This is a genomic window from Nocardia sp. NPDC056000, assembly GCF_042269265.1.
Classification (GTDB): Bacteria; Actinomycetota; Actinomycetes; order Mycobacteriales; family Mycobacteriaceae; genus Nocardia.
Genome location: NZ_JBHJXS010000004.1, coordinates 383,087 through 440,137 on the forward strand (window position 1 = coordinate 383,087; position 57,051 = coordinate 440,137).

The window sequence follows — 57,051 nt, forward strand, 5'->3', positions numbered from 1 at the left end:
TTGGTGGCATACGTCCAAGACGATGTCCGAGCTACCTTCCCAGTGCCTATTGCGTTGTGCCGGGAAGCAGTTCGACCGGTTCGGGAGCGCCGGAGACCATACCGGCCTGCGAGAAGTACTCATACGCAGCACGGGCCACCTCGGGTGCGAGGATCTCGAGATGGCGTTCTGTCACCTCATAGCGACCGGCCGCATCGGCGAGTTGGTTGAGGTCGTCGAGGCTGACATGGTCCAGAACCTCACCGGTGTCATCGTCGTATGACGTGTGCACTGCAGCGGCGTGCGCATCCTTGGCCAGCGTTCGGAGCCGGTTGTCGTAGGCGCACTCACCCAAGCAGAGGTCGAGGCCGTCTTCGAGTTCGGTGGGTGTGGAGTGCCAGCTGCCATGCTCCCACCAGCGCACGAAGCTGATCGAGTCCGCGGTGAGAACACGCGGGTGATGTGTCCTGAGCTCGACAGCTCGAACCCATTCCGGCGCATCGCTTCTGGGGTCGTAGGGCTGGTCCCAGACGGTGTTGCAACGATCCCATCCGAACAGCACTGCGCGATCACCGGGATATCGGATGAGGGCGAACCAGTTGCCCGCACAGTCCTCATGATCCAACCGGCCGCCGGTGACCACCGTCGCCGTACCGATCTCTTCGGCCAACTCGGCGGGTTCGAACACCGCGTCGGGGAAGGCCGCGAAAAACACATCCATGACAACGGCTGTCACCCACAGCACGCGCGGATGCGGCAACTCCAACTCCATGTCCGGCAATGTAATAGCGGCCACCGACACCGCGCTGGGCTCGCGAGCCGCCGAGAAAGGGTTCAGCGAGTTCTCTACCGGTGGTCGGCGGCTAGTTTCAGGCCGAAGGCGATCAGTACTGTGCCGGTGAGGGTGTCCATTGTGCGGCGGACGCTGTCGCGGTTGAGCCAGGTTTTCGCGAGGGTGGCGGCGGTGATGATCGCGGTGAACCAGAGCATGCCCTCGATGTTGTGGATGAGGGCGAGGAGGGAGCCCATCAGCAGGGGTGGGACTCCGTCGGGGAGGAATTGGGGGAGCATCGCGACGTAGAAGACGCCGACTTTGGGGTTGAGGAGGTTGGTGCCTAGGCCGCGGGCCCAGGCTCCGAATGCGCTCGTGGGTGAATCATCCAGTGTGGCTTGTGGATTGGTTGCCCGTTTGCGGAGTCCGTCGCGGATCATGGTGATGCCCATCCACGCGAGGTAGATCGCTCCGGCGATGCGCAGGCTCGTGTACGCCAGTTCCGAGGCGGTCAGCAGCAGGGAGACTCCTGCCGCGGCGGCCACGCCCCACACCAGCGTGCCGGTGCCGATTCCGATCGCGGTGGCGAATGCGTAGCCGCGGCCGCGACTGATCGCGGCGCGGAGCACCAGCGCGGTGTCCAGCCCGGGGACCAGGGTGAGCAGACCCGCGACTACGGCGAAGGACAGCAGAGCGTGCGGCATGCGCGCAGCCTATATGGGCGATCGGCCCATACCGGCTGGCTCATTGCCGTCGAGTGCAGCGTGCGATGTGATGCGTGCGGGTCGATATGACCGGTTAGCACGTCATGCCGTGGCGCACAGCGGACTTGGGGTCGAAGTTCTCCGGGTCCACCGCGACGCGGACGACCTTCTGCGCCGACAGGTCGACCAGGAAGGTCCAGCCGTTCGGTAGCACGAGGCCGTCGGCGTCGACGCGGTTGACCTGAATGTACTTGCCGCCGTTAGCCGGTCGGCGCGCGGTGAAGCGGCCGAAGCGGGTTTCGGGGGCCTTCGCTCGCACAAGCGCTATCGCGGATTCCACGTCCGTATCGGAAATGAGCGCTGGTGCGGTCTGGGTCTGGGTTTCCATCGGTGTCAATCTCCTTGCGGTCCTTGCCTGTTTCGCCTACTTCATACAGAGCGTTAGCCCGCATGGCACGTGAATTCAAGCATGTGGCCCAACTTCGCGGCGCGTCTCACAGCTGGGATGCCGGTGATATACCCGATTTCGGACAGCGCAACGGTCGCCCAGCAGGCTCTCGACTGCTGGGCGACCGGGATCGATCGATGGTTCAGTGAGTCGGATCCGGGACCGCGGGGCCCAGGTCCAGAGGTTGCGCGCCGCTCTGGCTGTCGTGCGCGGTGTTTCGATTGCCGCTTTCGCTGGAGCCGTCGCCTACCGCGCCCGAGCTGAGCGTGTTGCCGTTACCGGGGCTTGCGATATTTCCGTCGCTGCCAGCCGACCCGAGACCCGAACCGCTGTCTCCCGATCCGGAACTGCCCGAATCGGCGATGGGCAGGGAGACCTTGGTGTCGCTGCTACCCGCCGAACCGGTGTAGGCGCTTTGGGACAGTGGCAGGGATGGGAAGTCGGCGCTGCCGGTACCGCCGATGGGGGCGGGCGTCGCGGCGGCGACGCCGAGGCCGAGCGTCACGATCGACGCTCCGGTGACCATGACGGCCGCGGTGGCTTGCAGGTAGGCGGCTACGATTCGTACGCGTCTTCGTGCCGGATATCGGTTCTTCATCTGATCCTCCAACATGCTGAAAAGGGTTATTGCTCTGTGGGATTCGATGTCTCGCTGCGCCGAGCGGCGTTCACCTCCAGGCTGTGATCGATGCGAAAGAATGCGGGGGATCATGCCGTCAGCGGGGAGAAGGGGCATGATCCCCCGGACCGGCACGGTCTGGTCCGATTCAGACGCCGGTCGGCAGCGGCCATCACGAGCGGGAGCGGTGATGGCCGCGATGTGGTCAGTGCGGTTTGCGGCCGCCGTCGACGATGTCGAATTCGTTGGGCAGATTGGCGCGATACAGTCCGGCGTCGACGGCCTTGAACGGTTCCCAGAGGAGCTGTTTGAACTGTTTGTGTAGTTCGACCGCGCCCTGGGATGAGCCCGAGGCGTGCAGTACGGCGTTGGCGGCGCGGCGGCCGCCCTCGTTCGCGCCTTCCATGCAGGACACGTTCATATCGGTTTTGATCCAGTCACCGGCGAGCATGAGATTGTCGATGCCGGTGGCGGCTTCGGGACGCTGGGTCCATGAGCCCGCGTTCTGGATGAAAATCGAGTCGTCGTAGGCGATTTGGGGTGTGCCCGCGCCGGTGAGGCCGGTGTCGATGAGCGTCGAGTGCACCATATCGTCGGTCAGCTGGGTGACGCCGTCGCCGTTGACGTGCGCCTTGATCTGCTCCCAGGTTTCCTTGACGATCTCCTCGGGCGTGCACTGTTTGGCGGTCTTCTTGTTGAACATGCCCGGGGTGTCCCAATCCGAGATGATGGCGGAGAGAACGTCTTTGACGGTGCCGTCGCCGTAGGAGGTGAGCGGTTTCTTCCAGAACTGGGCTTCGCTGATGGAGGTCAGCCCCCAGGAGGCGTCGTTGTATCCGACGTGGCCGTTGGCCAGATCGTGGCGGGATTTGAGGAAGTACTGCAGTCCGACCATCCAGGCGTTCTGGAGTTTGCGCGCACCTGCCAGGGCAGGATCCGCCGCGACCATGGCGTCGTCGAGAACGGTGGAGAAGCGCTCGTGCGGTATCGCCGAGATGTAGTAGTCCGCTTCCACCGCGTTCGTGCCACCGGAACCGGATACCGTCGCCGAAGCGATGTGTTTGCCATTGGTCTTGAAGCTCGAAAGCTGCTGTTCCAGTTGGATCTTCACGCCGATGGAGCGCAGATAGTCGCCCCACGGATTGACGAACTGTTCACTCGTCGGACCGTTGAGCACCCGATCGTTGCCCTCACCCGCCGCACCACCGTCGTTGTTGATGCCCAGCAGTGACCAGACATAGGATTCACCGACCAGCCCGATCGCGTTGGCACTGCAGTTCGCGGATTTGGTGGCTACCAGCTCTTTGATGAATCCGTCGCCGAGGAACCGGTTGTACTCCTTCGACGAATTGTTCAGCTTCGCGAAATCGGTCCAGGTGATGTTCTCCCACTGGCCGAATTTGCGTTCGTCGCAACTGGTTACGTAGACGCCGAGGCGTTCCGCCGCGAACAGCGCCTCCTGCGCCGGGAGTCGCCATACCGTCTCGAGCACCGAGGACACCGAGTCGATGAAGGCTTTCAACGTCATCGGCAGCTGGGGCAGCGGGATCGGGAACGGTAGCGGAATGGTGAGGTTGTGCCGGTTGACCCCGGCGATCATTGCCGCTTCGAGTCTGACCAGGTTGTCCCACACGCCATTCTTGTTGCCCGCGAACGGTATTCGGCGCATCGTATCCGGCAGGTTGTGATAGAAGCCGAAGAAGCTGCGGAATCCGTGCTCGCCGGGTAATGGCGTGGACCCCGAGTTGGGGGCGTAGATGCTACGGGTCTTGCCGCCCAGCACATTTCGCGCCTCGTACAGCGTGACGGCGAATCCGCGCTCGGCTAGTTCATGTGCCGCTGTCATACCGGCCGGGCCCGCGCCGAATATAGCCACGGTTTTCCCCGGGGGAGCGGCGCTGGCCCGCCAGCCCTTTCCGGCTCCGGGCACCGTGCCCATCGTCGTGAGCGCTGCCACGCCCGCGCCGGCGACCGCGGCATTCTTGAAGAATGAGCGCCGCGATTGCGGCGGTAACTGTTTGTCGTGCAAGTTCGGCCTCCCGACCAATCGGCCCGGGGCGTGCGATCCTGCGCTCCGCCGGGGGCCCGACTATTCCGTCGAGGCAATATGTTAACAACTATTCTTGGCTGTAACCGTTTCCTGGCAAGTCTGTTTCAGGTCACAGAAAGCGCGCTTACCTGCATATATGTGACATCACGGAACAATCTCGACAGCTGAACGGGTGTAATTAGTTCCCCATCAATACTTCCAAAAATGCCTTACCGAGAGTTGTTCCGTGACAGGCTACGTTCCACGATCCAGGCGATAGACCTTGTGCGACATGAGAAGTCGTGGTGACCATGAATCAGAGCTGCGCGGACCTCACCACCGTGACGTGGCGGTGTACCGAATTCGCGATCGACATGCTGGACGGCCATGCCGAGCCCACCGCGGCAGACCTCGCCCCGCTCACCCAGGCGGTGGCCGACTGGGCGCGCGCGGGTGTGCCACTCGATGCGATCCAGCACGCCATCCACACCGGATTCCGCAGGGGCTTGGCCGAATTCACGACCCGGGTGAATCCGGCGAACGCCGGTGACATCACCACCGGTGTCGCACTGGCCATCTCGTTGTTGACCGTCATCACCTCGACCGCCTCACTCGCCTACCTCGGCGAACTGCGCTCCGTGCTCTGCGAACGCCGCGGGGCCGCAACAACACTCGCCGCCGCACTCCTCGGCGGCCGCAGCACCAAGACGATGGCTCGCGAGTGCGGCATCACCATCGCCGAGTCCTATACCGTTCTGGCACTGGGTCTTCCATCCGCCCCCACGCAGGTCGCCACGAACCGCACGATCGGCCGCATCCAGGACGAACTCACCACGCACGCCGAATCAGGTGTGCTGTCCCTCCTGGGCCCGGGCGGCGGCACCGTCCTGATCCCCGCGCCAACCCTGACCGACGACGAGGTCAACGATCTGGTCAAACGCCTTTCCGCCGCAGCGGAAGTCGAGGTGACCGCCACCAGCACCCACGCCACCGTCCCCGATATCCCCGCCGCCGCCGAACACACCCGCGAACTCCTCAACCTGGTCCGACAAGCCCACAACACCCCCGGCCTCTACCGCTTCGACAACTTCGCCCTCGAATACCAACTAACCCGCCCCGGCCCCGCCCGCCGCCTCCTCGCAACCCAACTCGACCCCCTCGACGCCCACCCCGACCTCTTCAAAACCCTCCGCATCCACCTCTCCAACGAACTCAACCGCCGCCGCACCGGCCGCCAACTCCACATCCACGCCAACACCGTCGACTACCGCATGCAACGCATCAAACAACTGACCGGCCTCGACCCGGCCCTCCCCTCCGACCTCTGGCAACTACGCTCAGCCCTGATAGCCAGACTCAGCGAAGGCCCGAGACCGTGAGTCGTCCCACCGAACCCAGCTCAGGAAAACGCATGAGTCAGATGGCCTTCTACGGCGATATCGCCAGCAGCGACAGTCAGTCCGTATCAGCGGTTCTCACCGACTGGCTCGATCGCGAACCTGAAACTGCTGATCCGCCTCTGCGCCGACAGGGGCCTGAACTGCGTAATCGACTACACGCCGGTCGATTCCAATGGCGACCCGGTGGGAGACGAAGTGACCATCGACGTGAGCGACTCACGGTCTGTGTAGCTGGATCCGTCGACGAGTCAGTCCCGTTGTCCCGCAGGTGTGCCGAGCATGATGCTGAGGTCTCGGATCGCGTCGTCGAATGCTTTCCGGGCGCCGGGTTTGCTGTTCAGTCCGCGGTTGCCGCAGTGCGGGATCTCGCGGGTGGTGAAGTCGTAGAGATCTGGACGGGCGATGTTTGAGAGTTGCCAGCCGGTGCGGGCGTTCTTGCCAAGGGGCAGAACAATTGTGAGGTCCGGCAGGAGATCGACGAGGCGGCGGGTCCAGACGACGCCTGCCTTGAGCTCCCACACGTGTGAGCCACCATTCTTGGTGTTCGAGGTGGGGAAGGGGCAGACGTTCCAGTGCACGACGTTCTTCCAGCTGACGCCGTGACGGTCGTATGCTTCGCGGCAGTTGCGGGCGGTCGCGTCGTTGTTGTCCAGACTCAGTAGTCCCGAGCCGGTACCCGCCTCTGCCATCGTGCTCGGGTTGTCGAGTAGAACCAGTGCGCGGGCGTGGATTCCGCCCTGATCCGGATCGACGTAGGGGACCGTGCCCGGCTCCAGTGCGCGTGCCCGCGCGATTTCATCGGCGAGCGCGTTTATCGGCGCGACGTGCGGCTGGCGGATGCGCGACATGCGCTCGTTCCGGACCTCGGGGTAGGCATTGCGTCCCAGGACCATGCTGCTCCTCCATCGGTTCTCTCGATGGTAGGGCCGCACGAGCTACGCCCGGCGTGTCCCAGCGCGCAGGCTGAATTCGGCTGCGTGTCAAGTCAGCTCGATGAGCCTTCGATGCTCAATGTCGCGGTTGTCAGGTTTTCGGCGGCGGTGCGCGCGATGGTGGCGGCTTGGCGTAGTTGGGCTTCGGGGTGGGCGGTGCGGTGTTCGACGGCGGCGCGGATGCGGTCGAGGGAGACGCCCGTTGCGGTGGTGGCGTCGCGTAGTTGGGTGTGGCGGTCGTCGAGGTCGCGGTGGGCGGCGGCCAGCTCGTGCAGGCGGCGGTGGAGGTCGGCGATGTGGTTGATCAGGTCTTCCACTTCGCGGGTGGTGAGTTCGAGGCCGGGGTGGGTTTCGCCGGAGAGGATCGCCTCGCCGGCGATCTCGGCGCAGCGTGCCTGGAGCACGTCGAGAATGTCTGTCACACAGATCCCCTCCTACGCTGCGGCGGGGGCGGTGCCAACCCGGCCCCCGACGGTTCGAATGGTCCATCCACGCCCGGAACCAATTACACCATTGTCTCCGACAGTGGATTTTCACTACCGGTTTTCCCGACGTCGACTGAGGAATTGCCCACGATACGTACGAGTAACCCCGAGACGCTGTGTACGTGCGCGCGGTTCGGGTGCAAACTACGCGAGACCGGCAGTCGTAATCCAATCGCCCGACCCCGGGCCAGTGCTGTGGAAGGAGTTGGCGAGTGTTCAGCCGTATCGCCATCGTGAATCGTGGGGAGGCCGCCATGCGGTTGATCCACGCCGTCCGAGATCTGGCCGCGGAGACCGGGTTACCCATTCAAACCGTGGCCCTGCACACCGATGTCGACCGGAACGCGACATTCGTGCGAGAAGCAGACGCCGCCTATGACCTGGGTCCCGCGTCCGCGCGTCCGTATCTGGATCTCAAGGCGCTCGAGCAGGCGCTCGTCGCCACCGGCGCCGACGCCGCCTGGGTCGGTTGGGGTTTCGTCGCCGAGGATCCCGCCTTCGCCGAACTGTGCGAGCAGATCGGTGTCACCTTCATCGGCCCCAGCCCCGACGCCATGCGCAAGCTCGGTGACAAGATCGGCGCGAAGCTGATCGCCGAAGAGGTCGGCGTACCCGTCGCCCCGTGGAGTCGCGGCGCGGTCGAAACCCTCGACGCCGCCCTGGAGTCCGCGTCGAAGGTCGGCTACCCGCTGATGCTGAAGGCGACCGCCGGTGGTGGTGGCCGCGGCATCCGCATGGTCTCCAATGAGGCCGAGCTCGCCGATGCCTACGAGCGCACCAGTCAGGAAGCCGCCCGCGCGTTCGGCAGCGGCATCGTATTCCTGGAGCGCCTGGTCACCGGCGCCCGGCACGTCGAGGTCCAGGTGATCGCGGACGGTCAGGGCACCGCGTGGGCGCTCGGCGTGCGTGACTGCTCGGTGCAGCGCCGCAATCAGAAGGTCATCGAGGAATCTGCCTCACCCGTGCTCGCGCCCGAGCAGGTCGCCGATCTCAAGGCGTCGGCGGAGCGGCTGGCCATCGCGGTCGGCTACCGCGGCGCTGCCACGGTGGAGTTCCTCTACCACCCCGGCGACAAGATGTTCGCGTTCCTCGAGGTGAATACCCGCCTGCAGGTGGAGCATCCGATCACCGAGTCCACCACCGGATTCGATCTGGTGCGCGCGCAGCTGCACGTCGCCTCCGGCGGCAAGCTCGAGGGTGAGCCCCCGGCCGAGCGCGGCCACGCGGTCGAGGCACGCCTCAATGCCGAGGATCCGGATCGCGATTTCGCACCCGCGCCGGGCCGCATCGCACGCCTGAATCTGCCTGCGGGCCCGGGCATTCGCGTCGATACCGGCGTCAGCGAGGGCGATACCATCCCCGCCGACTTCGACTCCATGATCGCGAAAATCATTGCCTACGGCCGCAATCGCGATGAGGCGCTCGCGCGCCTGCGCCGTGCTATGGCCCAGACCCAGGTCGTCATCGAGGGCGGCGCGACCAACAAGAGCTTCGTGCTCGACCTGCTCAACCAGCCCGAGGTCATCGACGGCAGCGCCGACACCGGCTGGATCGACCGCGTGCGCGGCGAGGGTCGCCTTGTCTCGCAGAAGCATTCGTCCATCGCGCTCGCGGCCGCGGCCATCGACGCGTACGAGGAAGAAGAGAACGCCGAGCGCCATCGCCTGCTCTCCACCGCCGCCGGTGGCCGTCCGCAGGTGCAGCATCAGAGCGGCCGCCCGCACGATCTGAAGCTGCGCGGCGCGAGCTACCGCGTGCGGGTCGCCCGCATCGGCGCGCACCGCTTCCGGATCGGCATCGAGGCCGGTGGCGATATCGCCACCGCCGATGTCGATTTGGAGCGTTTCGATCAGCACACCGGCCAGATCGTGGTCAACGGCACCCGGTACCGCCTGGTCACCGGCACGCACGGCCCGATCCACGTGGTCGATGTCGACGGCGTGACGCATCGCATCAGCCGTGACGAAGGCGGCGTCGTGCGCTCGCCCGCGCCCGCGCTGGTTGTGGCGACTCCGCTCTCGGTCGGCGATGAGGTCGAGGCGGGCGCTCCGGTGCTCGTGCTCGAGAGCATGAAGATGGAAACCGTGCTGCGCGCACCGTTCCGGGCCCGGCTCAAGGAAGTCTCGGTCACGGTCGGCAGCCAGGTCGAGACCGGCGCGCCGCTCATGCGCCTCGAGCCCCTCGCAGAAGAGGGCGAGGACTCCGAGGGCGCGGCCACCGAACAGGTCCAGCTGGATCTGCCCGGTGCGCCGGAATCGGTTCGCCCGCAAGAGCGTTTGACCCGCGGCCTGCAGGACGTGAGCAGCCTGCTCATGGGCTTCGACGTCGATCCGCACGATGATCGCCGCGTCGTCGACGAGTACCTGATCGCGCGCCGCGCCGCCATCGCGGACAAGCGCCGCCCGCTGGTCGAGGAATTCGAGATCGTGCGCCTGTTCGCCGATCTCGCCGAGCTGAGCCACAATCGGTCGTGGGAAGACGAGAGCGGTCCCGCGCACGCGCCCAGCGCGCGCGAGTACTTCCACATCTACCTGCAGAGCCTCGACGTCGATCGCGCCGGTCTGCCCGCGTCGTACCAGGCCAAGCTGGGTACCGCGCTCGCGCACTACGGCGTGAACGAACTCGATCGCACGCCCGATCTCGAGGCGGCGGTGTTCCGTATCTTCCTGGCGCAGCAGCGTCCGGCCGATGCGGTCACCATCATCACCACGCTGCTGCGCGAGTGGCTGCGCGAGCCGGGACCCGATGGGGCACTGCGCGAACCGGTCGGCTTGGCGCTCGAGCGTTTAGTCGCCGCGACGCAGATACGTTTCCCCGTCATCGCCGATCTCGCGCGCGGGGTCGTCTATGCCTGGTTCGGTCAGCCGCTGCTGCGCCGCAACCGCGCTCGCGTCTACACCAGCGTGCGCAAGAACCTGCACTACCTGGACCAGCATCCCGATGCCGCCGATCGCGGTGAGCGCATCGCCGAAATGGTGCGCAGCACCGAGCCTTTGGTGCGTCTGCTGGGTCAGCGCCTGGTGCGCGGATACGCCGACAACTCCGCCATGCTCGAAGTCCTGACCCGCCGTTACTACGGCAACAAGGACCTCGCCGACGTCCAGACCAAGCACGCGAGCGACAACACCTTCGTGGTCGCCGAACGCCGTGGCCTGAGCCTGGTGTCGGCCGCTGGCAGTTTCGACCAGATCAGCGGTGTGCTCAGCGGTTTGGCGCAGGTCTCCGCCAGCGCGGCCTCGGTGGAAGCCGATATCTACCTCGGCTGGGAGAAGCAGCCCGAGGACTTCGACGCCATGGCCACGGCCCTGCAGGAAGCCCTGGACGCGCAGCCCCTGCCGAACCAGGTGCATCGCATCACCGCCACCGTCGCGGGCAGTGGGGGCGCGGTTATGCACCACCACTTCACCTTCCGGCCCTCGGCGACCGGCATGGTCGAAGAGCGCCTGATCCGCGGTCTGCACCCGTTCATCGCCCAGCGCATGCAGATGAAGCGCCTGCGCAAGTTCGACCTCACCCGACTGCCGTCCTCGGACGACGAAGAGGTGTACCTGTTCCGCGGTATCGCCAAGGACAATCCGTCCGATGAGCGGCTCATCGCTTTCGCCCAGGTCCGCGACCTCGCGGCGCTGCGCGAGCGGGACGGTCGACTGCTGGCGCTGCCCTCGGCCGAAATCGCGATCGCCACCTGCCTGGACTCGATCCGGCGCGCGCAGTCGATGCGGCCCTCGGCCAAGCGGTTCAACACCAACCGCATCGTCATGTACATCTGGCCTGCGGTGGATGTCACCCGCGCGGAGCTCGAGACCGTCATCGGCGGGCATGTGCTGCCGATGACCGCGGGCGCCGGGCTGGAGGAGATCCTGCTCATCGCCCGCCAGCTCGATCCGGAAACCGGTGAGCTCACCAAGATCGCCCTGCGGATCGCGTTCGACGCGGCGGGCGGTGCCGAGGTGACCATCGGTGAGCGCACCGACGAGGCCGTCGAGCCGCTGGACGAGTACCGTCAGAAGGTGCTGCGCGCCAGCAGCCGCAACACCGTGTACCCGTACGAATTGACCGGCCAGCTCGGCGATTTCAGCGAGTACGACCTCAATATCGAGAACGCGCTGGTGCCGGTGGATCGGCCCAAGGGCTACAACAAGGCGGCCATGGTCGCCGGTGTGGTCACCACCCCGACCCCGCAGTACCCCGAGGGCGTCACCCGCGTGGTGCTGCTCGGCGATCCCACCAAATCACTTGGCGCGCTGTCGGAACCGGAATGCCGCCGGGTGATCGCGGCGCTGGATCTGGCCGAGCAGATGCAGGTGCCGCTGGAGTGGTACGCGTTGTCCTCGGGCGCGCGGATCTCGATGAAGTCCGGCACCGAGAACATGGACTGGGTGGCGGCCGCGCTCAAGCGCATCGTCGAGTTCACCCAGGATGGCGGCGAGATCAATATCGTCGTCTCGGGCATCAACGTTGGCGCGCAACCGTATTGGAACGCCGAAGCCACCATGCTCATGCACACCAAGGGCGTGCTGATCATGACCCCGGACTCGGCGATGGTGCTCACCGGTAAGCAGGCCCTGGACTTCTCCGGTGGTGTGTCGGCCGAGGACAACTTCGGTATCGGCGGCTACGACCGCGTCATGGGCCCGAACGGTCAGGCGCAGTACTGGGCGCCGAACCTGCTCGCGGCCCGCGATGTGCTGATGTCGCACTACGACCACACCTACATCGCTCCCGGTGAGCAGGCCCCGCGCCGCGTGGAGACCAGCGATCCGCTCGATCGCGATGTCTCGGACTTCCCGCATCTGGTGGCGGACAGCGATTTCACCACCGTCGGTGAGATCTTCTCCTCGACCGCGAACCCGGATCGCAAGAAGCCCTTCGACATTCGCACGGTGATGCGCGCGGTGGCCGACCAGGATCACCCGGTGCTCGAGCGCTGGGCGGGCATGGCCGACGCCGAGACCGCGGTTGTGCAGGACGCGCGTCTGGGCGGTATCCCGGTGTGCCTGTTGGGCATCGAGTCCCGGGGCGTGACGCGTCGTGGCCTGACCCCGACCGACGGACCCGACACCTATACCGCCGGAACGCTTTTCCCGCGCTCGTCGAAGAAGGCCGCGCGCGCCATCAACGCCGCCAGCAACAACCGCCCGCTGGTGGTGCTGGCGAACCTGTCCGGCTTCGACGGCTCCCCGGAGTCGATGCGCAAACTCCAGTTGGAGTACGGCGCCGAAATCGGCCGCGCGATCGTCAATTTCCAAGGCCCGATCGTGTTCTGCGTGATCTCGCGGTACCACGGCGGCGCGTTCGTGGTGTTCTCCAAGGCCCTGAACCCGAATATGACGGTGCTGGCCCTGGAAGGCTCGTTCGCGTCGGTGCTCGGTGGCGCGCCCGCCGCCGCGGTGGTGTTCGCCCACGAGGTCAGCACCCGCACCGCGGCCGACCCGCGCGTCCGGGAGCTCGAGACTCGTGCCGCCACCACCGCCGGTGCCGACCGTGCCGTGCTGACGGCCGAACTCGACGAACTGCGCTCCTCGGTCCGCACCGAGAAGCTCGGTGAGGTCGCCGCCGAATTCGACCGCGTGCACAATATCCAGCGCGCCGTCGAGGTCGGTTCGGTCGACGCGATCATTCGCGCCGCCGAACTCCGTCCGCGCATCATCGATGCCATCGAGGCCAAGCTGCGCTGAGCTCCACCAGGCTAGGCAGCTGAGAAGATTCCGCCGGTCCCTTCACAAGGGGGACCGGCGGAATCATTTGTGCCCGTAGGGATGTGCGATGCGGTGGGTGAAGGTGCCGTGGAATCCCCAGGGAATGTGGTGGTCGAGCCATGCGGTGGCCAGCGGACCGCGTTCGAGGTCGCGGGCATCGAGTATCAGGAGCTGGGAACGGTTGTCGATGAGTTCGTGATTGAGAGCCAGCAGCCAGCCGTCGTCTTCCTCGGCGTCGCGGGTGCGCGGTACGAACAGGGGTTCGCCGACCGAACTCGCACCCAGCTCGCAGCTGGTGAGCTTGCCGGTCCGGTGATCGACCTTGACCACCGCGTTGAACAGCCCGGCCGGTCCGCCCGCACCGGCGAAGTAGCTGTAGCGGTGTTCGCGGGTACCGCGACGCCAGTCGTATTGCGGGAATTCGCCGGAGCGATCGGCGAGTTCGCGTTCGATCACGGTGCCGCCCTTGGTGATCCGATACTGCATGAGCCGTGAGTGCGGGAACTGCGGCTCGCCCAGGTCGTCGCGGTTCACCATGCCGGTCATGCGGCGGACCTCGTCCCAGCCGGTGTCGAGCCGCACGAGTTCGACCACCACGTCATCGCCGTCGTCGTAGGCGTTGGTCAGGTGCAGATGCAGGAGCGCTTCGTGCTCGACGATGCGCGGGCGACCGCCCCGTTTGGGTACCAGCAGGAACCGGGTTCCCTTGGCGCGCTTGAACTCCAGCGAATCCACGAATGAGGACGTGGCCAGTGCGAGTTTGGCGATATTGGGCAGGATCGGGTCGAGCACGAACACCATATAGCGCGCGGTGAGCGCGAAATCATGGTTCCACGGCACATCGAGCATCGGTATCGAGGCGACGCTGTGCAGCTTGCCCGAGCGATCGATTCGATAGGTGCGGATGCGCGGGGTGGGCAGCACATCCAAGCCGAAGTTGTACATATCGCCGGTGACCGGATCCCATTTCGGGTGCGCGGAGAACGCGCCGAGGAAGCCGAGGCGACCGCCGAAATCGGTGGGGCCCAGCGTATCGAGGGTATCGGGATCGATGCGGTAGGGATTGCCCATCTCCCACAGCGCCAGCAGGCCACCGTCGTAGTTGACGATATTGGTGTTGGCCACGTTCTCCGGCAAGCGGCCGATATTGGCCAGCGGGCCGCCCGGAATCTGGTCTCCCACACCGCGATACCGAATCTGGTTCGAGCGCTGGCCGTGCTGGAAGTGCCGGGTGCGCACGTACCGGTTGCGGAATCGCACCGTGGTGCCGTCCAAGGCGAACTGCGAGATCATGCCGTCGCCGTCGAATACGTTGTGTAGCAGCGACTTGCCGACCTGATGCTTACCGGGTCCGATTCGATAGAGCGTGCCCTGCAGATCCTGCGGCAGCGTTCCGTCGATCTGGTCGATCCGATAGTCGAGCTCGTCGAGCAGCGGTGCGGTGACCTGGTGGTAAGCGGACGCGTGAGTGCTGGTCATCGCGGATTCTCCCTTGAATCACTAATCTGATGACACCTGTCATCTGATGACGTATGTCCGCAAATGTAGAAGCGCGCCTGATGTGTTGTCAATGACGAACACGGCGCGAACGCGGAGGCAGCCTGCGCGAAAACCGCATCCGTGATGTGTCATCGCCCGCAGCCGGTCTCGTTGTTAGATGTGCAGCGTCTGGTCGCGCCGGGGTTGCGAGTCCGGCACGGTGTTAGCTTTGTTTTGGGACCGTTCACTCCGGCGCCTAACGCGGGGATCACGCGCGACGAGAGCCGGTCCGCCTCCTCTACCGGGAGGTTTTCCGCAGAGACGCGCCGGAGTCGCGGCGCACTGCCCAGGAGTTGCTGTGTTCTACGAATTACGAGTGCATTCCCCGCTGCCATATCTGCCGAACGGGCCGTTTCTGTCACCGCAAGATCTGTTGCGCGCCATCGATGGAGACTTCGACGGTGATATTCCCCTTGCCGGTTGGGCCGGTGCGCTCGGAACGCTGTATCGAGAATGGTGTGCGGAGCCGTCGATGGTGCAGATCGGTCAGAGTATCGACACGGTGGTGCATGAGATCGATGTCTGGATCGGGGCGTTGCTGCCCCGGCCGCGACCGGGAGCTCCGCGCTGGACCGATTCGGTCGGCGGGGTGATCGGCCGGGTGGCGGAGGCGGCGGTGCGTGCGCAGTGGGCGCTGCACTGTGCGAGCGACGCGATTCAGCGGCATCGTGCGTGGGACCATCTCGCCGAAATGCGCGGCGCCTATGAGGATTTGGCGCAGCTGGCGTTATCCGGCTCGATCGATCTGCCTAAATCGTGGCCCGCTGTCAGCTGGCCCGCCGCCGCGAGGTGATGGCGGTGCCGCATGCCCACCGGGCTAGAGGCAGTTCCCGGTGGGCGCGCCCGCAGGCCGTGGACCCCTTTCGTGTCACCGATCCAGGGTCCGCACGCACCAGAGCTGGTGCGAGCCTGCGGAGAGTACCGGCCGGCGTCGGGAGTCGGTCGACGTCGGCATCGGTACGGCATATGAGGCGTGAATCCTGTTGCCGCGCTTACGTTAGGGCCCGATCGAAGCGGTTGACAGTCGATGCGCGATGGCTCGGAGATCTCACCAAAAGAACAGCCACGGTACGTGAACCGCGACAATCGCGTGTGCTCGTATTCGGTCCACAGTCGTAGCCTGCGGCATTTGGTAAGGACCACAACAAAACTCGAATAACGAGTGCCTCCGCGCCGGTGTGTTCTTGACTGCGAGCCGAAGTTATTTCATCGGGTCAGGAGTTGGCATGTCGGGACGATCGAGGCGGGCTGGCACGGTGCTTGTCGCGGCTCTGCTTTTTCTCTCGTGCGGGTGGGCGAGCACATATGCCGATCCCGTGCGGTCCGACACCTCGCGGCTGGTGGAGATTCGCCCGGGACCCGGTAGGCAGACGCAACTCGGGTTCTATTCGACGGCGATGAACCGGACGATTCGAATGACACTGTTACGCGCGGCCCATCCGGAGTCGCCGGCACCGACGCTGTATCTGCTCAATGGTTCCAGCGGCGGCTCGGACGGGAATTGGATCGACCGTACCGATCTCACCGATTTCTTCGATGACAAACAGGTCAACGTCGTTGTGCTGATGGATGGCGCGGGCAGCTACTTCACAGACTGGCGCGCGGATGATCCGGTGCTCGGTAAACAACGGTGGACCACCCTGCTGACTCAGGAGTTGCCGGCGGTCATCGACCGGGAATTCCACGGCACCGGTGCGAACGCGATCGCCGGGGTGTCGATGGCGGGCACCTCGGTGTTCCAATTGGCCATCGCCGCTCCGGGTTTCTACCGGGCGATCGGCTCCTACAGCGGGTGCGCGCGCACCAGCGACCTGGCGGGGCAGGCCATCGTTCAGGCCGTGGTCGCCACGCAGCGCGGCACCGTCAGCAATATGTGGGGGCCCTCGGGTGACCCGGCCTGGCAGGCGAACGACCCCTACCTGCAAGCGGACAAGCTCCGTGGCACGTCCATGTATATCGCTGCCGGAACGGGCCTTCCAGGCCCCGACGATACGCTCGGGGCGGCGCACGGCGATGCCGTGCAGCTGCTTTATCAGCTCATGTTCGGATCTCCGCTCGAGGCGGTCGCGAACACGTGCACCCGCCAGCTACGCGAGCGGCTCAGCGCCGCGGGGATTCCGGCGACCTTCGATCTGCGCCCGAGCGGCACCCACTCCTGGGGCTACTGGCAAGACGATCTGCACAAATCCTGGCCGCAGTTCGAGGCGGCGCTGCGATGACGCGGAAAGAGGCGGCGGTGGCCGTCGGTTCGTTCGGAGCCTGCCTGATCTCGGTATTCATGCAGATGATCGATGTCACGATCGTCAACACCGCGCTCCCATCGATCACCGCGGACCTGGGGGCGTCACAGTCCCAGCAGCTGTGGGTGGTCGCCGGTTACTCGCTGGCCTTCGCCTGCGTGCTGCTCACCGCGGCCCGGCTCGGGGCGATTCTCGGCCGTCGCCGAGTATTCCTCTGGGCTGCGGCGGCCTTTACCGCGGCTTCGGTGTGGTGCGGAATATCCTCCGGCGCAGTGGAACTGGTGTGTGCCCGGATCGCCCAAGGCGTGGCGGGTGCAGGCATGGCGGCGCAGACCATCGCCATCATCACCGCCTCGTTCCGGCGTGACCATCAGCCCTCCGCCTTCGCGATCTACGGCGCCACAGCGGGTTTCGCGGGAATGCTCGGCCCGTTGCTGGGCGGCGCGCTGATCACGCTGAACCCACTCGGGTTGGGCTGGCACGCGGTCTTTCTGCTGAACCTGCCACTCGGTGTAGTGTCCATCGGCCTGGCTGCGAAGTACCTGAACATCGGTCCGGCACCGCAGCGACCGCCCTTGGACCTGCGCGGTTCGGCAATCGCTACGGCCGCGCTGTTTTTGCTGCTGTTCGCGCTCTCGGACAGCCAGCAGTCGGGCTGGCACCCGATGCACGTGGGCTGTGCGGCGATCGCGCTGGCGCTCGCGGGGTTGTTCGTTGCCTACGAGCGAGCGACCCGTCGCCGCGGAGGGACCGCGCTCGTTCGCTTGGATCTTTTCGCGGACAGGGGATTCGCGGTCGGCTCGGTGCTGGTGGCGGTCTTCTTCGGACTGTTCACCGCTTTCGTGTTCACCGTGTCGATCCTGTTGCAGGACGTGCTGCGGTTCTCCGCGTTTCGAACCGGAATCGCCATGACCCCCTTCGCCGTCGGGGCCGGGGCGGGCGCGCTGTGGTCGCCGAAACTGGTGAACCGCTTCGGTATTCGCGTCCTGGCCGCCGGCATCGTCGGCTTCGGTTGCTGGGTCGCGGTGGGCGTGGGATATCTCTACCTGACATCCGGAACGGTGAACCTGGCACTGGTCACCGTCCCGGTGTTTCTGGCGGGCTTCGGTGTCGGGGTCTTCGGCATCCCGCTGCAGCCGATCATGCTCGCGGGATTGGGCGACCGCGATCTGGACGAGGCGTCCGGCCTGCTGCCCACCGTGGAGCAGATCGGCAATTCGGTGGGCCTCGCGATACTCAGCACGCTCTTCTTCCGTGCCCACACCCTGGCGGGCAGCATGACCATGCTCAGCGTAATCGCCCTCGCCGCAATCGGTCTCGGCGCGCTCACACTGACACTGCCCTATCGCCGTGTCGCTCTCGGCTCGACGCCCTGGAGCCGGACCGCCACCAGCTGAGAGGTCCCAGCAATGCCAGCAGTGCCGGTGTGAGCAGCATGCGCAGCACGACGGCATCGATGAACAGCGCGGTGACCATGCCGACCGCGATGTACTGCATCATCACCAGATCCGAGAGCGCGAAGGCTCCGCATACGACGATGAGGATGAGCGCGGCGGCGGTGATGATCCACCCGGTCCGTGCGATGCCGTCCCGGACCGCCTCGGTGTCCGTCGCGCCTTTGCTCCTCGCCTCATGGATTCGGGCAAGCAGGAACACCTGATAGTCGGTGGACAGGCCGTAGATCACCGAAATGATCAGCACCAGAACCAGTGCCATGATCGGCTGCGGTGTGAAGTCCAGTAGTCCGGCCCCGTGCCCGGAGGCGAAGATCCAGGTGAGGACTCCGATCGTGGAGCCGAGCCCGAGCAGATTGAGCAACCCGGCCACCAGTGGCAGCACCGGCGAGCCGAATGCCAGTATCAGCAGGATTGTGGTCAGCGCGAACACCAGCGCGACCACCCACGGCATGCGATCCAGCACCGCGTCCACGCTGTCGATCTCGGCCGCGGATTGACCGCCGACCAGCACGGTCGTGCCCTTGGGCACTGCCATGGCACGCAAGTAGTCGATGGTCCGCTCGGCGTCGTGCGCATTTCCGACTGCTGTCGAGGTGGTGAAGACACCGAGCTGCGAGGGTGCGGAAAAGGGTTCGGGGAACGGCGCTTTCAAACCCGGTGCCCGATTGGCTGATTCGATCGTGGCGTCGAGATCGGTGGTGGAGTACGTCCGGACCACAATCTCGACCGGGTCGGTCTCGCGCAGCGGGAAAAGCTCGTCGAAGTGCTGCTGCGCGGTGCGGGTGGGATGCTCGGGGGGTAGAAATCGTTCGCTGATACCGCCGAAGGCGATATCGCGCACCGGGGCGATGAGTACCACCAGAATCGCCACGACCGGCACGATGGTCGTGATCGGCCTGCGCATGACCGCTCCGGCGATCCGTCCCCAGGCGTTGTTCCGCTGGTCGGCGCGCGCACGCCGGGAATGAAATCCGTTGTAGCCCAACCAGTCCACGCGCCTGCCGAGTATGGCCAGCGCGGCAGGTAGGACGGTGACCGAGACCGCCGCCGCCAGCGCCACCGTCACCATCGCGCCCAAGGCGAACGAGCGCAGGAACCCGTGCGGGAACAGCAGTATCGTGCTCGCCGCGGCGACCACGATGAGCGCCGAGAACGACACGGTGCGGCCCGCGGTCGCCACCGTGACCCGAACCGCCTCCGGCACCTCGTTGCCGGCGGCCAATTGCTCCCGGAACCGGCTCACCATGAAAAGTCCGTAGTCGATGGCCAAGCCGAGACCGATCATCGAAACCACAGGGGAGACAAAGGTGTTCACCTCCATGAAGGTGGTCAGTACGCGGACGATGCCCCAGGCCGCGACGACGGTCAATCCGCCCACGGCGAGCGGAAGCGATGCGGCGACGACCCCGCCGAACAGAAAGAACAACAGCACCGCCACCGCGGGTATCGCGAACAATTCCATCCGGCGCTGGTCGTGGGCCATGGTGTCATTGAGCGCCGCCGCGATCGGCTGTCTGCCCGCGACTTCCATATCGACACCGGGCAACGCGAGTTCGCCGGAGATCGCGCGGAAGTTGTTCAACCTGGTGGTGTCATCGGTGCCCTCGATGGCGACCGAGGCGAAGCCGTGATCCCGTCGCTCGGTGCCGAAGATATCCGGCATCGCCATACCCGTATCGGTGGCCCAGTACGCGCCGTTGATGCGCGCGATCCGGCCCGGAAAGCGCTGTGGCAGACCGTTGAGATAGCCGGCCACGGTGGCTGCGAAGGCAGGGTCATCGACGGTCTTCCCGGTCGGCGCGTGGAACAGTAGCAGCACGTCGGCGCTGTGGTCGGTTCCGAACGCGTGGTCGCGCAGTCGTGCCTCCTGCGAGGATTCCGAGCCCGGATCGTCCCAGCCGCCGACGCCGAGGTGCTCGGACAGTCCGAGGCCGTAGCCACCGAGCGCCAGCAATGCGCCGACCATCACGACCACGACGGTGAACCGCCTTCGCACAAGCCGATCTATCCACGGGGTCGTCTGGCCCGACATCGCAGCTCCCAACTGAGAAACACGGTCCGGTGCGGCACCGGCCACTCGCAACATAGGCACTCGGAATCGGTTGCACAGCACCTGATTCGACGGACTCGAGATATTTACAGCCATACCCCCCGTCGTTTTGTGAGGTGTCCTGAACTCGGGAGTGAATCCGGCATATTCCTTGATTTGCGGCACGATGAGGTGATCGCCAGCCACCTGTTCGCAAGGTGCCGGGAAGTGCTGGCGCTCAAATCAATCCGGCCTTGGAAGGTGTGCATGTCGGATATCGCGATAGTGGGGATCGGATGCCGATTCGCAGGTGGAATCGACTCGCCGGAAACCTTTTGGGAATTCGTCCTGGATAAGCGCGACGGTGTGGTCGACGTGCCGCCCGATCGCTGGGATTACCGCCGCTATTACGACCCGGAACCGCGTACGCCAGGGCGCAGTTACACCAAGCGCGCCGCCTTCATGACCACCGATCCCTGGGAGTTCGACCCGGACTTCTTCGGCATCTCCGTGCGCGAGGCCACAGTGCTCGACCCGCAGCAGCGCCTGATGCTGGAGGTCACCTGGGAGGCGCTCGACGATGCCGGGATCGCCAGGCGCGCGAGCGGCGGCTCGGTCGGGGTCTACGTGGGCGGTTTCGTGGTGGACCAGTCGGTGATCGGTGTGGTGGGCCCCGCACTGTTCCACACCGATATGCACACTCCGGCCAGCGCTTCGTACACGATGCTGTCCAACCGGATCGCGTACGCGCTCAACCTGATCGGACCCGCGCTCACCGTTGATACGGCGTGCTCATCGTCTCTGGTGGCGTTCCACCTCGCCTGCCAAGCGCTGAACAACGGTGATTGCGACGTAGCGCTGGCGGGTGGGGTCAATGTGATGCTCCAGCCGGAGACTTTCGTGCTGATGTGCAAGGGCGGCTTCCTCGCCGCCGACGGGCGCTGCAAGTCCTTCGACGCCGCCGCGGACGGCTACGGTCGCGGTGAGGGCGCGGGCATGGTGGCCTTGAAGCGACTCGATGACGCGGTGCGCGACGGCGACCGGATCTACGCCGTGGTCAAGGCGACCGGGGCCAACCAGGACGGCCGCACCACCGCGATCACCGTGCCGAACGTGGATTCGCAAGAGTCGCTTGCACGTTCGGTGTGCGCCCGCGCCGGACTGGCACCGGAATCGATCAGCTACATCGAGGCGCACGGCACCGGCACCCTGGTCGGCGATCCGGTCGAAATTCGAGCGCTGGGAAGGGTTTTCGGCGTACCGGACAAGCGGACGCGGACGCTGGGCGTCGGCTCGGTGAAGTCCACGCTCGGGCACACCGAGGCCGCCGCGGGGGTCGCGAGCGTCATCAAAGCGGCACTGGCGATCTCGCATCGCACGATCCCGCCTCAGGGCTGGCTCGACAAGCCCAATCCGGATATCCCCTTCGACGAGCTGGGTCTGCACATCCAGACCGAAGCCGAACCGCTGTCCCAGGACGCCGGGCCGATGACGGTCGCGGTGAACGGATTCGGGTACGGCGGCACCAACGCGCACGCCATTCTGCGGGAATACCGTCCGATCCCGGTTGTCGAAGTCGCGAGTGAGCCGAAACATCTTGGTGTACTGCCCATCTCGGCTCGCAGCACCGGTGCGGCGCGGGCGCTCGCCGGGCGGTTCGCCGATCTTGTCGCCGCGGGCACGGAACCGGAACGGCTGGCGCACGCCGCCTGGACCCGGATGGCGCACCACCCGTTCCGGACCGGCATGTTGCTCGGTGACACCGGCGACCTGATCCGGGAGCTGCGAGCATTCGCCGCCGGCGAAGGGCGTGACGCGGTACGCACCATTGTGGCCCGCACCAGCGGGCCGGTGTTCGTGTTCTCCGGCATGGGTCCGCAGTGGTGGGGAATGGCGCGTGAATTGCTCACCGCCGGGGGAGTTTTCGCCGATACCGCCGAGCGTGTCGACGCCGAGTTCCGTGCGCTCGCGGGCTGGTCGATCATCGAAGAACTACTGAAGGCGGAAGAGGATTCGCGGGTCGCCAGTACCGAGGTCGCGCAACCGGCCAACTTCCTGGTGCAGGTGGCGCTGGTACGCGAACTCGCCCAGTACGGCATCGAGCCCGCGGCCATCGTCGGCCACAGCGTCGGCGAGGTGGCCGCGGCCTATGTCAGCGGGATGCTCTCGCTGCGCGACGCGGTCCTGGTCGCCTACCATCGAGCCCGATTGCAGGCCACCACCGCGGGTTCCGGCGGAATGCTCGCGGTGGGTATGTCCTATGACCAGGCCCTCGAACTCGTCACCGACGATCCCCACGTCGATATCGCCGCGATCAACAGCGCGACCTCGCTGACCCTCTCCGGCGATATCGTCCGGCTCGATGAGATCGGCGAAAAGCTCGTCGCGGAAGGCTTTTTCGCGCGCGCCCTGCGGGTCGAGGTGCCCTACCACAGTCGGCTGATGGACCCCATTCTGGACGAATTGCGTTCGGCACTTGCGGAGTTGGAGCCCCAGGCACCGACCGTTCCCCTGTACTCCTCGGTCACCGGTGCACAGGTGATGGGCCCGGACTGGGGCGCGTCGTACTGGTGCGCCAATGTGCGCGAGCCGGTGCGTTTCGCCGACGCCGTCACGACGCTGCTCACCGAGCACCGGGTCTTCCTCGAGATCGGCCCGCACGCGGTGCTGTCGGGCAATATCCGCGAGACACTGCTCGGCGCGGACGTCACGGGGACCACGGTGCCGACACTGGACCGTAAACAGCCTGATACCAACAGCATTCGACGCACCCTCATCGGGCTCTACGGTGCGGGCGTGCTCGACCTCGACGCATTGTTTCCGCCCGATGCGAGCCCGCATGTGCGGTTGCCGCGGTACCCGTGGCAGCGGACCCGCCTGCACTCGTCCCTGCCGCTGTTCGAACAGGCCAGGCTCGGCACTCCGGGCGGTTATCCGATGCTCGGTGATCCCGATGTCGAGGGCCGCCCGGATTGGCTGCTGCAGGTGGGTACCGAATTGCTGCCGTGGCTGGCCGATCACGTGGTCAACGGGGTCCGAATCATGCCGGGTGCGGCGTATCTCGACGCGGCGCTCAGCGCCGCCGCCACCCGGCTCGGTGGCGAACGAGTCGCACTTGAGCAGGTCCGCTTCGTCGCGCCGTTGATCATGGGCGCACCGGATGTCCCGTTGCTCGCGCTGACCGTGGAGGAGGCCAGCGGTCGCTTCCTGATTCGCTCCCGCCCTGCCACCGGCACCGCCTGGACCCTGCACGCGTCCGGGCGCATGCTGACCGGTCGGCACCGGCCGACCCGGGTGCAGGTGCCCGAGATCGAGGTCGGCGTCGACGTGGACCCGAAGCTGTTCTACGGCGGACTCGCAGCGGCGGGCTTGCAGTACGGCCCCTCGTTCCGGCGCGTGCTCACCGCTCGGGTCGGCAGGGATACCGTCACCGCAACCGTCGACGGCGCGATCGCGGTGGACTCGGGTCATCTGGCCCATCCCGCCGTCGTCGATGCCGCCATGCAGACCGCCGCTCTGCTGTTCGCCGAATCCCGGATCGACGAGGGCACCCTGGTCCCGGTTGGCGTGGCCTCGGTGCGCGTGGTCGCGCCGCTGCCCGAGCGGATCACCGTGGTAGCCCGGCGCGATCATCGGGCCCGGCTGCGGGCCGATGTGGACCTGCTCGACGACGAGCACAACCTCGTCATGCGATTGAGCGGTCTGCAGATCGGTGCGATCGCCCCGGGCCAGGATCCCCTGCGCCGCATGGCGGACTACTTCTACATCGAGACCATGCAGCAGCGGGATCCACTCGATCGCACTGCGGTACCCCATGATTCGGTGAGCACGGTGATCGTCGCGCTGGGGGATTCGCGCCAGCGCGCCACCGCGCTGAGCGAGGTGATCCCGGGCGCACAGCTGTACGGCGTCGGATCCGTTGCGGATGAGGTCCAGGCCGGTCTCATCGCGATGCTCGCGGCCGCGCGGGCCGAGGGCACGGATCGGCTGCATGTCATCGTGGTCGCCGACTCCGGCGCGGACGAGCTCGCGCAACTGTGGGCACTGAAGCGAATCGCGGTCGTGCTCACCGACTTCGCGTACCCGGAAGATCCCGGACGAGCACAGGACAAGTTCGTCGAGGGCCGATGCCACGCCACGCTGGTGACCGAGCGCGCGTTCGCGGTCCCGGACGATCCGGCTCCGGCGGCCGCGCAGCAGGCCGCGCTCGCCGGTGCGCGACGCGTGCTGCTCAATGAACAGACCGATCTGCGCTGGCGGCTGATCGATGTCGAACCGGCGACGGGAATAGTCGACCTTGTCACCGAATTGGCTGTCCCGGGCGCTTTTTGGGGCGACAACACCGACGAGGTCGCCTTGCGCGCCGGTGCCCGCTGGAGTCCGGTGATCACCAAGCCGCTGCCCGAGCGCCTCGAGGCGCTGGACACCGCCGCACCGCTGAGCGACTCCGAGGCCAATTTCGCGCTGGAAATGCCCCGCACGCGCCTGTTGTCGGCGCTGGCCTGGCGCGGACGACCGCGCCCGGAGCCCGGTGCCGGGCAAGTCGAGGTCCGGATGAAAGTCATCGGCCTGAACTACAAGGATCCGCTGAAGGTCATCGGACTGCTCGGCGAACGCGAGCTCGCGCCAACGTATTTCGGCACCGTCCCGGGGATGGAAGGGGTCGGCGAAGTGGTGCGGGTGGGTCCCGGCGTCACCGACCTGGCGGTGGGCGATTTGGTCGCGGTCGCGGTCAAGGGGATGATGCAGCGCTACGTCGTGGCCGACCGGGCGCGAGCGATCAAGCTCCCACCGGGCACCGATCCCGCATACTGCACCAGCACAATCGCTTTCGGCACCGCCGAATACGCGCTGAACGATCTGGCCCGGCTGCGGCCCGGAGAGACGGTGCTCATCCACGGGGCCGCGGGCGGTGTCGGCACGGCCGCGATCCAGGTCGCCAAGGATCGGGGAGCGCGCATTATCGGCACCGCCGGTACCCAGGAGCGGCGCGCCCACGTGCTCGCGCTGGGGGCCGATCACGCGATCGATTCGCGGTCACTGAACTTTGTCGACGACGTCCTCGAGTTGACCGACGGCAAGGGTGTCGAGGTGGTGTTGAGCAGCGCCCCGGGGGAGATCCTGCGGCAGAACTTCCACGCGGTCGCCGAATTCGGGCGCATCGTCGAGGTCGGCAAGGCCGATATCTACACCGGTGGCCTGTTGGAGATGGCCAACTTCGACAAGAACGTGGCGTACTACTCGATGGACCTGGATCGCCTGGTCGCGGTCGACGCGCAGCGGCTCATCGCACTGTTGCGGCGGGTCTACGAGAAGGTGCTCGCGGGCACCTATAGCCCACTGTCCTACCGGCTGTTCGACACCGACGAGGTGGCGAGTGCCTTCGAGGAAACCATCCGCTCGACCGGACTGACGCGCATCGCGCTGAAGATGGATTCGGCACTGCCCTCGGTACGACCGCATCTGCCGGATATCGAAATAGACCCGGCCGCAACATATCTGGTGACCGGCGGCTTCGGCGGCTTCGGGCTGGCCATCGGACGCTGGCTGGCCCTGCGCGGCGCGCGCCGACTGGTATTGGTGGGTCGCCGCGGCGCGAGCACCGAGGAAGCGCGCCGCCAGCTCGAGGCATGGCGGGCGGCGGGGGTCCAGGTGATCGCAGAGCACGCCGATGTCACCGATGCCGAGGCGATGGCCACGGTCGTGGGGCGGGCGCATGCGGCCGGACATCCACTGCGAGGGGTGTTCCACGTGGCAGGCGCGGTCGCCGATAATCGCCTGGCGGCCATGACAATTCAGGAACTGGACATCGTCTACCGCCCCAAGGTGCAGGGTGCCCGGGTGGTGCGCCAGGCGGTGGCCGACGCCGGAATCGAGCTGGATATGTTCGTGCTCTCCTCCTCCGGCGGTGCCATGTACGGCATCTACGGTCAGTACAACTACTGCGCGGCCAATCTCGCGGTGGAGACCATGGCCCAGGAATGGGCGAGGGCGGGCGAACCGGCCCTGTGCATCGGATGGGGGCACCTGTCCGGTTCCACCGGGGGCATGGCCGCCGACGAGACGGCGGTGAAGTATCTCGACCTGGTCGGCTTCGACCCGATCGATATGGCCGACGCCACGGCGTACCTGGAACAAACTCTGCGCCTTGGTATTTCGCGGGCAAGTATCATTCCCACGGACTGGGGAAAGCTCACCGGCACCTTCCCGCAGCTGACCCGCACCGGCCGCACGATGGCATTGGCTCAGGTCTCCGCCAAGGACACCTCGGAACTGGCCCGGTTGCGGGCCGAGGTGGCAGCCATCGAGGACGGCAAACGCGGCACTTTCGTCGCGCGCAAGATGGCCGAGGAATTGGCCGCGGTCATGGGGGTTCCGGCCGAATCCATCGATATGACGGTGCCCGTGCCCGAGCTCGGTCTGGATTCGCTGATGGCGGTGGAGCTCGGCGCTCGGGTCACCAAAACCCTTGGCATCGACCTGATGTCGTTGCAGATGGGTCGGTCGTTCAGCCTGGAGCAGGCCGGTCCGAAGGTGGCCGAACTGATCTTGGCAGCGGAAAGCGCCAAGGCCCCGTCCCGGCCGGCCGTCGAGACCGCCACGAGCGCTCCGGTCGCGGTGCCGGTCGGAGTCGCATCGTGACCGGGCGTCGGACCAGGGAGGTTGAGCGATGGTCGATTTCGGTCTGATCGACGAATGGGAACCGGCGCGGGGCCGACTCACCACCTGGGTGGCATCGCCGGAATCGGCCGCACGTGCGCGGCTGGCACCCGTGCACCCCGCCCCGCCCTCGCACCAGCAGGAACAGTACCTACGGCTGGCCGCCCAGCATGCCGCGGCGGACTTCCGGTACTCCGGTCTGTGCCTGATCACCGCCGAGATATCGACCGGTGAGCTGACCCGCGCGGCGATGACCCGCGCGATCAACGCATTCCTGTTGCGGCACGACACCTTTCGCACCTGGTTCCGGATCGGTGCGGATGGCGCGGTGGAGCGGCATCTGGTGCCGGAAGCGGACGTCGAGTTCGTTCCGGTCGAGCACGGGTGGATCGAGGACCCGCAGACGGTCCGCGACCACGTGCTCAAAACCACGCCCGGACCCTTCGACTGGGACTGCTTCAGCTTCGGGGTCATCGAGCGGGACGACTCGACCATGGTCTACCTCGCGGCCGATCACCTGCACACCGACGGGTTCGGGCAATATCTGTCCGGTTTCGATCTCGCGCTGCTCTACGCGAACGAGATGTGGGGTCAGACGCCGGACGCGCTGGCCCCGGCGGCGAGTTATCTCGACTACTGCACGGCCGAGCGGGCTCATACGGCGCGCATGTCACTCACCTCGCCCGGTGTTCAGAAGTGGCTGGAGCTGATCCGGGGAAACGGCGGCAGCCTGCCGTCGTTCCCGCTGGAATTGGGCAGGCGCACCGATATGTACAACCGCAGCGCACACCGAACGGTGACGCTGTTCGACGAGGCCACCGCCGCGCGCTTCGAGCGACGATGCCGAGACAACGGCGCGCACTTCGTCGGCGGCGTCTTCGCCGCGGCGGCCTTGGCCGAATACGAACTCGCCGACAGGGATTACTACTTCGGCATGACCCCGGTGACAACGCGCGGCAACGCCGCCGAACGCGCCTCGGTCGGCTGGTACGTCACGTTGCTGCCCGTGGCGTTCCCGCTCGGCCGCACCGCATCCTTCGACCGGGTGGTCACACTCGCCCAGTACGCCTACGAGAACGGGATTCGGCTGACCTCCACCTCGTTCCAGCGGGTGGTCGAACTGTTGCCCGCCGACTCCGATCTGGATTTGAGCCCGGGCTGGGCCTGCCCGATGATCTCCTACGTCGATGCCAGGGAACTGCTCGGCCATGAATTCTTCGATACGGCCTCATGCGGGCTGTACGCCAATCGCGCTGCCTCCGAACAGGTTCTGATCTGGATCAATCGGTTCGCCGCGAAAACCACACTCAGCGTGATCTATCCGGACACCCCGGTGGCGCACCGCTCCGTCGAACGCTATGTCAACCGACTCCGAGCGGTGTTCGTCACCGCCGCACGGGAAGAAAGCCTATGAGAGACAGTATCTTTCGCGATCCGCAGATCCCGGACGGTGAGAAGACCGTCTACACCGTCCGTATCGCGGATCAGCCGCCCGCGCTCGACATCGTCAGCACGGTCGGTCACGAGGACCAGGGCTACCTCTCCGTGGTTCAGGCGACCTCGGGCGACGGCAACTTCACGATCACCGTCGAACAGCGCTTCCAGCGTCTCGGCGAGCACGTGCGGATCGCCAGCTACCGCGCCGAAACCCGGACGGGCACAACGGTGGTGAGTCGTGAAGAAGCGAATTTCCTCGGTACCGCGCACCTGCAGATCGGTGCCGGGATCGCGCCGTTCCCCGCCGATCTCATGCCGCTCGCGGGCGGCCTGACGCTGTTGCGCGGACTGGATCTGGCCGAAGGCGCCGAGGCCGATATCGCCCTGTGGCTGGCGTTCTCGGTCCATATCCCCGTGAGCGCGAAGACCGACCGGCGCACCGTCGTCGACGCGGCCACCGGCCGAATCGACTGCTGGCAGGTCCGGCTCCGCCCCCGCCTCACCGGCCTGAACCCCATGCTCGAAAAAATGCTCAGCCCCTTCCTGCCCCTCGTAGTGGTCGACATCGAAGCAGCCCCACCACACCGCGTGGTCCGCTGCGGCTTCCCCACCGGCCCAATGCCCTGGCACCCCCGCGCCGTCATGGAACTCGCGGCCTAGGAGGCACAACTGAATTCTGTGCGATTCGGTGTGCCCGCTGAGCCTTAACGGTGTCCGCCGTAAACGCGGATGGTGAACCCGTCGTCCAGCGGTGGCCGATCACCTACCCGGGCGGGCAGCCGACCGAGCGGGTGCGTGTGATCGGTGACGATATTTCGGGTCGGTGGATCAGTGCGAGGCGATGGTCGAGACGATGCTCTCCGGTGGCGCCATCCTGGATCGGAAGATGGTGTATCGGGACATCCGCCCGTCGGAATCGTTTCTGACACTGGAGATTCGGGTCAGTGATGTTCCGGCGACGGTGGCCGAGGCCGCGTTGCCGGCGACGTTAGTGCGTGCGACGGCGATGACTGGCATGGGGGAACTCGAGTGCGGCCGAATGAGAATGCCGCGCCCACCATGAATGCGACCGCCACACCGGCGGCGATGGCGAACCCGGCCGGCAAACTCAACGCCTTGACGTGTCGTATTAACTCAGGTCCTCCCGATCGATGATTGCGGCATTGACCGAGGCTGCCTACCAGCGTAATCCCGCTACGGTGTTCATTGCTGGATCGACACCCGGTCTGCGTTGTTGCGGTGCAACAAGTTTCACCGTGGCGGCGAATCGCAGGCGCTGCTCGACTCGAATGGCTTTGAATGAGCGGAGAATCCGTTCTTCGCCGAGGGGTGTGGGTGCCCACGCGGTTATCGGTCGGCCAGTGCCCACGCTACCAGGGGCTCGTCTGCCAATAATGCGGCGCTACAACGAAGTTCGCCGACTGCGATATTCGGCTGAACGCGCGTTGAGCCCACTTCTCGCATACGCCGAAGGCGTCGCGAGATTCCTGTCCCCGGGGTCGATTCGGCCACGGTCGGCGACTCTGCTCGGAGGTGGTGGGTGCTGGGCGATTTGACAGCCGGAGTAATGTGCAATTGCTATCACAATGCGCGTTATGCCACAGGTCTTTACCACTCAGAGTCTGAGAGGAATCGCTCGTGAGCATGCTCCTCGCTTTACATGACACGTACACGAATGTGGTCGCGCAATACGGGAATCCGACTCCGGAGGCTCCGCCCGCTGCGGACAAAGTGATGAAGTTAGGCCGCTACTTCACCTGGTTCACCATGCTTTCCGGTGTCACCGCCATCACCTACGGCGGTGGCCGGTTCGCGTGGGAGAAATGGAGTGGAGGCCATATCGAATCGCCGAAGATGGTGGCCGGAGCCATGCTCGGCGGAGTCACCGCCACCAGCGCCGGAACGATCATGAACACCATTGTCGGTAGCTAGTTTCCGAGCACCGCGCGAACGAGCACGTCTCCTTCCGGTGCATGATCACCGGCGAGATAGATACGACCGGCATCGAGGAATCCCGCTGCGCGGCACTGCTGCATGCATGCCAGGGAACCGGTCGTTATCGACCTGCGCGCGGTCGGCTTTTTCTGCACCACGCGGATGGTGGAATTCGCGCGGCGCGAGAAGCGCGTCCCGCTGCCGGATCGGCAAAGCCGTTGCCATGCATTGTTTGGTCCAGCGACCGGTGGCTACTCCTGAAGGATGCCGGCGCTTCCCTCCGAGGCCGATGGTGTCCGGATGGGCCTGCGGAACCGGTGTTCGCCAATACCTGCCTGACATCCACGAACAGCGGGAAGGAACCAGACACATGTTGACGCTCACCCCCACTGCCATCGAGGTGGTTCGCGCCATGACGTCCGCGGAGGGCATGCCGGAGGCTGCCGGGCTGCGAATCTTCACCGCGGACGACTCCAGTGCATTGCAGCTTGCCATCGCCGCTGAACCGGCGGAACAGGATCAAGTCCTGATGGCCGAGGGATCACGGGTATACCTGGACCGCCAAGCGGCCGCGTACCTGGACGACAAGATCCTCGACACCGGACAGGACCCCAACGGGGAAGACGGCTTCCTCATCTCCCCGCAGCACCGGGACCCGTTGGGCATGTAGAACGACAGTTCCGGTGCCGTGGCCGTCCGGCCACGGCACCGGAGCTCCCACCGAACCCGCGGCACGCGGTGAATTTCGGCGAACGGCTCTGGGGCAGTCCCGACGAACTCCTCGACCCCAACTACCTCGAGAAGGTCCCCAGTTCGAGCGGTATCACCCACCACGTGTTCTGGCGCAAGTGACCCGCTCGCGCACGGTGCGGTATTCAGTGCCGTTGCGCCCGTTGAAGATTCGGCATCGCCCAGGATCGATCGAGCCAGTGCGGTCCGCCGCCACGGCTTGCATCCCTGGATCTTCCAGCGGGTCGATGTTCGCCAAGGGCGGCAGTGGATATCGGGTTCGAGCCCGGTCGCCCGGTTCGCCCCGCGTGATGGACGACTACTCCTACACCCTCGGAGAGCTGAGTTCCCCACGTCAGCATCGTCATACCCGAGGCTGAAGGCTACTTCAGTCATGTGACCTGCGCCGAGGCAGCGCCGACTCGTGCGCGCCAGCGGTTGGGAGCGAAATCAGCATGATCATCGACCAGGTGACCATGGCCTCGTGGTGAACGGGGAGGCGTTCGTAGTCGCGGACGCAGCGGGGTTGGCGGGCGCGGTCGTGGATATTGGCGGCGGTGATGTGGCAGGTCAGCTGCGGAACTGCCAGCCACGCCTAAAGTGTTGTCAATGACGAATACGGCCACTCGCAGCTACGGCGGCGTCAGCGCGACCGAGCGTCGCGCTGAGCGTCGCGTGCGCCTGCTCGTCGCCGCTCGCACCATCTGGGGCGAATCCGGAATCGGTGCTGTCACGGTCCGGGGCGTCTGTAAAACCGCGGGCCTGACCGACCGCTACTTCTACGAACATTTCGCCAACCGCGAGGAGTTGCTGCTCGCCGTCACCGACGAGGTGCGCGATCAGATGTTGGCGGCCATGGTCGAGGCGGGTGTCTCCGCGGATGGTCCGGCCGAGCAGAGACTGCAATCCGCGCTACAGGCATTCCTGGAGATCATTGCGGCCGACCGCCACATCCATCGCATCGTCACCACCACCGATCCCGGCGATCTGCCCGAGCTGACCCAGCGTCGTCACGACGTACTGACGATGATCAGCGACCTCGTCGTGCAACATGCTCCCGCCGCGCTGGGCATCTCCGTCGAACCAGAATGGCTGCACCGCGCAGCGCTTTTCATCACCGGCGGCGTCAACCAGCTCATCGAAGGCTGGCTCGGCGGCACCATCGATATGACCGCCGCCGAACTCGCCGCTGAATGCGCACGAATGTGCGTGAGTGTCCTGGAAAACACTCAGCCCTGACTGATCTACCGCGAAGAGGAATCAATGATCGCTCTCGTCACCGGAGCCAATCGGGGCATCGGCCACGAAGTGGCACGCCAGCTCGCCGCCGCCGGGCACACCGTCATGGTGTCCGCCCGATCGCTCGAGGCGGCCACCAAGGCCGCGGCGAAGATCGGCGGCGACGCGCACCCGCTGCGCCTCGATATCACCAATGGTGACGACATCACCTCCGCCGCAACGGAAATCGGCACCCGATTCGGCGGCCTGGATATCCTCGTCAACAACGCCGCCATCGCCTACGACACCTGGCAGCGCGCAGTCAACGCCGATCTCGACGTCGTCCGCGAAGCGGCCGAAACCAACCTCTACGGCCCCTGGCGACTGACCCAAGCCCTACTTCCGTTGCTACGCGCGAGCGCTCATCCCCGAATCGTCAACGTCTCCAGCGAAGCCGCCTCCCTGACGAGCATGGGCGGCGGCACCCCCGCCTACAACACCACCAAAACCGCCCTCAACGCCCTGACCCGAATGCTGTCCGCCGAACTCCGCCCGGACGGCATCCTCGTCAACGCCATCTGCCCCGGCTGGGTAGCCACCGATATGGGCGGCCCCGGCGGCCGCCCCGTCGCCGACGGTGCCGCCGGAATCGTCTGGGCCGCAACCCTTCCCGACAGCGGCCCCACTGGAGGCTTCTTCCGCGACCGCCAACCGCTGCCGTGGTAGCCATTATCGGTGACGCAATCGCGATGGTGAACGTTCCCTCGGGCCGAGCCGTGCTGTGGAACAAGCGAACCGAGTCATCTCGTCTCCCGCCAGGGCGACATCGACTTCCGAATCACTCGCTCTGATCCGGCGGCGTGAGGTCCGACCGCGGGACGCCGGGGGCGAACCTGAATGCCCATACCTCGCGGGCCGCGATCGCTGCCACGACAATCGCGACCGTTCGAACGGAGCCGGAACTATCACTCCACCAACCGGTTCCGTTCAACACCTTGATCATCAGCGCGGCGGCGGCAATCGGAACGGCCACGGTTACCACGCCCGCGACGCGTTCCCCGACCACCGCCGCTTCGATGATGGCGGCCACGACAACCACCCCGAGTGCCACCGTCGCATAGCCAGCCATTGCGCCCGCCCCGGGCGGCCCGGCTGATTCGGTGACGGAAAGGCACACCCGCAATACCGAATCACCCGGCGAACACTCTTTCCGACCGATCGGAATGTCTGCGGCGGCGGACATCGCTGTACCCAGCAGCACTGCGACCACGAACGTCCACCAGCCCAGATGACCGGTGATTCGCGCAATCCTGAACAGCCGCCCTCGCGTCACCGGACTGAATCTACCTAGTTCGAGACCGTTCCGGTTGCTGAAATATAGCTGTTGAGATCTACTGGGGTATGGACGGATCTGCGCTGGTGCCGCTGCTCGTGCTGCTGATCGGCGTTGTCGGGCCGAGTGTGCTGATGGTCATGCGCTGGCGCAGGATCAAGCGCCATGGAATCGGCGGTGGTGAGTTCAACCATCCCCTGGCGGCGGCCGGATACGGGGGAGTGCCCCGGGAACCGCGATTCAGGAGGACTTCGGCGGCGTCACCAAAGTGCAAACGCAGGCTGCGGCCACAGGTCCCAGGCCTGCGGCCGAACAGCCCTGGGTGCTCGGAGAGGACTCACGCGGCGCTACCGGCGGCGAGGAACACCCGTAGATCGAGCAAATCATCCGCAACACACAGCATGATGGTGGAATGTCCAAGCGGGTGAGCGCATGCGCGCACTACTGATACTGATCATTGTGCTGGCGATCGCGTTGATCGTCGGCGACCGTCTCGCGGTCGCGCAGGCGCAGAAGGAGATCGGCAGCAGGATCGCCACCGAGTACAACCTCGCGCAGCGGCCGAGCGTCGAGATCGGCGGGTTCCCGTTCCTGACCCAGGCCGTCGACGGCACGTATCACGACATCAACGTACGTGTCGGCGACTGGAGCGATCAGCAGATCTCGGTCCACAACCTGGAAGTCCATCTCACCGATGTCACCGCGCCGCTGACCGACCTGCTGGCCAGCCGCACCTCGAACCTGGTCGCCGACCGCGGAACCGCGACCGCCGTGGTGCCATACGACACCGTGCAACGCTTCGCGCCGTCGGAAGTCGAATCGATCGCCTACGCCGACGACGGCCTGCGCGTCACCGGCACCTTCTCGGTACAGGGCATCCCCGTTCCCGCGATAGTGGTCGTCACGGTCGCCCCCACCGACGACGGCTTCGAGGTAACCCCCGTATCGGTCCAAGCCCGAGCCGGCGGCCCCACCATCCCCCTGGCCCTGATCAGCCAATCCCTCACCTTCACAGTCCCTTTGCAGGCACTACCCCTGGGCGCGCGCCTCACATCCATCAAACCCGCCGCCGACGGCCTGCACGTCACCGCCATCGCGAGCCCCGTCCGCTTCTCCGACCTGCCCGCCATACCGCAGGCGAGATAGTTTGGTGGACATGACCTTTCGCGCCGTGATCTTCGATATCGGCGGCGTCCTGGAAGTTACCGAACAGATGGACTTCGACATCCACTGGGAACGCCGCCTGGGCCTCGAACGAGGCCAACTCATCGGACGCCTCGCCGACGTGTGGCTGTCCGGAAGCATCGGCACCATAACCGAATCCGCGTTCCGCGACGTGATCATCGACCGCCTCGCTCTTTCACCTGACTCCGCCGATGAGCTCATCGCCGACATCTGGAGGCAGTATCTCGGAGTCGCCAACAAGGAACTGATCGCCTACGCGAAAACCCTTCGCCCCCAATACCGAACCGGAATCATCAGCAACAGCTTCGTCGGCGCCCGCGAACGCGAACAACACGCCTACGGTTTCGAAGACCTGGTCGACGACGTCATCTACTCCCACGAAGTAGGCATCACCAAACCCGATCCCGAGATCTACGCCATGGCATGCGCCCGCCTCGACGTAGATCCCCATCAGGTGATCTTCATCGACGACGCTCAGATCGCGCTCGATGGTGCCGCAGGCGCCGGAATGACCACGATCCACCACGCCGATAACGCCACAACTATCGCCGCCTTGAATGCCTTGCTGGGCAACTCGAAACTCTGACTCGGCGAACCGTCGCGGACGCTAGGACTCGCAAGGGCTGTGAGCGTGCCCGCGATCGCGACAACAGCTGCACCGATGAACTCCATCTCATTGAGGCTCACCGTGTGGCGCTGTGTCGGGAGTGTTCGAGTTTCGGTATGACCGCCAACCTGTCGGATACGTTCTGGCAGTATCGATCACATGGACCTCCTGGATAGCAGCAACCGCCGGGAGTAGAGCTTGGATGTCCGCCCTCTCGACAGCCTGGCTGGCCGGATGGGCGAACTGATTGCGGTAGTGCTCCATCCACAGCAGAACCAGATCGCCGTCCCCGGCCAATGTCTCGACGGTCGAGGTGCCGCGGTTGCGGACTTCTACCTCCCATCCGCCGGATTGACGTGGCGTGGCAATGTACGACGGATCGAATTCCCAGTGCCAGACATCCCCACGGTGAGCCACGGGCGCGTTGTACTCACCAGTTGAGTTGAGCACCTTAGCGAATTGCAGGGGTGTCCACGGCACCGGGAAGAATGTCGTCATACACACTTGGAGAATCAGCGGATCCAGCGGATCGCCGAATTCCCACCAACCTTCGACCAAGCTTCGATCCAGCAAGTCATTGAGCACTTTCGTCGAAAACGTCGGCGCCCCATCGTCGATCAAGGCGATGTGTAGCTGAAGTAGATCGAGAAATCGGCGGTGTTCCTCCGGGCTCCAGAAGGGGGGAACGGGGATGGCGGAGACAACGGGTCGTCCCCAAGGGACAGACGTGGCGAGGATTCCACTCATATCGCGATTGTGCCGAACGAGACCGACAACTATTCAGTCGTCTGACCCTCTCCAATGCGGAAGGTCCTGGGGAACAGGCGCTATGGGGAAGCCTTCGATGAGTTCCTCACCCACGTGGGAAGTGGCTCACGCGCTGTCAGCCATTGCTCCGGTATCCCGCGTATCACGCCTCGATCGCCGATTCCCGTGTGCGCCGCCACGATTCCTCCGACAATCGCGGCCGTGGTGTCCGCGTCCCCGCCCGCTTCGACGCAGGCGGTGATGGCGGCCGGATAGTCGGTGAGGAAGCTTGCGGCCGCCCAGAGGGTGAAGGGGACCGTGTCTTGCGCGCTGACCTGGGCGCCGTTGCCGAGTTCGTAGGCGGCTTCAACCACGGACCGGCCCAATAGCTTTCGAGCGCGATGAATACCGTCCGCGGTGCGTCCATCGACGAGATACGGCCGCACCGCATCGAGCAATTCATCGGGCGCGCAAGGCTTTCCGCGTGATACTGCCGCGTACCCGGCCGCTACGGCGACCGCCATCGCGCCGACGATCGCTTCGGGGTGCCGGTGGGTGACCTCCGCCGAGAGTGCGGCTTGCGCGGCGGCTCGGTCCGGGTCTTCGGCGAAGTAGGCTCCGAGCGGAGCGACTCGCATCGCGGCACCGTTTCCCCACGAGCCGCGCCCGCCGAACGCGGCACCGGCGGCTTCTGCCCAGGGGCGGCCGTCCCGAATCTCGTGCAGCACAACGACACTGCCCGCGCCATAGCCGCGATAGGGCTCGCATCGGTCGGCGAATACGGCTGCGAGGACATCACGGTCGATATGGCCGCGGTCGCGGATTTCCGAATACACCGAACACGCCATTTCGGTGTCGTCGGTCCACGGCCACGGTGGTGCGGGCGGTTGCCCGGCAAGAAGATTGGATAGGGAGCTACCGGGGACAAAGAATTGTGCACCCAGCGCATCGCCAACGGATAGACCCTGAAGGCTGTCAAACGCGAGTTCGATATTCGGCATGCTGGGGATGATCTTGTCAACGACAGACGTTCATCGCAACATTCGTAGTTCGCCACCGCACAGACGCCGGCGGCCACTGCGTCGTTCTCGCAGCGGCCGCCGATGTCGAATCCTCAGGCGCAGAACAGGATCAGAAGGATCCGGTGCTCGGCTTGGGGGTGGTGGTGGGGGTGGTCGGCTGATCAGCGACGGTGACCACCTTGGTGGTGGTCGAGCCCGCGACACCGCTGCGGCCGGAGAAGGTCGCGCCGATCGTGTACGAGCCCGCGGCACCCGGGGTCCACACGATGGTGGCCTTGCCGTTCGCGGCGACGGGGATGTCGCCGAGAACCTGGTCGCCCGCCTTGAACTGGATGGTGCCACCCGCCGCGGCGGGGGACACGCTCGCCTCGAGCGTGATGGCCTTACCGGTCTGCGCACCACTCACATCGGTGATGGACGTCGTCGACACCGCATCGCTGGAGACCGTGATGTTCGGTCCCTTGTTGGAGTAGGTGCCGCTGCCCAGGGATCCGCCGTAGTTCATCGAGGTCGGCAGCGGGGTGTCACGAGCGCAGTTCACGCCCACCGTGTACTGCACCTCGAACGTCTGGGACTTGGGGTTGATGTTCGGGTACACCGGGTACTTGGTGATCCCGAACTCCGCGCGCACCCAATCCGAGGACGAGGTATCCAGGGACACCTGGTCCCCACCCATCTTCGCCGAGCCCGCGACCGGGGTCAGGCACGCGGGATGCAGGTCCTTGATGTTGTAGATGTACTCCACCGGAATCCCGGTGCGCTCGAATGTCGTTGTGACGGTAACGATGTCGCCCACGACCGGATTGGTGTTCGACACCGTGCGGGTGAACTTGCTGTTCCCGTCACTCCAGGTGATCGTCCCCGGCGCGGCCGATGCCGTACCCGGAATCAACGCGACCGCGAACCCGGCTGCCACCGCGAACGCCGCGAGCGACCCGCCCACCTGCTTCATTCTCTTATCCACCATCATGTGTCTCCCACGTAAATCAGATGCCCCTCGACCTCGTCATCGAGGCGCTGATGCATCCGAGTTGGCGCGATTAGATCATGATGAGAACCCCCGTGTACCGAATTCCGAAATGATGATGAGTCAGATTGAGACGTCAACTGGACCAATGACCATCAACGCGGTCGGGGGGCCCTACCCATCTGGCGGAGTAGCCGATCCTGTCGCGGTCCATCGCCGGCTGCCGCGGCCCGGGCTGCGGCGAAGAATCGATGGGTGGTGTCGATGGCCGTGCGAGTTTCCGGCAGGTCGGTGTAGATCTCGTCCAGATGATCGGCGATCCAGGCGACCAGGCCGGGGTCGAGGGTGTCGTCGACACCGAGTGCTCGGGCGAGGTCCCACGAGTGGATCGTTGTATCGGTGGTTCGCACCGCGAGTGCTTGTCGGCCAGCGATTCTCCCCAGCGGGTAGTCGAGTACTCGGCACAGCGCACCCGGTTGAGCGAACGCGTCCGCACACGTGGACACGGACCTGGCGAAGGCGGCGACCGGATCGGTGCCCAGCGCGTCGACCTCGCGCTGACGCAGAAACTCCGCCGCGCTGCCACCCTCGACAAGATTCGCGTAGTTGAGATTTCCCCGGGTGACATGATTGACCAACTGACGGACGTTCCACTCCGCGCAGGGCGTCGGCCGAACCCACTGCTCGGGCCGAATGGCATTCAAGGCCCGTTCGAACATGCTGCAGGACAGCAGGAAACGCTCGCGGATCCCCTCGAAACAGTCGGTCATACGATCCAGCCTGCCGTCTGTGGGCGCCAAAGACCGGCGGATTTCGGCCGCCACCGTGCTCGAGCGGGGGTGCTGTTGGTGGCGCTGCGGTGCTGAACCCGTTGATCGCCCGAACTTCTCGGAATTGGCGATCGCTCGACTGGGACCGGGTCGATCTGAGATGGTCCCCACATGAAGATCGGTGTCGCACTTCCACAGATGGCTCCCGGCTATGGACCGGGTACGACGGTTGATTGGGCTCGGCGGATCGACGCGGGGCCGTTCTCGAGCGTCTCGGTGGGGGAGCGGGTGACGTTCTCGAATCCGGAGATGGTCGCGACGCTGGGTGCGTGCGCGGCGGTGACCGAGCGGGTGCAGGTGCTGGCGAATCTCTTTGTGCTGCCGCAGCATCCGGTGGCGATGGTGGCGCAGCAGATCGGCACTCTCGACCAACTCTCGAACGGCCGTCTCGAGGTGGCCGTCGGCGTCGGCGGTCGCGAGCACGACTATCGCGCTCTCGGTGCGGAGTTCAAGGGGCGGCATCAGCAGCTCGATGACAAGGTTGCCGAGCTGAAGGCGCTGCTCGCCGGTGAGCCGCCGTTCGAAGGCGCGGATCCGGTCGGCCCGGCGTGCGTGCAGCCGGGTGGGCCGATCATCCTCGCGGGCGCGCTGGGGCCGAAGGCGATGCGCCGGGCGGCGCGATGGGCCGACGGCATCTCGGGCTTCAGCGTTCGCGGCGATGCCGAGGAGATCGCCAAGGTGGGTGAACTCGCCGAGCAGTGTTGGGCCGAGGCTGGTCGGACCACGACCCCGCGAAAGGTCAACGGCTGCTTCACCGCGCTGGGCGTGCCCGACGCATCGGAGGCGTTGCACTCCTTCGTCGCTCGCTACCTCGGCTTCCTCGGACCCAAGCTCGCCGAGATGATCGCGGCCTCGGCGCGGGCGTCGACTCCAGAGGTGCTCGCCGACATTCTCGACGGCGCGGAACAGGCCGGATGCGACGAGTTCATCCTGGTCCCGGCCGTCACCGACCTGAAGTTCCTCGACGTGGCGGCCGAAGTGGTGGCCGCGCGCTCTTGACGCTCGTGGATTAGAACCTGTTCTATTCCATGCATGACTCTGCGAGTGATCCAGTGGGCCACCGGCGGCCTCGGCCAGGCCGCGATCGGCCAGATCCAGCTGCACCCGGATCTCGAACTCGTCGGCTGCTGGGTGCACTCGGAAGCCAAGGCGGGCAAGGACGCCGGTGAACTCGCGGGGATCGGCCCGATCGGTGTCATCGCTACCAACAGCGTCGATGACATCCTCGCGATGGACGCCGACTGCGTCCTGTACGCGCCGCTCATGCCGAATCCGAAAGAGGTTGCGGCGCTGCTGCGTTCGGGCAAGAACGTGGTCACGCCGCTGGGCTGGTTCTGGCCGACCGCGCAAGAGAAGGAGCGGATGTCAGCGCCCGCCCTCGAAGGCGGCGTGACCCTGCACGGCACCGGGATCGACCCGGGTGGCGCCACCGAGCAGCAGCCGCTGTTCTTCGCGGGCCTGTCCAGCGCGATCACCTTCGTCCGCGGTGAGGAGTACTCCGACATCCGCACCTACAACGCCCCCGACGTCGTACGCCACCTCATGGGTTTCGGCCAAACGCCCGAACAGGCGATGAACGGCCCGATGCTCGCGTTGCTGGACAACGGTTTCGACCAGTCGGTGCGAATGTGCCTGGACACCCTCGGCTTCGCCGATGCCGAAATCCGCAGCAGCCGCGAAGTAGCGGTCGCCACCGCACCCATCGACTCACCGATCGGCGAAATCCAGCCCGGCCAGGTCGCCGCCCAGCGCTTCGCCTGGGAAGCCTTCATCGGCGACGCCAAAGTCGTTCGCGTCGCGGTCAATTGGATGATGGGCGAGGAGAACCTCGACCCACCCTGGAAGTACGGCGACGGCGGCGTCCGATTCGAAGTCGAGGTGAAGGGCGACCCCGACTGCCACGTCACGATCCATGGCTGGCACCCGACCAGCCTGGCCGCCGGCCTCGAGCGCAACCCCGGGATCGTCGTGACAGCGGCCCACTGCGTGAACTCGATCCCCTACGTCTGCGCCGCCGAACCGGGCCTGCTGACCTTCGTCGACATGCCCCTGGTCACCGGTCGCGCCCACCCGAACCTGGCCCGCTGATTACCTTCCTCGAGGCTGTCGATCCCAGTTGTGTTGGCGCAGAGCGATACTCGGTGAGCGCGTCCGGCCGCGTCAGCGTGCTTCGGGGTCGAGGCCCAAGGCCGCGCGGCCGCCGTCCACCGGCAAGGTCGCGCCGTTGACGAAAGCACTGTCCATCGAGAGCAGGTATTCGACGGCAGCGGCGATGTCGTCACCGGTAGCAGCCCGGCCCAACGGGTGCAGTGTCGCGATGTCACGCTCGACCAATTGCGCGGCCTCCGGGGTGAGCGAGGCCAGGTAGTCCGCGAAGCGTTCGGTCACGACCGAGCCTGGTGCGACAGCGTTGACCCGTATCCCATGCCGACCGTATTCGACGGCCAACGCTCTGGTCAGACCTTCGATGGCGGCCTTGGCCGTGCTGTAGGGCAGCGCACCGGACACGGCGCGTTGTGCCTGGTGGGAACTGATATTCACAATCGCCCCACCGGTGCCGGAGGCGAGGAATCGACGCACTGCGGTTCGACAACCGGCCAGAGTGAGACGCAGGTTGGCGTTGATCAACTCGAGCACTCGGTCGGCCTCGGTGGAATCGAGCGACGCGTCCTGGAACACCGCGGCGTTGTTCACCCACCCGGCGAACGAGCCGATCTCCTGCGCGCGGTCGGCGGCCTGATCGGTGATCTGCTCCGAACCCGCGTCCCCGACCACCACGGTGACCTGCCCACCCGCCCACGACAGGGCCTGCCCGTCGCGCTCGACCACCACGACCGCATGTCCGCGACCCAGCAACCGCTCCACAATGGCGCGCCCGATTCCACGTCCGCCACCGGTGACAACATAAGACAGCGTCATAAATCCGATGTTAGACAACAGAATTCATCGCCGAATTGCTCGTGCTCGGGAGCGGGCCGGAGAACCGTCACGACCTGACGTCGACCAGCACCTTGCCTACCTGGCCGGCCTCGATTGCCCGATGGGCATCCGCGGTGCGATGGAGCGGAAAGCGGACCAGGGGCAGACCGTGCTCCTGTCCGACCGGCAGCGCGCCGTCGCGCACGGCGGCGGCGACGTCCGCAACGGCCGCGGCCCGGACCTCGGGACCGGCGGTGTAGAGGACGATGAATTGCATCCGGGTGTTGCGCACCATGTGCTGCAGCACGTTCAGTTCGACCGGTTGATCACCGTTGTTGGCGTAGGTCGAAAGCGTTCCGCGCGGTCGCAGCACCGACAGATCCAGGGCGAGGTTGGCACCGAGCGCCACCTCCGCGACGATATCCACGCCTTCCGCGGCGAGTGCGAGGATCTCGGCGGCAGGGTCGCCCCGGCGATAGTCGACCACGTGATGAGCGCCGGCGGCGGTGGCCAGCCGGGCCTTCTCCGGACTGCTCACCGTGCTGATCACCGTGGCACCGGCCCAGCGGGCGAGTTGGATCACCGCGTGCCCGACTGCGCCGGCCCCGCCTGCGGCGAGCACCACCTTGTCCGCCAGTGCGCCGGGCCGGAGCCGACGCGGCCCGTCCTCTGCGACGGTCAGCGCGCGGTGCGCGGTGAGCGCGGGAACACCGAGTGCGGCGCCGACGTCGAAACCGGCGTCGTCCGGTAGCGGCACGGCCTGATCGGATGGCACCACGGTGAACTCCGCCGCGGTGCCGGTGGGTCTACCCGCCGCGGCCATGAACAACCACACCCGCTGGCCGACCCGGCTCACATCGACCCCCGCGCCGACGGCGTCGATCACACCCGCGCCGTCCAGGTGCGGGGTGATCTCCGCGAACGCCATGCCCTGGCCGGCGCGCGCCTGCCAGTCGGTGGGGTTGATTCCGGACACGGCCACCCGGACTCGGACCTCGCCGTGACCGGGCACGGGCAGTTCGCGATCGACCAGCTGGAGAACCTCGGGGCCACCGTTGTCGCGGTAGACGACGGCTTTCACCGCGCACCGCCGATCGCGACGTTGTTGGAGCGGGACTCGACAGCGTCCAGAGTCGCCAATGTGTCTGTGTCGAACGCGATTTCGCCGACCGCCATATTGTGCTCGAGGTGTGCGCGGTCACCGGTCCCGGGGATGAGCAGGATATTCGGCGCGTGGTGCAACAGCCAAGCCAGGCCGATCTGGGGCGCAGTCACGTTCAAGGATTCAGCGACGGTGTGCACAACCGGTTCGTCGGTGACCTTGGGCAGATTCGGGAATTCGCCGCCGAGCGGGAAGAACGGCACCCACGCGATGCCCTCGGCCGTGCACAGCCGCAGCATGTCCTCGTCATCCCGGGAGACGAGGCTGTACGCGTTCTGCACGCAGGCGATGCCGGCCGGTATGGCGCGCCGCAGGTTGTCGAGGGTGACGCTGCTCAGGCCGATCGCGCCGATCTTGCCCTGCTCGCGCAGGTCGATCATGGTTGCCAGCTGGTCCTCGAGGTCGACCACCTGGTCACCCTCGGCGCGCAATCCGGGCCCGGTGTCCAGCCGTCGGAGGTTGACCACGGCGAGCTGTTCGACACCGAGGTCGCGCAGATTGTCCTCGACGCTGGCCCGCAGCTGTTCGGGGCGCTGCGCGATTCGCAGCGGCAGTCGCCCGCCCGGGTCGGGATCGGCGCCGACCTTGGTGACGACCAGCACGCTGTCCTCGGGGCGCAGGACCTGGCGTATGACGGTATTGGCGAAGCCGAAGCCATAGAACTCGGCGGTGTCAATGTGGTTGACGCCCAGCTCGATCGCTCGCCGGAGCAGTGCGGCGGCCTCGTTGGGACGGTCGCGCAGCCGCGGGAGTTGGGCCGCGCCGTAGCCGATCCGGGAAACGGAGTGGCCGGCGATGGAAGCGGTGCGGGTGTTGATGGCGAGTCTCCTCGGTCGGTGGTCGAGCGATGAGGCAACTTTAGATAGATTGACTGACAGATTTCAATATTTGTCAGTCGGATGACAAAGTTTGACTGCTGACTCGGTGGAGACATAGGTTCGCGAGGCCGATGACCAGCCGACAAGGAGGCCCGATGCGTGGGGAACCGCTCGACGCCGAGACGATCGTCTCGGCAACCGAGGAAATCCTGCGCCGTCACGGCCCGGACAAGACGACCGTGCTCGACGTCGCACGCCAGCTGGGTGTGAGCCATGGCAGCGTGTATCGGCACTTCGCGTCCAAGGCGGCGCTGCGCGAGGCCGTGATCCGTCGCTGGCTCGACCGGGTGCGGACCGAACTCGCCGCCGCGGCCGACAACTCCGAGCTTCCCCCGGCCGAGAGGTTACGAGCACTGCTCAACACCATGTTCGCCGTCAAATGGGCAAAAGCCAGGCAGGATCCGGAGCTGTTCGCCACCTTCCGAGTGCTGGCGGCCGAGCACAGCACCGTGTCCTCCGAGCACGTCGGCTTCCTGCTCGCTCTGATTCGGGACGTCATCATCGAGGGCATTGCCACCGGCGATTTCGGCACCGGCGAGCCGGAGGTGATCGCGCGAGCCGTGCTGGATGCGACGAGCCGCTTCCACGACCCGACCCACGCCGCGCAATGGCACTCCCCGGAGACCGAAGCGGAGTCCGAGGCGGTCGTCGCCCTCATCCTCGACGGTCTTCGGGCCCGCTGACGTCCTCGGAACGACCTATCGGCCGACCGCTGAAATGATTGCGGCGTCACTGATTTCGAGCAGTCGACTCCGCGCCTTCGGATCGTTCGCCTGAGTGTGCGGAGTGCTCATTCGGGTGCCGTTGAAGTATTGGCCGGTGATCTGAGCCAGGCCCGGGTCGCAAATCAGCCGGAGAGTCGCGTCGGCGCCTTCGGCGACCGTGCTGATCGGGGTGACTCCGGATTCGCGCACCATGGTTGTCGGCATGAGGGTGGCCGGGTGCAGGGCGTTCACGGTGACGCCGGTTCCGTCGAGTTCCTCGGCGTATTCGATGGTCGTCATGATCATCGCCAGTTTGGCCCGGCAGTACGCGGCGTATGCGTTGTAGTCGTGCTCGGGCGTCGGATCGACGAGGTCGATCTCCTGCTGCCCGGCCGAGGCTACATTCACCACCCGAGCCGGAGCTGAGGTCTGCAACAGCGGAAGCAGTCGCCGCGTCAGCCGATACGGGGCCAAATGGTTGACTGCCCATAGCAATTCGTTGCCGTCGGCACTGAGTGAACGTTCTCCGTCTGCCCGCCCGCCGGTGCCCGCATTGTTCACCAGCACGTCCAATCGCGAAGTGCGGGAGATGATCTCGTCGGCCAGCCGGTCCACCTCCGCGAGGCGCGACAGGTCGGCCAGGATGATCAGCGGAGCGTGTCCGCCCGCGGCTGTCACCTCCGCGGCGACCGCCGCGGCCCGATCGGGGTTGCGGCCGTGCAGGATCAGCCGCGCACCCGCGGCGCCGAGTCGCACCGCGAGCTCGCGGCCGAGTCCGTCCGTCGCACCGGTGATCAGCACGGACTGACCGGCCATTCGATCGATATCGTTGTCGCTCTTAGTATTTCCGTACGTCACTGCAGTGCCTCCGCCGTGGCGACGAGCGTGGCGCGGCCCAGGATGTGTCCGGCGATCATGAATCCGAGCAGGGCGGGTGTGGAGTCGGCGGCGATGCCGATGTCCTCGACATCGAGCGCGTGCACGGTGACGAAATACCGGTGCGCACCGTGCCCGGCCGGCGGTGCGGCGCCGATGTATCGAGGCAGGCGCGCATCGTTCGGCAATTGGAAGGCACCGGCCGGCAAGCCGCTGCCCGCATCGTCTCCGGCGCCTTCGGCAAGGGTCGTGATCGTGGCCGGGATGTTGGCGACGGCCCAATGCCAGAACCCGGAGCCGGTGGGAGCGTCGGGGTCGTACACGGTCACCGCGTAGCTCTTGGTACCAGCGGGAGCGCCACTCCAATTCAGTTGTGGGGAAACGTCTTTCCCGTCCGGGGCGCCGGAGGACCACTGCGCGGGTGGCCAGGCGGCGCCGTCGCTCACCGTGGTGCTGGTGAGCGTGAATGCGGCTGCCTCGGGGAGGCGGGCGAAGGGGTTGTTTGCGCTCATCGTGTCGCGCCTTTCGGGTCGTTCCGTGCGAACAAAATCGACGATAGCAGAAATAATCGATTATTGATCAAATCGTCTACGATCGAGTGATGACTCGGTCGATGTCCACACCAGCCCAGCCGGCGAAGCAGATGCTTTCCGAGCAGGTCTACGCACACCTGCGAAACGCGATCATGCGCGGCGAGTACGCACCCGGTGCCGCGCTCAAGCCGCAGGATCTCGCCGGTCAACACGGCGTGAGCCTGGCCGTGGTGCGCGAGGCGCTGGTCCGACTGGTCGGTGAGGGTCTGGCCGAACGACTGACCAATCGCGGCTTCGCGGTCCCAGCTCTCTCGGCTCAGCGCTGGCAACAGATAGGGGAGGCTCGCCGGACCATCGAGCCGGTCCTGCTGCGCATGTCGATCGAACGCGGTGACGTCGACTGGGAAGGCAACGTACGAGCCGCCCACCACCGCCTGGCTCGCACACCGGCATTCACCCCGCAGGACGGTGAGTACTACAGCGAGGAATGGGCCGAGGTCCACCGCGTATTCCATCGCACCCTTTTGGAGGGCTGCGGCAACCCGGTCCTACTGGAAACCTTCGACCGCCTTTGGGTCGCAAGCGAATTGGCCCGCCGCTGGTCCGCGCACCGCGACCCCGAGCGTGACGGCATCGACGAGCATCGCCGATTGGAAGAGGCGGCGCTGGCCCGCGACCCTGACACCGCGGCCGACATCCTGACCCGCCATCTCACCCTGACGACGGAAGCACTGGCGGCGCAAGAAGAGTGAGCGCCTCACATCGCACTGGTCAATGCGGTCCGAGCCAGATCGCGTAGCCAGATGTGCGCGGGGTCGGTGTCATAGCGCTGATGCCATGACAGATACACCCGCGCCGGAGGCAGCTCGAACGGCAGCGGAAGCAAGGCCAGGCGGAGATCTTCGGCGGCCGCACGCGCCGTGGATTCGGGAGCTGTGACGAGAAGGTCGGAGCCTCGGACGAATTCGAGCGCGGCTCGTTCGGTGGGCGCGGTCGCCACCACACGTCGAGTGAGATCGAGCCGTGCGAGTTCCTCGTCGAGGATGTTGCTCAGCTTGCCGCGCCGCGAAACGGTGATGTGCTCGGCCGCGGCGAATTGTGCGGCGGTGACGGTCTCGACCTGGGTGAGCGGGTGTCCCCGCCGCACGACGATGACCTGCCGGGTCTCGGCCACCTCGGTGGAGCGGATCTCGGGTGCGGTCGGGCGGTCCGCGTTCGCGGCGAGATCGACCTCCCCGCGCCGCAGTTCGGGGGTATCGATACTCGATTCGGCGATGAAGCGCAGCCGCACGCCCGGTGCCTGCTCGCGCACGGCGGTGAGCAGGCCGGGGCCGCTGAGGGCGACCAATGCGTCGTGCCAGCGCAGCGTGAAGGTGCGGTCGAGTGTGGCGAGGTCGAGTTCACGGCTCGGCGCGAGCACGCCCTGAACCTGCATCAGCAGGTCGTGCACCTGTTCGCGGACCGCGAGCGCGTAGGGCGTCGGTGTCATCGTGCGTCCGGTGCGCACCAGGATCTGATCGCCGGTCGTGCGCCGGATGCGGCCGAGGCTGCGGCTCATCGCGGGCGCGGTGACGTAAAGCCGCTCGGCCGCACCGGCCACGCTGCCTTCCTCGAGGAGCGCGTCGAGCGCGGCGAGCAGATTCAAATCCAGTTGCATGAGAGTCATGCTAGACGTGCTTTACATGCACTTGATGTTAATGATGACCGCTCCTAATGTTCTAGGTGCGGGCGCAAGAATCCACGATTCCTCGCCCGATTGATCTCATTCCCCTTGCTCGGATTGGAGCATTCGTCATGTCCGAAACACTTCAGAACAACGGTGTCACAACGCCTTTCGCCTCCGACGCCGACCTGCTCGCACAGACCGCTCTCGTCGTACGCGCCGCGGGTGCGGCGGCGCTGGAGCGCTTCGGCAACGTGGTCCGGTACCAAACCCGCGACGAGCTGATGAGCGCGCTCGCCGCCAACGACGACGCGGTTCTCGACATCCTGCGTCCGCGTCTGGAAGCTCTGCGCCCGGACGCCCGCTGGGTGAGCGAGGAACTGGACGGCGGCGCGCTGCCGGCCGGCGAATGGTGGGTCGTGGATCCGGTCGAGGGCAACGTCAACCACCTGCACGCCCTGCCGGACTGGGCGGTGACCGCGACCCTCGTACGCGATAACCAGCCGGTGCTCACTGCGGTCCACGTACCGCTGACCGGCGAAACCTACACCGCATTGGCCGGTGGCGGTGCTCACCGCAACGGCTTGCCGCTGCACGTATCGGGAACCACGGACCTCGGGCTGAGCATCGTGGCCACGAGCCAGGCCAGGCCGGACGAGGACGAGAAGGTCGTGCGCCGGGTCGGCTCCTCGATCACCGAAATGCTCGTCGACGCGCTCGTGGTGCGAATCTCCGTGCCCGCCACCTTGCATCTGCTGAATGTGGCGGCCGGCCGGATCGACGCCTTCTGGCAATTCGCCGGGGGCCGTGCGGATTTGCTGCCCGGAGCGCTGCTCGTCGCCGAGGCCGGCGGACGGATCACCGACACCGAAGGCCACCCCTGGACTCTGGCGAGCGACGGCTTCCTGGCCGCGGCGCCCGGCGTGCACGCCGCCGCGGTCGCCACACTTTCCCGCTGATCACAACGACCACAAAGGACTTCATCATGAGCAACATCGCTATTCTCGGCGGCGGCCGCGTGGGCGGCGGCTTGGCCACCGCCCTCACCCGGGCCGGACACACAGTCACCGTGGCGGACCGCTCGCCGGGTTCCGCGGCAGATGCCGTCCGCACAGCGCAGATCGTCATCAACGCCACCCCGGGCGACAGTTCGCTGGAACGGCTCACCGCGCTGCGCGAGCATCTGCGCGGCAAGATCCTCATCGACGTCTCCAACGCCACCCTCGACGGCCCGGACGGATTCCCCGCCGATCTCCTCTACCCCGGCTCGAGCCTTGCCGAGCAACTCCAGCAGGCGCTCCCCGAGACCCACGTCGTCAAAACCCTGAACACAATGCTGTATTCGGTGATGACCGCCCCTACCTCGCTCACCCAAACACCAACCGCATTCCTCTCCGGCCAAGACCCGGAGGCCAAACAGATCGTCCGAGACGTGCTCGCAGACCTCGGTTGGCACCCCGACTGGATCACAGACCTTGGTGGAATCGAGACCGCCCGAGCCACCGAAGCCTCAATCCTGTTCGTACCGCACGTAATTCGATCTACCGGCTTCGCGCCCTTCGCCATCTCGCTCGCGCGCTGAACGGAGCGTGCAGCCCGCCACGCCCCGAACGATCCAGGCCGCACGAACAGAAGAGTATGTGCCCGCGAGGGTTCCCCTCAGACCCGGCCGCGGGCGAGGTCGATCAACCGCCCGAGCACGTGATCCCCGGCCGCGCGCAGGCCGTTGTGCTCGTACTCGTTGGTGATCCACGGCCGCAGCGTCGGGATCAACCGGGCGGTCTCCTCGGAAAACCCCCGCTCGACGTACATGTCGTCGGCGTAGATCGCCGCCGCGGCGGGGACCGTGCACTCGCGCAGCACGTCGGCGTCATACAGCTGCGGCCACTGGTGTGCCGCAAGGAGCTCGGCGGTCTGCTTCATCGGCCGGAGACCGTGGAAATCGTCGAAGAGCCAGGGAAATACATGTTCTCCGGTGAACAACGTCCGGTCGGTGCGGAACTCGTCCGGCAGCACGCGCTCGGCAGACCAACCGGTGGCGAATCCGTCGGAGTAGGAGGACTCATGGATCACCGAATACAGCGGATTGCGTGCGGTGAACGGCAGCGAGTTGGCGACGTCGTGCGCGAAGGCAGGGGACTTCGGGTCACGTTCGAGTAGGTAGTGCAGCGTCTGCTCGCCGCCGCTGGCACCGAGGAGATATCCGAGCTGCTGGAACAGCCGCGCGGTGAGCGGACTGCCGTCGGGCAGCACGACGACCCCGTCGTCGAGCATCGGCAGCAGCGCCTCCACCCGGCCGCGGTCGCCCGGATAGCGGCGGTAGTAGCGGCGATTGCGCTCGATCAGGTTGGCGAACGTCGCGGTGTAGACCTCGTCGGGATGCCGCGCGATCGGCGGTAGCCCGCCGGTGAAGAATGCCTCGGCCAGGCTTTCGGGAGCGTGGGAAAGGTATGCGAGTGTGCAGAATCCGCCGAACGACTGCCCCAATACGCTCCACTTCTCGACGCCCAACTGTCGCCGCACGAACTCCGCGTCGCGGACGATCGCGTCAGCGCGGAAGTGGGTTAGGTATTCGGCCTGCTCTGCCGGAGTGCCGGACAACGTGCCAACCGGCGTGGACCGTCCGGTACCCCGCTGATCGAGCATCAGCACCCGGTACTCCCGTAACGCCCGCGCCAGCCAACTCGGCGCCCCGAGCGACGGCCTCGGCGCCTCGTGCCCCGGCCCACCTTGAAGATAGACGAGAAACGGCCGGTCGAGCCCGTCCGGATCGGCGACCTCCCGAGCGAAGACGGTGATCTTCGGTCCGTCAGCGCGGGAATGGTCGAGGGGGACGGCGAACTCGTGCTCGGTGAGCGCCAGGCCGGGGATGCACACACTGGTTGCCATACGCGCGATCCAACCAGAACGGACGCCGGGGCGGCCACGAGAATCGGCCCCGGGAATCCACCGCATTCCGCCACGTTTCGACCGATCGGACTGTTGCACTCGGCACTGGACAGCCTCGCTGCAGATGTGTGCCCTTGCCATGGCGTGAAAGCGCGCCCCGCTGGTGGGATATCTTGACGCGATGCCGTACTTGCAGCGTGAGGGCCAGGTTTTCATCCTCCAGTTGGGCAACCGGGGGGACCGCGATACCGAGAACCGGTTTCATCCGGAGTGGGTTGGCGAAATGGACGCTCTGCTCGATGAGGTCGCTGCGATCTCCGGTCCCTGCGGGCTCGTCACGATCGGTGACGGAAAGTTTTACTCCACCGGCTTCGATGTGGAGTGGGCTGCGCGAAACCCCGAGCGGATCAACGACAATGTTGCCGACCTGCTGCGGTTGTTCGCCAGAATTCTCACACTGCCGATACCGACTGTCGCCGCGATCAACGGTCATGCCTATGGTGCCGGGGCCTTTCTCGCTGTCGCACACGATCACCGGATCATGCGCCGCGATCGTGGCTATGTGTGTTTTCCCGGCGTCACGCTCGGGGTCAACTACGCTCCCGGGATGGTGGAGCTGGCACAGTCGCAGTTGCCGCTACCGGTGGCCCGTCGTGCTCTTCTCACGGGGCACCGCTACGGCGGGACCGAAGCGATGACGACCGGTTTGGTCGACTCGGTCGCCGACGAGCATGACCTCCTGAAATCCGCTGTGGAGTACGCACAGCGCCTGGCCTCGACCGCCGGGCCCGCCCTCGGCCACGTCAAGTCATCGCTCTATCGCAATGCCACCGCGGCCCTGCTCGGGTCTGTCGCGGAATACAACCACGATTCCGCTGCGGGCTGAGGCGCCGCGCATATCGCACCGAAATCGGCAGACCAGTGTGTCAGACGGATCGAGATGACCTTGCCGCGTTGACCTTCGGGCGCGCCCACTGGTCGGCCCGAAACGCGCGGGTAGCGGCATGAGCGCGCGTCCGCTGATCGGTCTGACGATCCTGGGAGCCAGCATGTGAGACACGGTGCGCACCGATGCCGGGCGATCGGGCTGCTGTCGATCAGTGCTCGGCAGTGAGTGTGTCCCCATACAGCTTAGCGACCCGGAGCCTGATCACGACCCGATGGTCCTCGACCATGTTCTCGAGGAAGATCGGGGCATCGTCGGGGTTGTCGAATTCGGGGAACATGGCGAGCATTTCGCGGCCCGTCGCATCGCCGGGAACCGTACTGACCGGAGAAATCTCCACCGTGCCCTCGGCCACCGCGAAGCTGAGATGGTCCGAGCTACTCACGTAGAGCGCGGCGCGTGGATCTCGGGTGAGGTGGCGGACTTTGATACGGTCTGCGGTCGAGCCGATCGAAATCACGCCTGCGCCCGAATTCCATTGGTAGGCAACGGTAGACGGGTGCGGATGCCCGTCGCGCTTGATAGTTATCAGCGCTCCCATCCGATTCTCTGCGAGAAAACGGTCCAGTCGGTCGGTCGACAGCCGGGTCGGAGCCGCTCCCCGGCCCGGTTCGTACATCGGTTCCTGAACGTCGGACATGGCGACCCTTCCGTTGTCTCAGTGCACTATTTGTTACTGAGTGCATGATCTGTCACGGTCGTGGCGGGCGGAAGGAGGCACTTTCATGTTCCAGAGTGACAGCGATGTTCCATTGCAGGCAGACGCGGTCGCCGAGGGCGATTCGCCACTCGACCATGCGTGTTCGGTGCTGAAAGTCCTCAATCGGGTCAGCGGCAAAATGGGCCATCGGTGTCCTGCTCTTGACCACTCGGGGTCCGATGCGTTTCACCGAACTCGAACGCGAAATCAGCGGTGCCAGTAGGCGAATGCTCACCCTGACCCTGCGCAACCTCGAACATGACGGCCTGCTGACCCGCACGGTATATCCAGTGGTGCCCCCCAAGACCGAATACCAAGCCACACCGATGGCCCGAGAGCTCTATCAGACCCTTCTGGCGCTGACCGGATGGGCCGACCGCCACCGGAACACGATCGCCGCGGCACGCAGAACCTACGACGAGCAGGCCACACCCTCAGCCATATCGACCGAATCAACGTGATCCGCTGGGTATCCCCTGCACCTGTTGCTCGATTGCGGCACGAACCGCGACTTCAACCTCATCGGCATAACCGCGCACCTGGAAGAACCGTCGGCCAACCCCATTCGGGCGGGCGACCAACGCCCGGGTCGCGGCAGGATAGTGCGTTGCCGTAAGAACGTCGCGGCGAGCGCGAATGAGCCTAAACCTGCACTGCGGCAGCGAAATTGGCGGGAATCCGTCGATCGAGGGGTGTTTGTGTAGGAATGGGCCCATTCGCGCTCATCGGAGCCAGAAGCGGCTTCTTATGTGAAGCACAGGATGTGACACCCGCTGTCAGTCGTGCGGCAGCACCCGGTAGACGATCTCCACCCCACCGCCGTCCAACGGCCGCGAGCTCTCGAATTGCAGAGTGGTCCGGGGATCGAGCGAATCGGTCAGGCGCGTGCCGCTGCCGACCAAGAACGGCAGAATCACCAGTTCGAGTTTGTCGAGAACACCGAGCGCGCGGTAGGTCTCGATCGTGCCGGGACCACCGATGAGATGGACATCGCCGCCGCGATTGGCTGCGCGGACCTTCTCCAGCAGCCTCTGCGGGTCGTCGTCGAAGGTGACATCGTCGGGAATGCCCTCGGGCCGATGCGAGCCGAGCACGAAGACCTGCAGTTCCGGCCAGGGCCAGCGATCGGCGGCGAGTGCGGGTTCGAAGGTGGTACGACCCATCAAAGCGGCCTCGCAGGTCTTCAGGAATTCTGCGATGCCGTGGCTGCCCGGACCGTGCGCCGGATCGATGACCTGAGGCGGCCAGCCGTCGGGAGTCGTCACATAGCCATCAGCGGTCATGCACAGGCGAGCCAGGATCTGCATGAGTTCGTCCTTTCGTCGGTTCACAGAAGAGACGGCGCTCGCCGCCGAAATTCATCGGAGTACACAGACGGGCCTGCCCGGGATCGTTCGCCAGATGCTGGATCTCTACTAGACCTGTACCGATACGGCAACGGTCGCCACTGATCATCCCGCAGTCGGCATTCCAGTACGTCTCCCGCGCCGAAATGTGCTCGGCCCGTTGACCTTCCGGACGCGATGGATGGCCACTTCGAACCGCGCGCCAAGCGGCAGAAGCGGATGGTCACCGGTGGCGTGGACGGAACCTCCTCGCCCTAATCCGACTGTGGCGGATACGGAGGATCGTCTGGATTTTCGCCCTCGAAGATGAACCTATATGCGCGGCCGAGGAAGTCGTACAACAGTTCGTCGGAATCGATCGACACACCGGTCAACCGCTCGTAGTCATCGGCCGACATCCATCGTGACTGCAAGAGTTCTGCGAACTGGGTCCTGAGCTTCGCCGGAAAGTCCGGGTCCAGTTCCAAGAATCGCGGGACCTTCAGCTGATCCCGTGCGAACTCGGACCAGTCGTAGAAGATCTCGTAGTCCATTGCACCCAGGATGTACTCCAACTCCTTCTCCACAACGGCAGCTTAGGTCTCCACTCGGCAACCCGAGTACTCGACAACACACCAAACTCGGCATGAGCACGTTGGGAAGGTGCGGTCGGCCAGCAGGTTTGGACGGCCAGGCCAGCGCGGGGGTCGCGGCAAGTGTGTACTTGCTTCCGGCGACATGCCGCCAATCTGCTCTGCGGATGGATCGATTGATGTTCAGCCGCCATGCTCGGTTACCGACTGCCGGTTGATCTTCCACCGTCTCGGGTATCAGGTTTCCTGATACCAACAGATCTCGGGTGCGGGCAGCATAGCCCGCGAGCTGGCATGCAAATCCGCATGTTGTGGTGATAAGACCTTTCCGCATGTTCGGTGCGATCCGGAAGGTCATCGAATCGGGTGAAAATGGTTCGGCGCCTTGATCTTTCCGAGGCACTCTGTTTCTGGCGCCGAGGTCGCTCCCGGCGAATTTGCGACGAATTGGGTTGGGGCACAAGTATCATGGGCAGTCGGTGGGAACGCGCGCACCCACCCTTCTAGATACTCTTCAGAAGGGGCGGGCCGATGAAGGCTAGCTACCAAAATGAAATCGCGTTGCCCGATGGCATTTCGTTCGATGTCACCTGGGTTCCGGACGCCGCAATCGTGCAGGCCACAGTGGACGCCTACGTCGCCGCGCTGCCCAAGCCGGGCTGGTACACAGATCCCACCCAACTACGCGTCACCCGGGACACTCGGATCTTCATGCTCAGCAACCGAAAATTCCAAGCGGTGACCGATCCGTGGAATCCGCACCTGCAGATGCGGGTCTACCAGTGCGAAACCTGCTACAACGGGTGTAGCGAGAGCGGCATCGAACTCGGCCACGTCCAGAAATGGCGGGACCATCTCAAGGCAGCGGCCGTAACCACCCCCGCCGAAGCCAAAGCGGCATACAACAACCTGAACAACCTCCGGCTGGAATGCCGATCCTGCAACGCCAGCCACGACTGGGAGTAGACCGAATCACGATCCTCTGATCGATCAGAGCCGTTGCCGGTTCCTCGGCTCTGGTCGGGCAGGCGGCTGGTCGCACCATGCCTCCAGCTATCCCGGCGACCTGGACGCGACCGTCATAGCGGGGGCAGATCGGCGAAAAGACTCCGCGGCGTGACATCGCTGAGCACCTTCATATGCGCTGCAGCATCGAGTATCTCGATATTCCGTGGAAGCATCGAACCACCCAAAGCGGCGGCCGGAACGAACCCGTACATGGTTTCCGCACCGACCGGCCCCAGCCTTCGAAGCACTCGGCTGAACAGCGGTTTGTCATCGTCACCGACGATATCCAGGCTATTCGGATCGGACGTGACCAATGCCGCGTACACGAGAAGATCGCGGTCATCGCTGTTCGACATCTCCGAAGAACAGTCATCGACGACGTACCACCCCCGGTGCGGAATGATCATGAGGCTCATACCGGTTCGCCGACCCCACAGCTGCATCTGCCCGAATGCGCTGCGACTGACCGCGATCCATTCGTCGGAACCGATGGACAATCGCAGTCCCGCAGTCCACTCATCGACGACCGGCTGCCAAACGTCCGGGTCACATACCCAGACCAAACCGTCCAGAAATCCGGAGAACCCCAACTCCCGCCATACCCGGAGCAGGAACTCGGGCACGACGTCCCGATACTTCTCGAACCGCTCCGGAGGCACGGGTACGCGTACAGATGGATTCCCCCACTGCTCGACTACGTCGCCTACCGACAGCACCACAGATCACCGCTCCACTTCACAGGACAGGTCCCATCGACACAGCCTGGCCGGGGACCGGAAAGCCAACCTATCCCATATCCTCGACGCGCCGATCGCTGAATTACCAACGGTGCGAGGAGAATTCGGCGGGACGTCGGCGGGCAAGGCGCTGAGATCGGCAGGTCAGTGTGTCCGCCTACCATGTCCCCGAGGCGCTGGAGCCAGCCGACATGGTGGCGGATCCGCCTGAGCAGGCGGTCACGACGAGCGTGGCCGAACTGAGCCCGAGCGAAACCGCCACCACCCTAGGTATTTTGCGAAGTCTCACGTTCTGAAAAGTAGCTCCCGGCCCGACTCGGGTCTATCGAAGCGCGGTGGCGCGGCCCCACACAGCGGGTCGCCACAACGCGATGAACCAGATCAGGCCGGCCACGGTGTGCATCGATGCCAATGCGATTTTGGTTTCGACCGTTGCTCCAGCGGTGAGCACAAGGGCGATGCTGGTGATGCCTACGGCCAGGCCTCCTGCGGCGAGTACTCGTCGGAGCGACTCTCGGTGCCTGGTAAGGAAGGCCAGGGCGAGTGTTGCGAGGGCGATGGCGACGAATAAGGCGCCAATGATGGTGCCGATCCCGATGGTCATCGTCCGCCCTCCGCGGGGCGTGACAACCATGTCGGCTCCTGCGAGCTTGGCGATCCCGAAGATGACGAGATCGGTGATCGCCGCGGTGGCGAAGACGAATACTCCTGTTCTCCAAGGTGATTGGCGCCTTTCCGGCCGGACGGCGTTGGTTGTCTCGGTCGGGTGTTGGGCTTGACTCATCGTCTGTTCCTCCCGGATCGGCACACTGGGGCGGCTGGCGCCTGTCGCCATCGGCAGGTCGCCGCGTCCCGATTGAGTGATACCATCACCTAATATTAGGTGACGGTATCACGTAAATGCGTGATGTCATCACCCAATATGGATAGAATGACGCTATGAGCGACGTTCCGGCGCCTGCGGCGCCCTCGATCCCGCAAGCGTTGGGGCGATTGCGAGTGGCGCTCAACAACAGCTTCAGTACCGCGAGCCGCGAGGCCGGACTCACTCCGCAACAGGCCGAACTCCTGTGCTACGCACTGACTCCGCGCTCGATCGGAGAACTCGCCGGGCTG

Annotated in this window: 51 protein-coding genes (1 of these 51 running past the window's edge); 25 read left to right on the top strand and 26 right to left on the bottom strand. The window is 65.5% G+C overall.

The window, feature by feature from the left end; translation table 11 throughout:
- Positions 1-46: 46 nt before the first annotated feature.
- The 5 genes from ACFC4D_RS14090 to ACFC4D_RS14110 all read right to left on the bottom strand — a co-directional run bounded on the left by ACFC4D_RS14090 (position 47) and on the right by ACFC4D_RS14110 (position 4,551).
- Entirely contained in the window at positions 47-751 is a 705-nt protein-coding gene (locus ACFC4D_RS14090; protein WP_376063204.1) for a hypothetical protein, read from the bottom strand.
- Between the two features lie 74 nt (positions 752-825).
- Positions 826-1,455 (bottom strand): LysE family translocator, encoded by a 630-nt coding sequence (locus tag ACFC4D_RS14095; RefSeq protein WP_376063206.1) that lies wholly within the window; start codon positions 1,453-1,455, stop codon positions 826-828.
- Positions 1,456-1,549: 94 nt separating this feature from the next.
- Complete coding sequence (locus ACFC4D_RS14100; RefSeq protein ID WP_376063207.1) at positions 1,550-1,843, bottom strand: hypothetical protein; 294 nt, start codon at positions 1,841-1,843, stop codon at positions 1,550-1,552.
- Between the two features lie 202 nt (positions 1,844-2,045).
- Positions 2,046-2,516, bottom strand: coding sequence for a hypothetical protein (locus tag ACFC4D_RS14105; RefSeq protein ID WP_376063208.1), 471 nt, complete (start codon positions 2,514-2,516; stop codon positions 2,046-2,048).
- A 211-nt stretch (positions 2,517-2,727) separates the two neighbouring features.
- Positions 2,728-4,551, bottom strand: coding sequence for an FAD-dependent oxidoreductase (locus ACFC4D_RS14110; protein ID WP_376063210.1), 1,824 nt, complete (start codon positions 4,549-4,551; stop codon positions 2,728-2,730).
- 311 nt (positions 4,552-4,862) lie between these two features.
- On the opposite strand from ACFC4D_RS14110, the gene ACFC4D_RS14115 reads away from it, so the two are divergent.
- Positions 4,863-5,930, top strand: coding sequence for a PucR family transcriptional regulator (locus tag ACFC4D_RS14115; protein WP_376063671.1), 1,068 nt, complete (start codon positions 4,863-4,865; stop codon positions 5,928-5,930).
- Positions 5,931-6,199: 269 nt separating this feature from the next.
- Here ACFC4D_RS14115 and ACFC4D_RS14120 read toward each other — a convergent pair whose 3' ends face one another.
- Positions 6,200-6,844 (bottom strand): uracil-DNA glycosylase, encoded by a 645-nt coding sequence (locus ACFC4D_RS14120; RefSeq protein ID WP_376063212.1) that lies wholly within the window; start codon positions 6,842-6,844, stop codon positions 6,200-6,202.
- A gap of 92 nt (positions 6,845-6,936) precedes the next feature.
- Positions 6,937-7,305 carry a hypothetical protein gene (locus ACFC4D_RS14125; protein WP_376063213.1) on the bottom strand — a complete coding sequence of 123 codons (369 nt, stop codon included), beginning with the start codon at positions 7,303-7,305 and terminating at the stop codon, positions 6,937-6,939.
- 275 nt (positions 7,306-7,580) lie between these two features.
- On the opposite strand from ACFC4D_RS14125, the gene ACFC4D_RS14130 reads away from it, so the two are divergent.
- Positions 7,581-13,046 carry a carboxyl transferase domain-containing protein gene (locus tag ACFC4D_RS14130; RefSeq protein WP_376063215.1) on the top strand — a complete coding sequence of 1,822 codons (5,466 nt, stop codon included), beginning with the start codon at positions 7,581-7,583 and terminating at the stop codon, positions 13,044-13,046.
- A gap of 63 nt (positions 13,047-13,109) precedes the next feature.
- Here ACFC4D_RS14130 and ACFC4D_RS14135 read toward each other — a convergent pair whose 3' ends face one another.
- Positions 13,110-14,546, bottom strand: coding sequence for a carotenoid oxygenase family protein (locus ACFC4D_RS14135; RefSeq protein ID WP_376063216.1), 1,437 nt, complete (start codon positions 14,544-14,546; stop codon positions 13,110-13,112).
- Between the two features lie 358 nt (positions 14,547-14,904).
- Here ACFC4D_RS14135 and ACFC4D_RS14140 point away from each other — a divergent pair, with 358 nt between their 5' ends.
- From ACFC4D_RS14140 to ACFC4D_RS14150, 3 genes are all read left to right on the top strand, one after another.
- The gene (locus ACFC4D_RS14140) at positions 14,905-15,399 is read left to right on the top strand and encodes a hypothetical protein (RefSeq protein WP_376063217.1); all 495 of its coding nucleotides are present in this window, start codon (positions 14,905-14,907) and stop codon (positions 15,397-15,399) included.
- 433 nt (positions 15,400-15,832) lie between these two features.
- Positions 15,833-16,825: an alpha/beta hydrolase gene (locus ACFC4D_RS14145; protein WP_376063218.1), complete on the top strand. Its 993-nt coding sequence runs from the start codon at positions 15,833-15,835 to the stop codon at positions 16,823-16,825.
- A complete protein-coding gene (locus tag ACFC4D_RS14150; protein ID WP_376063220.1) occupies positions 16,822-18,243 on the top strand; it encodes an MFS transporter in 1,422 nt (473 codons plus the stop codon). The genes ACFC4D_RS14145 and ACFC4D_RS14150 overlap by 4 nt, the downstream gene beginning before the upstream one ends.
- On the opposite strand, the gene ACFC4D_RS14155 is transcribed toward ACFC4D_RS14150, so the two are convergent.
- The gene (locus ACFC4D_RS14155; RefSeq protein WP_376063221.1) at positions 18,173-20,335 is read right to left on the bottom strand and encodes an MMPL family transporter; all 2,163 of its coding nucleotides are present in this window, start codon (positions 20,333-20,335) and stop codon (positions 18,173-18,175) included. The genes ACFC4D_RS14150 and ACFC4D_RS14155 overlap by 71 nt on opposite strands.
- Positions 20,336-20,599: 264 nt before the next feature.
- Between ACFC4D_RS14155 and ACFC4D_RS14160 the strand changes: the two genes are divergently transcribed.
- From ACFC4D_RS14160 to ACFC4D_RS14195, 8 genes are all read left to right on the top strand, one after another.
- Positions 20,600-26,974 carry a type I polyketide synthase gene (locus tag ACFC4D_RS14160; RefSeq protein ID WP_376063222.1) on the top strand — a complete coding sequence of 2,125 codons (6,375 nt, stop codon included), beginning with the start codon at positions 20,600-20,602 and terminating at the stop codon, positions 26,972-26,974.
- 28 nt (positions 26,975-27,002) lie between these two features.
- Complete coding sequence (locus ACFC4D_RS14165) at positions 27,003-28,406, top strand: condensation domain-containing protein (RefSeq protein ID WP_376063223.1); 1,404 nt, start codon at positions 27,003-27,005, stop codon at positions 28,404-28,406.
- Positions 28,403-29,089: a hypothetical protein gene (locus ACFC4D_RS14170; protein ID WP_376063224.1), complete on the top strand. Its 687-nt coding sequence runs from the start codon at positions 28,403-28,405 to the stop codon at positions 29,087-29,089. Before ACFC4D_RS14165 ends, ACFC4D_RS14170 begins: the two co-directional genes overlap by 4 nt.
- Positions 29,090-29,270: 181 nt before the next feature.
- On the top strand, positions 29,271-29,492 hold the full coding sequence (locus ACFC4D_RS14175; RefSeq protein WP_376063225.1) for a hypothetical protein: 222 nt from the start codon (positions 29,271-29,273) through the stop codon (positions 29,490-29,492).
- A 581-nt stretch (positions 29,493-30,073) separates the two neighbouring features.
- Positions 30,074-30,361 carry a hypothetical protein gene (locus tag ACFC4D_RS14180; RefSeq protein ID WP_376063673.1) on the top strand — a complete coding sequence of 96 codons (288 nt, stop codon included), beginning with the start codon at positions 30,074-30,076 and terminating at the stop codon, positions 30,359-30,361.
- 373 nt (positions 30,362-30,734) lie between these two features.
- The gene (locus ACFC4D_RS14185) at positions 30,735-31,034 is read left to right on the top strand and encodes a hypothetical protein (protein WP_376063226.1); all 300 of its coding nucleotides are present in this window, start codon (positions 30,735-30,737) and stop codon (positions 31,032-31,034) included.
- Between the two features lie 668 nt (positions 31,035-31,702).
- Entirely contained in the window at positions 31,703-32,332 is a 630-nt protein-coding gene (locus ACFC4D_RS14190; protein ID WP_376063227.1) for a TetR/AcrR family transcriptional regulator, read from the top strand.
- Positions 32,333-32,356: 24 nt separating this feature from the next.
- A complete protein-coding gene (locus ACFC4D_RS14195) occupies positions 32,357-33,037 on the top strand; it encodes an SDR family oxidoreductase (RefSeq protein WP_376063229.1) in 681 nt (226 codons plus the stop codon).
- 112 nt (positions 33,038-33,149) lie between these two features.
- Here ACFC4D_RS14195 and ACFC4D_RS14200 read toward each other — a convergent pair whose 3' ends face one another.
- Entirely contained in the window at positions 33,150-33,644 is a 495-nt protein-coding gene (locus ACFC4D_RS14200; RefSeq protein ID WP_376063230.1) for a hypothetical protein, read from the bottom strand.
- A 432-nt stretch (positions 33,645-34,076) separates the two neighbouring features.
- Between ACFC4D_RS14200 and ACFC4D_RS14205 the strand changes: the two genes are divergently transcribed.
- Together ACFC4D_RS14205 and ACFC4D_RS14210 are read left to right on the top strand one after the other, a co-directional pair.
- Positions 34,077-34,790: a DUF2993 domain-containing protein gene (locus ACFC4D_RS14205; RefSeq protein ID WP_375958029.1), complete on the top strand. Its 714-nt coding sequence runs from the start codon at positions 34,077-34,079 to the stop codon at positions 34,788-34,790.
- Positions 34,791-34,800: 10 nt separating this feature from the next.
- Complete coding sequence (locus ACFC4D_RS14210; RefSeq protein ID WP_376063231.1) at positions 34,801-35,415, top strand: HAD family hydrolase; 615 nt, start codon at positions 34,801-34,803, stop codon at positions 35,413-35,415.
- A gap of 87 nt (positions 35,416-35,502) precedes the next feature.
- Here the strand turns inward: ACFC4D_RS14210 and ACFC4D_RS14215 are convergent, their stop codons facing one another.
- The 4 genes from ACFC4D_RS14215 to ACFC4D_RS14230 form a co-directional block, all read right to left on the bottom strand.
- The gene (locus tag ACFC4D_RS14215; RefSeq protein ID WP_376063232.1) at positions 35,503-36,183 is read right to left on the bottom strand and encodes a hypothetical protein; all 681 of its coding nucleotides are present in this window, start codon (positions 36,181-36,183) and stop codon (positions 35,503-35,505) included.
- An 80-nt stretch (positions 36,184-36,263) separates the two neighbouring features.
- The gene (locus ACFC4D_RS14220) at positions 36,264-37,184 is read right to left on the bottom strand and encodes an ADP-ribosylglycohydrolase family protein (protein WP_376063234.1); all 921 of its coding nucleotides are present in this window, start codon (positions 37,182-37,184) and stop codon (positions 36,264-36,266) included.
- 130 nt (positions 37,185-37,314) lie between these two features.
- Positions 37,315-38,172, bottom strand: coding sequence for an Ig-like domain-containing protein (locus ACFC4D_RS14225; protein ID WP_375958045.1), 858 nt, complete (start codon positions 38,170-38,172; stop codon positions 37,315-37,317).
- A 155-nt stretch (positions 38,173-38,327) separates the two neighbouring features.
- Complete coding sequence (locus ACFC4D_RS14230; RefSeq protein WP_376063235.1) at positions 38,328-38,942, bottom strand: TIGR03086 family metal-binding protein; 615 nt, start codon at positions 38,940-38,942, stop codon at positions 38,328-38,330.
- A 171-nt stretch (positions 38,943-39,113) separates the two neighbouring features.
- Between ACFC4D_RS14230 and ACFC4D_RS14235 the strand changes: the two genes are divergently transcribed.
- Complete coding sequence (locus ACFC4D_RS14235) at positions 39,114-40,001, top strand: LLM class flavin-dependent oxidoreductase (protein ID WP_376063237.1); 888 nt, start codon at positions 39,114-39,116, stop codon at positions 39,999-40,001.
- A gap of 33 nt (positions 40,002-40,034) precedes the next feature.
- Positions 40,035-41,090: a dihydrodipicolinate reductase gene (locus tag ACFC4D_RS14240; RefSeq protein WP_376063238.1), complete on the top strand. Its 1,056-nt coding sequence runs from the start codon at positions 40,035-40,037 to the stop codon at positions 41,088-41,090.
- A 72-nt stretch (positions 41,091-41,162) separates the two neighbouring features.
- Here ACFC4D_RS14240 and ACFC4D_RS14245 read toward each other — a convergent pair whose 3' ends face one another.
- The 3 genes from ACFC4D_RS14245 to ACFC4D_RS14255 form a co-directional block, all read right to left on the bottom strand.
- A complete protein-coding gene (locus tag ACFC4D_RS14245; protein ID WP_376063240.1) occupies positions 41,163-41,921 on the bottom strand; it encodes an SDR family NAD(P)-dependent oxidoreductase in 759 nt (252 codons plus the stop codon).
- Between the two features lie 67 nt (positions 41,922-41,988).
- On the bottom strand, positions 41,989-43,002 hold the full coding sequence (locus tag ACFC4D_RS14250) for an NADPH:quinone reductase (RefSeq protein WP_376063241.1): 1,014 nt from the start codon (positions 43,000-43,002) through the stop codon (positions 41,989-41,991).
- A complete protein-coding gene (locus ACFC4D_RS14255) occupies positions 42,999-43,901 on the bottom strand; it encodes an aldo/keto reductase (protein ID WP_376063675.1) in 903 nt (300 codons plus the stop codon). The genes ACFC4D_RS14250 and ACFC4D_RS14255 overlap by 4 nt, the downstream gene beginning before the upstream one ends.
- Before the next feature lie 155 nt (positions 43,902-44,056).
- Here ACFC4D_RS14255 and ACFC4D_RS14260 point away from each other — a divergent pair, with 155 nt between their 5' ends.
- Positions 44,057-44,644, top strand: a complete 588-nt coding sequence (locus ACFC4D_RS14260) for a TetR family transcriptional regulator (protein ID WP_376063243.1) — start codon at positions 44,057-44,059, stop codon at positions 44,642-44,644.
- Between the two features lie 15 nt (positions 44,645-44,659).
- On the opposite strand, the gene ACFC4D_RS14265 is transcribed toward ACFC4D_RS14260, so the two are convergent.
- On the bottom strand, positions 44,660-45,481 hold the full coding sequence (locus ACFC4D_RS14265; protein WP_376063244.1) for an SDR family NAD(P)-dependent oxidoreductase: 822 nt from the start codon (positions 45,479-45,481) through the stop codon (positions 44,660-44,662).
- Between the two features lie 38 nt (positions 45,482-45,519).
- Positions 45,520-46,053 (bottom strand): YbhB/YbcL family Raf kinase inhibitor-like protein, encoded by a 534-nt coding sequence (locus ACFC4D_RS14270; protein ID WP_376063246.1) that lies wholly within the window; start codon positions 46,051-46,053, stop codon positions 45,520-45,522.
- Positions 46,054-46,142: 89 nt separating this feature from the next.
- Between ACFC4D_RS14270 and ACFC4D_RS14275 the strand changes: the two genes are divergently transcribed.
- The gene (locus ACFC4D_RS14275; protein WP_376063247.1) at positions 46,143-46,826 is read left to right on the top strand and encodes a GntR family transcriptional regulator; all 684 of its coding nucleotides are present in this window, start codon (positions 46,143-46,145) and stop codon (positions 46,824-46,826) included.
- Between the two features lie 5 nt (positions 46,827-46,831).
- Here ACFC4D_RS14275 and ACFC4D_RS14280 read toward each other — a convergent pair whose 3' ends face one another.
- Entirely contained in the window at positions 46,832-47,731 is a 900-nt protein-coding gene (locus ACFC4D_RS14280; protein ID WP_376063248.1) for a LysR family transcriptional regulator, read from the bottom strand.
- 137 nt (positions 47,732-47,868) lie between these two features.
- On the opposite strand from ACFC4D_RS14280, the gene ACFC4D_RS14285 reads away from it, so the two are divergent.
- Both ACFC4D_RS14285 and ACFC4D_RS14290 read left to right on the top strand, forming a co-directional pair.
- Positions 47,869-48,696: a 3'(2'),5'-bisphosphate nucleotidase CysQ gene (locus ACFC4D_RS14285; protein WP_376063250.1), complete on the top strand. Its 828-nt coding sequence runs from the start codon at positions 47,869-47,871 to the stop codon at positions 48,694-48,696.
- A gap of 26 nt (positions 48,697-48,722) precedes the next feature.
- Positions 48,723-49,319 carry an NADPH-dependent F420 reductase gene (locus ACFC4D_RS14290; protein WP_376063251.1) on the top strand — a complete coding sequence of 199 codons (597 nt, stop codon included), beginning with the start codon at positions 48,723-48,725 and terminating at the stop codon, positions 49,317-49,319.
- Between the two features lie 77 nt (positions 49,320-49,396).
- Here the strand turns inward: ACFC4D_RS14290 and ACFC4D_RS14295 are convergent, their stop codons facing one another.
- Entirely contained in the window at positions 49,397-50,626 is a 1,230-nt protein-coding gene (locus ACFC4D_RS14295; protein WP_376063253.1) for an alpha/beta fold hydrolase, read from the bottom strand.
- Positions 50,627-50,807: 181 nt separating this feature from the next.
- Here ACFC4D_RS14295 and ACFC4D_RS14300 point away from each other — a divergent pair, with 181 nt between their 5' ends.
- A complete protein-coding gene (locus ACFC4D_RS14300; RefSeq protein WP_376063254.1) occupies positions 50,808-51,512 on the top strand; it encodes an enoyl-CoA hydratase/isomerase family protein in 705 nt (234 codons plus the stop codon).
- Between the two features lie 211 nt (positions 51,513-51,723).
- Here ACFC4D_RS14300 and ACFC4D_RS14305 read toward each other — a convergent pair whose 3' ends face one another.
- Positions 51,724-52,212, bottom strand: a complete 489-nt coding sequence (locus tag ACFC4D_RS14305; RefSeq protein WP_376063255.1) for a TIGR03618 family F420-dependent PPOX class oxidoreductase — start codon at positions 52,210-52,212, stop codon at positions 51,724-51,726.
- Positions 52,213-52,451: 239 nt separating this feature from the next.
- Here ACFC4D_RS14305 and ACFC4D_RS14310 point away from each other — a divergent pair, with 239 nt between their 5' ends.
- Entirely contained in the window at positions 52,452-52,733 is a 282-nt protein-coding gene (locus tag ACFC4D_RS14310; RefSeq protein ID WP_376063678.1) for a winged helix-turn-helix transcriptional regulator, read from the top strand.
- Positions 52,734-53,048: 315 nt separating this feature from the next.
- Here the strand turns inward: ACFC4D_RS14310 and ACFC4D_RS14315 are convergent, their stop codons facing one another.
- Both ACFC4D_RS14315 and ACFC4D_RS14320 read right to left on the bottom strand, forming a co-directional pair.
- Positions 53,049-53,579 (bottom strand): dihydrofolate reductase family protein, encoded by a 531-nt coding sequence (locus ACFC4D_RS14315; RefSeq protein WP_376063256.1) that lies wholly within the window; start codon positions 53,577-53,579, stop codon positions 53,049-53,051.
- A gap of 293 nt (positions 53,580-53,872) precedes the next feature.
- A complete protein-coding gene (locus ACFC4D_RS14320; protein ID WP_376063258.1) occupies positions 53,873-54,184 on the bottom strand; it encodes a hypothetical protein in 312 nt (103 codons plus the stop codon).
- A gap of 537 nt (positions 54,185-54,721) precedes the next feature.
- On the opposite strand from ACFC4D_RS14320, the gene ACFC4D_RS14325 reads away from it, so the two are divergent.
- The gene (locus tag ACFC4D_RS14325; RefSeq protein WP_376063259.1) at positions 54,722-55,156 is read left to right on the top strand and encodes a GH-E family nuclease; all 435 of its coding nucleotides are present in this window, start codon (positions 54,722-54,724) and stop codon (positions 55,154-55,156) included.
- Positions 55,157-55,269: 113 nt separating this feature from the next.
- Here the strand turns inward: ACFC4D_RS14325 and ACFC4D_RS14330 are convergent, their stop codons facing one another.
- Positions 55,270-55,917: a GAD-like domain-containing protein gene (locus tag ACFC4D_RS14330; protein ID WP_376063260.1), complete on the bottom strand. Its 648-nt coding sequence runs from the start codon at positions 55,915-55,917 to the stop codon at positions 55,270-55,272.
- Between the two features lie 340 nt (positions 55,918-56,257).
- A complete protein-coding gene (locus tag ACFC4D_RS14335; RefSeq protein ID WP_376063261.1) occupies positions 56,258-56,719 on the bottom strand; it encodes a DUF6069 family protein in 462 nt (153 codons plus the stop codon).
- Positions 56,720-56,874: 155 nt separating this feature from the next.
- Here ACFC4D_RS14335 and ACFC4D_RS14340 point away from each other — a divergent pair, with 155 nt between their 5' ends.
- Positions 56,875-57,051: the beginning of a MarR family winged helix-turn-helix transcriptional regulator gene (locus ACFC4D_RS14340; RefSeq protein WP_376063262.1), read on the top strand. The gene runs 264 nt beyond the window's last position; only the first 177 of its 441 coding nucleotides appear in the window; its start codon is at positions 56,875-56,877; the stop codon falls past the right edge of the window.

Excerpts from the sequence above, each read along its gene's own strand:
- ACFC4D_RS14300 (WP_376063254.1), top strand. The coding sequence starts at position 50,808 with ATGCCGTACTTGCAGCGTGAGGGCCAGGTTTTCATCCTCCAGTTGGGC.
- ACFC4D_RS14100 (WP_376063207.1), bottom strand. The coding sequence starts at position 1,843 with ATGGAAACCCAGACCCAGACCGCACCAGCGCTCATTTCCGATACGGAC.
- ACFC4D_RS14295 (WP_376063253.1), bottom strand. The coding sequence starts at position 50,626 with ATGGCAACCAGTGTGTGCATCCCCGGCCTGGCGCTCACCGAGCACGAG.
- ACFC4D_RS14095 (WP_376063206.1), bottom strand. The coding sequence starts at position 1,455 with ATGCCGCACGCTCTGCTGTCCTTCGCCGTAGTCGCGGGTCTGCTCACC.
- ACFC4D_RS14175 (WP_376063225.1), top strand. The coding sequence starts at position 29,271 with ATGGTCGAGACGATGCTCTCCGGTGGCGCCATCCTGGATCGGAAGATG.
- ACFC4D_RS14230 (WP_376063235.1), bottom strand. The coding sequence starts at position 38,942 with ATGACCGACTGTTTCGAGGGGATCCGCGAGCGTTTCCTGCTGTCCTGC.
- ACFC4D_RS14180 (WP_376063673.1), top strand. The coding sequence starts at position 30,074 with ATGCTCCTCGCTTTACATGACACGTACACGAATGTGGTCGCGCAATAC.
- ACFC4D_RS14265 (WP_376063244.1), bottom strand. The coding sequence starts at position 45,481 with ATGGCCGGTCAGTCCGTGCTGATCACCGGTGCGACGGACGGACTCGGC.
- ACFC4D_RS14155 (WP_376063221.1), bottom strand. The coding sequence starts at position 20,335 with ATGTCGGGCCAGACGACCCCGTGGATAGATCGGCTTGTGCGAAGGCGG.
- ACFC4D_RS14285 (WP_376063250.1), top strand. The coding sequence starts at position 47,869 with ATGTCCGAAACACTTCAGAACAACGGTGTCACAACGCCTTTCGCCTCC.
- ACFC4D_RS14280 (WP_376063248.1), bottom strand. The coding sequence starts at position 47,731 with ATGCAACTGGATTTGAATCTGCTCGCCGCGCTCGACGCGCTCCTCGAG.
- ACFC4D_RS14260 (WP_376063243.1), top strand. The coding sequence starts at position 44,057 with ATGCGTGGGGAACCGCTCGACGCCGAGACGATCGTCTCGGCAACCGAG.
- ACFC4D_RS14215 (WP_376063232.1), bottom strand. The coding sequence starts at position 36,183 with ATGAGTGGAATCCTCGCCACGTCTGTCCCTTGGGGACGACCCGTTGTC.
- ACFC4D_RS14105 (WP_376063208.1), bottom strand. The coding sequence starts at position 2,516 with ATGTTGGAGGATCAGATGAAGAACCGATATCCGGCACGAAGACGCGTA.
- ACFC4D_RS14115 (WP_376063671.1), top strand. The coding sequence starts at position 4,863 with ATGAATCAGAGCTGCGCGGACCTCACCACCGTGACGTGGCGGTGTACC.
- ACFC4D_RS14170 (WP_376063224.1), top strand. The coding sequence starts at position 28,403 with ATGAGAGACAGTATCTTTCGCGATCCGCAGATCCCGGACGGTGAGAAG.
- ACFC4D_RS14235 (WP_376063237.1), top strand. The coding sequence starts at position 39,114 with ATGAAGATCGGTGTCGCACTTCCACAGATGGCTCCCGGCTATGGACCG.
- ACFC4D_RS14270 (WP_376063246.1), bottom strand. The coding sequence starts at position 46,053 with ATGAGCGCAAACAACCCCTTCGCCCGCCTCCCCGAGGCAGCCGCATTC.
- ACFC4D_RS14245 (WP_376063240.1), bottom strand. The coding sequence starts at position 41,921 with ATGACGCTGTCTTATGTTGTCACCGGTGGCGGACGTGGAATCGGGCGC.
- ACFC4D_RS14210 (WP_376063231.1), top strand. The coding sequence starts at position 34,801 with ATGACCTTTCGCGCCGTGATCTTCGATATCGGCGGCGTCCTGGAAGTT.
- ACFC4D_RS14185 (WP_376063226.1), top strand. The coding sequence starts at position 30,735 with ATGTTGACGCTCACCCCCACTGCCATCGAGGTGGTTCGCGCCATGACG.
- ACFC4D_RS14150 (WP_376063220.1), top strand. The coding sequence starts at position 16,822 with ATGACGCGGAAAGAGGCGGCGGTGGCCGTCGGTTCGTTCGGAGCCTGC.
- ACFC4D_RS14190 (WP_376063227.1), top strand. The coding sequence starts at position 31,703 with ATGACGAATACGGCCACTCGCAGCTACGGCGGCGTCAGCGCGACCGAG.
- ACFC4D_RS14195 (WP_376063229.1), top strand. The coding sequence starts at position 32,357 with ATGATCGCTCTCGTCACCGGAGCCAATCGGGGCATCGGCCACGAAGTG.
- ACFC4D_RS14310 (WP_376063678.1), top strand. The coding sequence starts at position 52,452 with ATGCGTTTCACCGAACTCGAACGCGAAATCAGCGGTGCCAGTAGGCGA.
- ACFC4D_RS14135 (WP_376063216.1), bottom strand. The coding sequence starts at position 14,546 with ATGACCAGCACTCACGCGTCCGCTTACCACCAGGTCACCGCACCGCTG.
- ACFC4D_RS14120 (WP_376063212.1), bottom strand. The coding sequence starts at position 6,844 with ATGGTCCTGGGACGCAATGCCTACCCCGAGGTCCGGAACGAGCGCATG.
- ACFC4D_RS14305 (WP_376063255.1), bottom strand. The coding sequence starts at position 52,212 with ATGTCCGACGTTCAGGAACCGATGTACGAACCGGGCCGGGGAGCGGCT.
- ACFC4D_RS14275 (WP_376063247.1), top strand. The coding sequence starts at position 46,143 with ATGACTCGGTCGATGTCCACACCAGCCCAGCCGGCGAAGCAGATGCTT.
- ACFC4D_RS14225 (WP_375958045.1), bottom strand. The coding sequence starts at position 38,172 with ATGGTGGATAAGAGAATGAAGCAGGTGGGCGGGTCGCTCGCGGCGTTC.
- ACFC4D_RS14205 (WP_375958029.1), top strand. The coding sequence starts at position 34,077 with ATGCGCGCACTACTGATACTGATCATTGTGCTGGCGATCGCGTTGATC.
- ACFC4D_RS14325 (WP_376063259.1), top strand. The coding sequence starts at position 54,722 with ATGAAGGCTAGCTACCAAAATGAAATCGCGTTGCCCGATGGCATTTCG.
- ACFC4D_RS14160 (WP_376063222.1), top strand. The coding sequence starts at position 20,600 with ATGTCGGATATCGCGATAGTGGGGATCGGATGCCGATTCGCAGGTGGA.
- ACFC4D_RS14165 (WP_376063223.1), top strand. The coding sequence starts at position 27,003 with ATGGTCGATTTCGGTCTGATCGACGAATGGGAACCGGCGCGGGGCCGA.
- ACFC4D_RS14315 (WP_376063256.1), bottom strand. The coding sequence starts at position 53,579 with ATGCAGATCCTGGCTCGCCTGTGCATGACCGCTGATGGCTATGTGACG.
- ACFC4D_RS14290 (WP_376063251.1), top strand. The coding sequence starts at position 48,723 with ATGAGCAACATCGCTATTCTCGGCGGCGGCCGCGTGGGCGGCGGCTTG.
- ACFC4D_RS14240 (WP_376063238.1), top strand. The coding sequence starts at position 40,035 with ATGACTCTGCGAGTGATCCAGTGGGCCACCGGCGGCCTCGGCCAGGCC.
- ACFC4D_RS14335 (WP_376063261.1), bottom strand. The coding sequence starts at position 56,719 with ATGAGTCAAGCCCAACACCCGACCGAGACAACCAACGCCGTCCGGCCG.
- ACFC4D_RS14145 (WP_376063218.1), top strand. The coding sequence starts at position 15,833 with ATGTCGGGACGATCGAGGCGGGCTGGCACGGTGCTTGTCGCGGCTCTG.
- ACFC4D_RS14090 (WP_376063204.1), bottom strand. The coding sequence starts at position 751 with ATGGAGTTGGAGTTGCCGCATCCGCGCGTGCTGTGGGTGACAGCCGTT.
- ACFC4D_RS14220 (WP_376063234.1), bottom strand. The coding sequence starts at position 37,184 with ATGCCGAATATCGAACTCGCGTTTGACAGCCTTCAGGGTCTATCCGTT.